Source organism: Sphingobium sp. TomTYG73 (assembly GCF_055394245.1).
This window is the reverse complement of the sequence record NZ_AP027339.1, coordinates 1174076-1231746: the sequence shown is the minus strand read 5'-3', so window position 1 is coordinate 1231746 and position 57671 is coordinate 1174076. Positions and strand designations below refer to the sequence as shown.

General features: G+C 60.8%; 52 protein-coding genes and 2 tRNA genes (2 of these 54 running past the window's edge). 33 read left to right on the top strand and 21 right to left on the bottom strand.

Annotated features, from left to right (window positions below):
- Together ACZ5TH_RS06165 and ACZ5TH_RS06160 are read right to left on the bottom strand one after the other, a co-directional pair.
- A protein-coding gene (locus tag ACZ5TH_RS06165; RefSeq protein ID WP_464794983.1) for an efflux RND transporter periplasmic adaptor subunit crosses the window boundary here: on the bottom strand, nt 1-1287 show its 5' portion. The gene continues 144 nt to the left of window position 1, outside the view; only the first 1287 of its 1431 coding nucleotides appear in the window; its start codon is at nt 1285-1287; the stop codon falls past the left edge of the window.
- Nucleotides 1280-2728, bottom strand: coding sequence for an efflux transporter outer membrane subunit (locus tag ACZ5TH_RS06160; RefSeq protein ID WP_464794982.1), 1449 nt, complete (start codon nt 2726-2728; stop codon nt 1280-1282). Before ACZ5TH_RS06160 ends, ACZ5TH_RS06165 begins: the two co-directional genes overlap by 8 nt.
- A gap of 171 nt (nt 2729-2899) precedes the next feature.
- Here ACZ5TH_RS06160 and fabD point away from each other — a divergent pair, with 171 nt between their 5' ends.
- The 5 genes from fabD to mltG all read left to right on the top strand — a co-directional run bounded on the left by fabD (nt 2900) and on the right by mltG (nt 7433).
- Nucleotides 2900-3835, top strand: a complete 936-nt coding sequence (gene fabD / locus ACZ5TH_RS06155; protein ID WP_460988085.1) for an ACP S-malonyltransferase — start codon at nt 2900-2902, stop codon at nt 3833-3835.
- A gap of 17 nt (nt 3836-3852) precedes the next feature.
- Entirely contained in the window at nt 3853-4593 is a 741-nt protein-coding gene (fabG, locus tag ACZ5TH_RS06150) for a 3-oxoacyl-[acyl-carrier-protein] reductase (RefSeq protein WP_449473148.1), read from the top strand.
- A gap of 191 nt (nt 4594-4784) precedes the next feature.
- Nucleotides 4785-5018, top strand: coding sequence for an acyl carrier protein (locus tag ACZ5TH_RS06145; RefSeq protein WP_006950224.1), 234 nt, complete (start codon nt 4785-4787; stop codon nt 5016-5018).
- 174 nt (nt 5019-5192) lie between these two features.
- Nucleotides 5193-6452 (top strand): beta-ketoacyl-ACP synthase II, encoded by a 1260-nt coding sequence (gene fabF, locus ACZ5TH_RS06140; protein WP_449473145.1) that lies wholly within the window; start codon nt 5193-5195, stop codon nt 6450-6452.
- A 9-nt stretch (nt 6453-6461) separates the two neighbouring features.
- Nucleotides 6462-7433, top strand: coding sequence for an endolytic transglycosylase MltG (gene mltG, locus ACZ5TH_RS06135; protein WP_464794981.1), 972 nt, complete (start codon nt 6462-6464; stop codon nt 7431-7433).
- 170 nt (nt 7434-7603) lie between these two features.
- On the opposite strand, the gene ACZ5TH_RS06130 is transcribed toward mltG, so the two are convergent.
- On the bottom strand, nt 7604-8023 hold the full coding sequence (locus ACZ5TH_RS06130) for a sugar transporter (protein WP_464794980.1): 420 nt from the start codon (nt 8021-8023) through the stop codon (nt 7604-7606).
- A 95-nt stretch (nt 8024-8118) separates the two neighbouring features.
- Here ACZ5TH_RS06130 and ACZ5TH_RS06125 point away from each other — a divergent pair, with 95 nt between their 5' ends.
- Genes ACZ5TH_RS06125 through ACZ5TH_RS06110 form a run of 4 tightly spaced genes read left to right on the top strand, consistent with a single transcriptional unit; the run spans nt 8119 to nt 10833 of the window.
- Entirely contained in the window at nt 8119-8658 is a 540-nt protein-coding gene (locus tag ACZ5TH_RS06125) for a redoxin family protein (protein ID WP_464794979.1), read from the top strand.
- A gap of 37 nt (nt 8659-8695) precedes the next feature.
- Nucleotides 8696-9187, top strand: a complete 492-nt coding sequence (locus ACZ5TH_RS06120) for a 2'-5' RNA ligase family protein (protein WP_464794978.1) — start codon at nt 8696-8698, stop codon at nt 9185-9187.
- A 58-nt stretch (nt 9188-9245) separates the two neighbouring features.
- Complete coding sequence (gene hemB, locus ACZ5TH_RS06115) at nt 9246-10241, top strand: porphobilinogen synthase (protein ID WP_449473137.1); 996 nt, start codon at nt 9246-9248, stop codon at nt 10239-10241.
- 4 nt (nt 10242-10245) lie between these two features.
- Nucleotides 10246-10833, top strand: a complete 588-nt coding sequence (locus ACZ5TH_RS06110; protein ID WP_449473136.1) for a gamma carbonic anhydrase family protein — start codon at nt 10246-10248, stop codon at nt 10831-10833.
- 122 nt (nt 10834-10955) lie between these two features.
- Here the strand turns inward: ACZ5TH_RS06110 and ACZ5TH_RS06105 are convergent, their stop codons facing one another.
- From ACZ5TH_RS06105 to zwf, 5 genes are all read right to left on the bottom strand, one after another.
- A complete protein-coding gene (locus ACZ5TH_RS06105; RefSeq protein WP_460986000.1) occupies nt 10956-11468 on the bottom strand; it encodes a hypothetical protein in 513 nt (170 codons plus the stop codon).
- A gap of 53 nt (nt 11469-11521) precedes the next feature.
- Nucleotides 11522-12139, bottom strand: coding sequence for a bifunctional 4-hydroxy-2-oxoglutarate aldolase/2-dehydro-3-deoxy-phosphogluconate aldolase (gene eda, locus ACZ5TH_RS06100; RefSeq protein ID WP_464794977.1), 618 nt, complete (start codon nt 12137-12139; stop codon nt 11522-11524).
- A complete protein-coding gene (gene glk / locus ACZ5TH_RS06095; RefSeq protein WP_449473133.1) occupies nt 12139-13104 on the bottom strand; it encodes a glucokinase in 966 nt (321 codons plus the stop codon). The genes eda and glk overlap by 1 nt, the downstream gene beginning before the upstream one ends.
- Before the next feature lie 110 nt (nt 13105-13214).
- Nucleotides 13215-15041 carry a phosphogluconate dehydratase gene (gene edd / locus ACZ5TH_RS06090; protein WP_464794976.1) on the bottom strand — a complete coding sequence of 609 codons (1827 nt, stop codon included), beginning with the start codon at nt 15039-15041 and terminating at the stop codon, nt 13215-13217.
- Nucleotides 15034-16509: a glucose-6-phosphate dehydrogenase gene (gene zwf, locus ACZ5TH_RS06085; RefSeq protein ID WP_464794975.1), complete on the bottom strand. Its 1476-nt coding sequence runs from the start codon at nt 16507-16509 to the stop codon at nt 15034-15036. The genes edd and zwf overlap by 8 nt, the downstream gene beginning before the upstream one ends.
- A gap of 361 nt (nt 16510-16870) precedes the next feature.
- Here zwf and ACZ5TH_RS06080 point away from each other — a divergent pair, with 361 nt between their 5' ends.
- Together ACZ5TH_RS06080 and ACZ5TH_RS06075 are read left to right on the top strand one after the other, a co-directional pair.
- Entirely contained in the window at nt 16871-18031 is a 1161-nt protein-coding gene (locus ACZ5TH_RS06080; protein ID WP_464794974.1) for a tyrosine-type recombinase/integrase, read from the top strand.
- A 94-nt stretch (nt 18032-18125) separates the two neighbouring features.
- Nucleotides 18126-18210 (top strand) — tRNA-Leu (locus tag ACZ5TH_RS06075).
- A 153-nt stretch (nt 18211-18363) separates the two neighbouring features.
- Here the strand turns inward: ACZ5TH_RS06075 and ACZ5TH_RS06070 are convergent.
- Complete coding sequence (locus ACZ5TH_RS06070; protein ID WP_464794973.1) at nt 18364-18798, bottom strand: hypothetical protein; 435 nt, start codon at nt 18796-18798, stop codon at nt 18364-18366.
- 18 nt (nt 18799-18816) lie between these two features.
- Nucleotides 18817-19026, bottom strand: coding sequence for a hypothetical protein (locus ACZ5TH_RS06065; protein ID WP_464794972.1), 210 nt, complete (start codon nt 19024-19026; stop codon nt 18817-18819).
- Nucleotides 19027-19508: 482 nt separating this feature from the next.
- On the opposite strand from ACZ5TH_RS06065, the gene ACZ5TH_RS06060 reads away from it, so the two are divergent.
- The 12 genes from ACZ5TH_RS06060 to ACZ5TH_RS06005 all read left to right on the top strand — a co-directional run bounded on the left by ACZ5TH_RS06060 (nt 19509) and on the right by ACZ5TH_RS06005 (nt 35983).
- Nucleotides 19509-21494 carry a type IV secretory system conjugative DNA transfer family protein gene (locus ACZ5TH_RS06060; RefSeq protein WP_464794971.1) on the top strand — a complete coding sequence of 662 codons (1986 nt, stop codon included), beginning with the start codon at nt 19509-19511 and terminating at the stop codon, nt 21492-21494.
- 11 nt (nt 21495-21505) lie between these two features.
- Nucleotides 21506-22033: a hypothetical protein gene (locus ACZ5TH_RS06055; protein WP_464794970.1), complete on the top strand. Its 528-nt coding sequence runs from the start codon at nt 21506-21508 to the stop codon at nt 22031-22033.
- A gap of 926 nt (nt 22034-22959) precedes the next feature.
- Nucleotides 22960-23352: a plasmid mobilization protein gene (locus tag ACZ5TH_RS06050; RefSeq protein WP_464794969.1), complete on the top strand. Its 393-nt coding sequence runs from the start codon at nt 22960-22962 to the stop codon at nt 23350-23352.
- On the top strand, nt 23318-24712 hold the full coding sequence (locus ACZ5TH_RS06045; RefSeq protein ID WP_464794968.1) for a relaxase/mobilization nuclease domain-containing protein: 1395 nt from the start codon (nt 23318-23320) through the stop codon (nt 24710-24712). Before ACZ5TH_RS06050 ends, ACZ5TH_RS06045 begins: the two co-directional genes overlap by 35 nt.
- The gene (locus ACZ5TH_RS06040; protein ID WP_464794967.1) at nt 24651-24980 is read left to right on the top strand and encodes a hypothetical protein; all 330 of its coding nucleotides are present in this window, start codon (nt 24651-24653) and stop codon (nt 24978-24980) included. The genes ACZ5TH_RS06045 and ACZ5TH_RS06040 overlap by 62 nt, the downstream gene beginning before the upstream one ends.
- Nucleotides 24981-25293: 313 nt before the next feature.
- Nucleotides 25294-28059 (top strand): class I SAM-dependent DNA methyltransferase, encoded by a 2766-nt coding sequence (locus ACZ5TH_RS06035; protein WP_464794966.1) that lies wholly within the window; start codon nt 25294-25296, stop codon nt 28057-28059.
- Nucleotides 28056-30128: a DEAD/DEAH box helicase gene (locus tag ACZ5TH_RS06030; protein WP_464794965.1), complete on the top strand. Its 2073-nt coding sequence runs from the start codon at nt 28056-28058 to the stop codon at nt 30126-30128. Before ACZ5TH_RS06035 ends, ACZ5TH_RS06030 begins: the two co-directional genes overlap by 4 nt.
- Complete coding sequence (locus tag ACZ5TH_RS06025; RefSeq protein WP_464794964.1) at nt 30118-31341, top strand: GIY-YIG nuclease family protein; 1224 nt, start codon at nt 30118-30120, stop codon at nt 31339-31341. Before ACZ5TH_RS06030 ends, ACZ5TH_RS06025 begins: the two co-directional genes overlap by 11 nt.
- Before the next feature lie 26 nt (nt 31342-31367).
- Nucleotides 31368-33620 carry an ATP-binding protein gene (locus ACZ5TH_RS06020; RefSeq protein WP_464794963.1) on the top strand — a complete coding sequence of 751 codons (2253 nt, stop codon included), beginning with the start codon at nt 31368-31370 and terminating at the stop codon, nt 33618-33620.
- Between the two features lie 250 nt (nt 33621-33870).
- On the top strand, nt 33871-34110 hold the full coding sequence (locus ACZ5TH_RS06015; RefSeq protein WP_464794962.1) for a hypothetical protein: 240 nt from the start codon (nt 33871-33873) through the stop codon (nt 34108-34110).
- A 162-nt stretch (nt 34111-34272) separates the two neighbouring features.
- Nucleotides 34273-35061, top strand: coding sequence for a type IV toxin-antitoxin system AbiEi family antitoxin domain-containing protein (locus tag ACZ5TH_RS06010; protein ID WP_464794961.1), 789 nt, complete (start codon nt 34273-34275; stop codon nt 35059-35061).
- Nucleotides 35062-35065: 4 nt separating this feature from the next.
- Nucleotides 35066-35983: a nucleotidyl transferase AbiEii/AbiGii toxin family protein gene (locus tag ACZ5TH_RS06005; protein ID WP_464794960.1), complete on the top strand. Its 918-nt coding sequence runs from the start codon at nt 35066-35068 to the stop codon at nt 35981-35983.
- A gap of 16 nt (nt 35984-35999) precedes the next feature.
- Here ACZ5TH_RS06005 and ACZ5TH_RS06000 read toward each other — a convergent pair whose 3' ends face one another.
- A complete protein-coding gene (locus ACZ5TH_RS06000) occupies nt 36000-37907 on the bottom strand; it encodes a GmrSD restriction endonuclease domain-containing protein (protein ID WP_464794959.1) in 1908 nt (635 codons plus the stop codon).
- 399 nt (nt 37908-38306) lie between these two features.
- On the opposite strand from ACZ5TH_RS06000, the gene ACZ5TH_RS05995 reads away from it, so the two are divergent.
- Nucleotides 38307-38840 (top strand): antirestriction protein ArdA, encoded by a 534-nt coding sequence (locus ACZ5TH_RS05995; RefSeq protein ID WP_464794958.1) that lies wholly within the window; start codon nt 38307-38309, stop codon nt 38838-38840.
- 2 nt (nt 38841-38842) lie between these two features.
- On the top strand, nt 38843-39139 hold the full coding sequence (locus ACZ5TH_RS05990) for a hypothetical protein (protein WP_464794957.1): 297 nt from the start codon (nt 38843-38845) through the stop codon (nt 39137-39139).
- Between the two features lie 703 nt (nt 39140-39842).
- Here the strand turns inward: ACZ5TH_RS05990 and ACZ5TH_RS05985 are convergent.
- The 5 genes from ACZ5TH_RS05985 to ACZ5TH_RS05965 form a co-directional block, all read right to left on the bottom strand.
- On the bottom strand, nt 39843-40982 hold the full coding sequence (locus ACZ5TH_RS05985) for an aminotransferase class I/II-fold pyridoxal phosphate-dependent enzyme (RefSeq protein WP_464794956.1): 1140 nt from the start codon (nt 40980-40982) through the stop codon (nt 39843-39845).
- A gap of 7 nt (nt 40983-40989) precedes the next feature.
- Nucleotides 40990-41679, bottom strand: a complete 690-nt coding sequence (gene pgl / locus ACZ5TH_RS05980; protein WP_464794955.1) for a 6-phosphogluconolactonase — start codon at nt 41677-41679, stop codon at nt 40990-40992.
- Nucleotides 41669-42685 carry a UDP-glucose 4-epimerase GalE gene (galE, locus tag ACZ5TH_RS05975; protein ID WP_464794954.1) on the bottom strand — a complete coding sequence of 339 codons (1017 nt, stop codon included), beginning with the start codon at nt 42683-42685 and terminating at the stop codon, nt 41669-41671. The genes pgl and galE overlap by 11 nt, the downstream gene beginning before the upstream one ends.
- A 238-nt stretch (nt 42686-42923) precedes the next feature.
- Entirely contained in the window at nt 42924-45098 is a 2175-nt protein-coding gene (locus ACZ5TH_RS05970) for a 3-hydroxyacyl-CoA dehydrogenase NAD-binding domain-containing protein (protein WP_464794953.1), read from the bottom strand.
- Between the two features lie 77 nt (nt 45099-45175).
- Entirely contained in the window at nt 45176-46384 is a 1209-nt protein-coding gene (locus ACZ5TH_RS05965; protein ID WP_464794952.1) for an acetyl-CoA C-acetyltransferase, read from the bottom strand.
- Between the two features lie 149 nt (nt 46385-46533).
- Between ACZ5TH_RS05965 and ACZ5TH_RS05960 the strand changes: the two genes are divergently transcribed.
- Nucleotides 46534-48195, top strand: coding sequence for an MFS transporter (locus tag ACZ5TH_RS05960; protein WP_464794951.1), 1662 nt, complete (start codon nt 46534-46536; stop codon nt 48193-48195).
- A gap of 4 nt (nt 48196-48199) precedes the next feature.
- Here ACZ5TH_RS05960 and ACZ5TH_RS05955 read toward each other — a convergent pair whose 3' ends face one another.
- Nucleotides 48200-48781, bottom strand: coding sequence for a nucleotidyltransferase family protein (locus ACZ5TH_RS05955; protein WP_464794950.1), 582 nt, complete (start codon nt 48779-48781; stop codon nt 48200-48202).
- A gap of 192 nt (nt 48782-48973) precedes the next feature.
- On the opposite strand from ACZ5TH_RS05955, the gene folE reads away from it, so the two are divergent.
- The 4 genes from folE to ACZ5TH_RS05935 all read left to right on the top strand — a co-directional run bounded on the left by folE (nt 48974) and on the right by ACZ5TH_RS05935 (nt 52107).
- Nucleotides 48974-49582 (top strand): GTP cyclohydrolase I FolE, encoded by a 609-nt coding sequence (folE, locus tag ACZ5TH_RS05950; protein ID WP_449473122.1) that lies wholly within the window; start codon nt 48974-48976, stop codon nt 49580-49582.
- Nucleotides 49579-50415, top strand: a complete 837-nt coding sequence (locus tag ACZ5TH_RS05945; RefSeq protein WP_449473120.1) for an SDR family oxidoreductase — start codon at nt 49579-49581, stop codon at nt 50413-50415. The genes folE and ACZ5TH_RS05945 overlap by 4 nt, the downstream gene beginning before the upstream one ends.
- Nucleotides 50416-50468: 53 nt before the next feature.
- Nucleotides 50469-51245 (top strand): enoyl-CoA hydratase-related protein, encoded by a 777-nt coding sequence (locus ACZ5TH_RS05940; RefSeq protein ID WP_464794949.1) that lies wholly within the window; start codon nt 50469-50471, stop codon nt 51243-51245.
- A gap of 568 nt (nt 51246-51813) precedes the next feature.
- Nucleotides 51814-52107 carry a hypothetical protein gene (locus ACZ5TH_RS05935; protein WP_464772456.1) on the top strand — a complete coding sequence of 98 codons (294 nt, stop codon included), beginning with the start codon at nt 51814-51816 and terminating at the stop codon, nt 52105-52107.
- 22 nt (nt 52108-52129) lie between these two features.
- On the opposite strand, the gene ACZ5TH_RS05930 is transcribed toward ACZ5TH_RS05935, so the two are convergent.
- The 4 genes from ACZ5TH_RS05930 to ACZ5TH_RS05915 all read right to left on the bottom strand — a co-directional run bounded on the left by ACZ5TH_RS05930 (nt 52130) and on the right by ACZ5TH_RS05915 (nt 55621).
- Nucleotides 52130-52205: transfer RNA gene (locus tag ACZ5TH_RS05930), tRNA-Thr, on the bottom strand.
- A gap of 30 nt (nt 52206-52235) precedes the next feature.
- Nucleotides 52236-53096 (bottom strand): hypothetical protein, encoded by an 861-nt coding sequence (locus ACZ5TH_RS05925; protein ID WP_464794948.1) that lies wholly within the window; start codon nt 53094-53096, stop codon nt 52236-52238.
- Entirely contained in the window at nt 53093-54415 is a 1323-nt protein-coding gene (locus ACZ5TH_RS05920; RefSeq protein WP_464794947.1) for a replication-associated recombination protein A, read from the bottom strand. Before ACZ5TH_RS05920 ends, ACZ5TH_RS05925 begins: the two co-directional genes overlap by 4 nt.
- 27 nt (nt 54416-54442) lie before the next feature.
- Nucleotides 54443-55621 carry a glycosyltransferase family 4 protein gene (locus tag ACZ5TH_RS05915; protein ID WP_464794946.1) on the bottom strand — a complete coding sequence of 393 codons (1179 nt, stop codon included), beginning with the start codon at nt 55619-55621 and terminating at the stop codon, nt 54443-54445.
- Nucleotides 55622-55741: 120 nt separating this feature from the next.
- On the opposite strand from ACZ5TH_RS05915, the gene ACZ5TH_RS05910 reads away from it, so the two are divergent.
- The 3 genes from ACZ5TH_RS05910 to rnr form a co-directional block, all read left to right on the top strand.
- Nucleotides 55742-55960 carry a hypervirulence associated TUDOR domain-containing protein gene (locus ACZ5TH_RS05910; protein WP_464794945.1) on the top strand — a complete coding sequence of 73 codons (219 nt, stop codon included), beginning with the start codon at nt 55742-55744 and terminating at the stop codon, nt 55958-55960.
- 42 nt (nt 55961-56002) lie between these two features.
- The gene (locus ACZ5TH_RS05905; RefSeq protein ID WP_464794944.1) at nt 56003-56653 is read left to right on the top strand and encodes an MOSC domain-containing protein; all 651 of its coding nucleotides are present in this window, start codon (nt 56003-56005) and stop codon (nt 56651-56653) included.
- Nucleotides 56654-56720: 67 nt separating this feature from the next.
- A protein-coding gene (gene rnr, locus ACZ5TH_RS05900; protein WP_464794943.1) for a ribonuclease R crosses the window boundary here: on the top strand, nt 56721-57671 show its beginning. Its footprint extends 1401 nt past the window's final position; the window shows 951 of its 2352 coding nt (coding positions 1-951); its start codon is at nt 56721-56723; its stop codon lies beyond the right edge, outside the window.

The window sequence follows — 57671 nt, the reverse complement described above, 5'->3', positions numbered from 1 at the left end:
TAACGCGCCGCCGCTGATCGCCGTACGCGCGCCGTCGCTGGCGCCGACGGTCACTTGCACGGCCTTGGGATTCCCGTCCTCTCCCACGACATAAACGGTCTGGCTACTGCCGATGCCGAAGCTGACCTGCCGGTTGGCGCCGCCACGGCGGAAGCGGCGAGAGCTAGGCACGATCTGGCTGGTGATGCCGCCACCCTGACCGGCACCCGTGCTCGGTTTGAACCGCAACGCCGCGTTCGGAACCAGCAGGACGTTGCTCAACTGCTGGGTTACGATGTCGGCGGTCGCCGTCATACCGGGGCGCAGCGTCTCATCCTTGTTATCGACACCTAGCACCGCCGTGTAAGCCACCACGGTTCCGCTAGTGCTGGCGGTAGTGCTGCTTCCTGTTGATGAGGAAGACGAACTGCTCGAAGCGTTGGAGCCGACATTGACCCGCGTTACCCGAGCAGGAAAGCTCCTACCGGGAAAAGCATCGACGGCAAAGGTGGCCGCCTGGCCTTCCTTCACCTGGCCGACATCGGCTTCGTCGACCGCGACTTCGACCTCCATCTTGGTCAGGTCCTCGGCGATGGTGAACAGCACAGGGGCATTGAAGGAAGCGGCCACCGTCTGACCGGGTTCAATGGCGCGGGACAGGACGACGCCGGTTACCGGCGACACGATCTGCGCAATGGAAAGATTGGTCTGCGCCGTGGCAAGCTGAGCCCGCGATACACTGACCTGCGCCTGCTGCGCGCGCAGATTGCCCAAGGCGGACTCATAATCAGCACGAGCCGCATCCAACTCCGTCTTGGCAGGCACGCGCCCGCCCGACAGGCGGAAGACGTTCAACTGCCGGTCGAGCGTCGCCTTGGCCAGCGCAACCTGCGCCTGCGCCTGACTGACACTGGCCTGCGAAGCAGCCACCTGCGCCTGGTTTTGGGTCACCGAATCCACCAGACGCCGGGTATCAAGCTCGGCTAGCCTCTGCCCTTTCGTGACGCGATCGTTCACATCGACATAGACGCGCGTGATCTTTCCCGATTGTTCAGAGCCCACATCCACCTGATTGATCGGCTTCAAATTGCCGGTGGCCGATACCGTCACCGTCAGGTCGCCGCGCCGCACCTCCCGGGTGGCGAAGTTCGGCTTGTCCTCGCCCGAAAAACAGCGGGCGAGTAGCAGGATAAGGATCAGCAGCGCCAGCGCCACCACGCCCCGAACCACCCATTTGCGCCAGGGTTTTTCGGGACGCGCGCCGAGAAATTCGTCGAGATCCTTGTCCGTGCTCACATCTTTACTCATTGGGGCGGTTGTCCATATTCTGCCAGCCGCCACCCAGCGCATTATAGAGCTGGGCGATGGCAAGGACCTCGTCGGCTTGCGCAGCCGCAAGGCTGTTGCGCGCGTTCAACAGCGTCGTTTCGGTGTTGGAAAGTGTCTGGAAATCGATCAGCCCAGACTGATACTGGCTTCGCGCCAGCAGGGCAGCGTTGTTCGATGCATCGAAGGCGGTGGCGAACTCGGCCTTGCGTTGGCAGGCGCTGTTCAGGGACGCCATGGCATTCTCGATATCCTCAAGCGCGGTCAGCACGCTCTTCTTGTAGGCCGCGAAAGCAGCGTCCGTAGCGGCCCTTTGCGATCGGACCTGGGACGCTAGCCGTCCCCCATCAAAGATGACCTGCGCGACATTGGCAAAGACGCCGCCGGTGATGATGTCGAACAGGCTTTTGATGCTGGTTGCGTTGGAGCCGATATTGCCGCTGATCCCCAAGGACGGGTAAAGCTGCGCCTGCGCCACGCCAATCCGCGCTGTCGCCGCCGCCAAATTCCTCTCAGCTGCGCGGACGTCGGGCCGCTGGCGCAGCGTATCGGCAGGAATGCCCGTCGCGATCATGGTAGAAGCAACAGGGATCGGGGCAGGGGCTTCCAGCGCGCGGGTCGCTTCGCCCGGCGCTTGCCCGGTCAGCACGGCAATGCGGTTCAGGCTGCCGCGCAGGTTGGCCTCCAGCTGCGGGATCGCCGCATTCGTCTGGGCTAGCTGAGCGCGGGCCTGCTGCTCATCGAGTGATGAAACCAGCCCAGCCTGAAGCCGCCAGTTGGCGATGTTGTAGTTATCCTGCTGAATGGCTTGGGTTTCGCGGGCGATGCGCAACTGCTCCTGCGCCTGCCGTGCCTGAATATAGTTGGTCACCAGTTCGGCTATGATGGTCATCCGCACATTGGCAAGGTCATAGCCGGACGCGGCCAGATCCGCGCGCGCAGCCTCAGCCGACCGGGCCAACTCCCCGAACAGGTCGATCTGCCAGCTCGCATTCGCACCCAGCGAATAGCTGCTGCTCCATTTATCCGATCCGGTGGATACGACATTGCCGTCGATGACGCGCGTGCTGCCGCCACGATTGGAATAATTCCGTCCGCCAGAACCCGACGCGTTGACCTGCGGCAGGAAAGCCGCCCGCGCCTGCACCAGCGACTCCCGCGCCTGCCGCAACCGCGCCTGCGCCTGCACGATGTCGAGGTTGCTGGCTACCGCCTGATTTATCAGCCCTGTCAGCACCGGATCGTTCAGCCGGGTCCACCAGCTTGCCAGATCCGCCTCGCTCAGAGCGCCGCTCACAGGATCGGTGTAATAGCTGCCCGGCACCCCCAATGCAGCCGGTTGCGGCGCCCGATAGTCAGGCCCCGCCGCGCAAGCCGAGAGCGTCAAAGCCGTCCCGCTGATCCAGCCAATGCGATATCGCACCTTTTCCTTGCACTCCGTCGTCGTTAAAGGGACGCCACCTTGGGGGTTGAGGCGGTCCAGTCAGGGAAACTGCCGAAAGGGACCTTATGTCTCAACGGCATTTGTGTCTCAAAGTGTAACGATGTTGAAAAACGGCGCTTTTCCAGGCGTCCTTGCGTCAGAAGGTGAATGATGAGGGCATTTCTGTTTCCAGGGCAGGGTAGCCAGTCGGTTGGCATGGGTAAGGCTTTGGCCGAAGCGAGCCCGGCCGCGAAGGAACTGTTTCAGGAGGTCGATGACGCCCTGTCGCAACATTTGTTCCGCATCATGGTGGAAGGCCCCGAAAGTGACCTCACCCTCACCGAAAATGCGCAGCCCGCGATCATGGCCAATGCGTTGGCGACGTTGCGGGTGATGCAGCGCGAGGGCGGCTTCTCGCTGGCGGAAAAGGGCGATTTCGTCGCCGGACACAGCCTTGGCGAATATAGCGCTCTGTGCGCCGTGGAAGCCTTCGACATCGGCACGACCTCGCGCCTTCTGAAGCTGCGCGGCCAAGCGATGCAGGCGGCCGTCCCGGTGGGGGAGGGCGCGATGGCGGCCCTGCTGGGCGCCGACATCGAAAAGGCGCAGGCACTGGCGGACGCGGCGGCGGAAGGCGAAGTCTGCACCGTCGCAAACGACAATGATCCGAGCCAGGTCGTGATTTCCGGCCATCGCGGCGCAATCGAGCGCGCCGTTGCTCTGGTGAAGGACCATGGCATCAAGCGCGGCGTGCTGCTGCCGGTTTCCGCGCCGTTCCACTGCCCGTTGATGCAGCCCGCTGCGGAAGCGATGGACGAGGCACTGGCTAAGGCCGCCATCAACACCCCGCTGCTCCCCGTCTATGCCAACGTCCTCGCCGCACCGATCGCAGACCCCGACGAGATCAAGCGCCGCCTGGTCGAACAGGTGACCGGCCGCGTCCGCTGGCGCGAATCCGTCGCCGCCATGTGGGACGCGGGCGTGACCGAGTTCGTCGAACTGGGCGGCAAGGTGCTCGGCCCCATGGTCAAGCGCATCGCCCCCGATGCCACTGTCCGCAGCGTCGTCACCATGGACGACATCGAAGCCACCCTCGCCGCTCTCTAAGATAAGGATAAAAAGCTATGTTCGATCTGACAGGCATGACCGCGCTGGTGACTGGCGCTTCGGGTGGCATCGGTTCAGCGATCGCCCGGTCGCTCGCGGCGCAGGGTGCGACGCTCGCGCTTTCGGGCAGCAATGAGGAAAAGCTCAAGGCTTTCGCTGCTGAGTTGGGCGGCGATCACAAGACGCTGGTCTGCAACCTGTCCGATCCCGCAGCAGTCGACGGCCTCGTGGCTCAGGCCGTGGAAGCGCTCGGCGGCAAGATCGACATTCTAGTCAACAATGCTGGCATCACCCGCGACAACCTCATCATGCGGATGAAGGATGAGGAATGGTCCGATGTCATCTCGGTCAATCTGGAAGCCGCCTTCCGCCTTGCCCGTGCCGCTGCCAAGCCGATGATGAAGGCGCGCTTCGGCCGCATCATCTCGATCACCTCGATCGTCGGTGTCACCGGCAATCCCGGTCAGGCCAATTATGCCGCGTCAAAGGCTGGCATTATCGGCATGTCCAAGTCGCTGGGCCAGGAACTGGCGAGCCGGGGCATCACCGTCAACTGCGTCGCGCCCGGCTTCATCCGCTCGGCAATGACCGACGCGCTCAATGATGCACAAAAGGGCGCCATCCTTCAGAAGATCCCCGCAGGCGACCTCGGCACAGGCGAGGATATCGGTGCTGCGGTTGTCTATCTCGCCAGCCGTGAGGCAGGCTACGTCACTGGCCAGACTCTGCATGTTAATGGCGGCATGGCGATGATCTGAACCTTGAAAGAGGCAGAAAGCGGCCACTCATCCATCGCAATTGGACGGCCTTGTGCCATTCAGGCGCATGGAAGGGCGGGAATCATGCGTTTCGATCTTTTCTTGCCTCTTGCCTCCGTCGGGGCTTGCCTCTAGGGCATGCCTTAACAAATATTCACAACCTCAACGATACCCAGTAAAAAGGACCACTCATGAGTGAGACCGCGGATCGCGTTAAGAAAATCGTCGTCGAACATCTGGGCGTCGAAGCCGAAAAGGTGACCGAGGATGCAAGCTTCATCGATGATCTGGGCGCAGACAGCCTCGACATCGTTGAGCTGGTGATGGCGTTCGAAGAAGAATTCGGCGTGGAAATCCCCGACGACGCAGCTGAGAAGATCGGCACCGTCAAGGATGCGATCGATTATATCGACAGCAAGCAGTAAGAATGTTGTGCGGCTGACCGGGGGTCGGCTGCCTGCGTTTTTTGAAGGAAATGGCTCCTCCTGTCCGGCGAATCCGGTCTTGGGGAGCCTTTTCGTATCTGGTGCACCGTTCACAAGCGCTCTCGAAGCAGCTAAGGAGCGGCCCAAACCTATGAAGATTTTCGGAGCAGATATATGCGTCGCGTTGTCGTAACCGGCCTCGGCATGGTGAGCCCGCTTGGCGGGAATGTCGAAACTACCTGGAAGAACATCCTTGCTTCGAAGTCCGGCGCTGCGACGATCGCGCGTTTTGACGCCAGCGAATATAAGTGCCGCATCGCCTGCGAAGTGAAGCCCGCAGACCATGAATATGGCTATGATCCGAGCCTGGATGTCGATCACAAGATCCAGCGTCAGGTCGATCCTTTCATCGTCTATGGCATTTCCGCCGCCAGCCAGGCGCTGCGCGATGCGGGCCTCGACAATATGAGCGAGGAGGAGCGCCTGCGCGCCGGTTGCTCGATCGGTTCGGGGATCGGCGGCCTGCCGGGCATCGAAAGCGAATCGCTGGTGCTGGCCAACAAAGGGCCGAGCCGCGTTAGCCCGCACTTCGTCCATGGCCGCCTCATCAACCTGATTTCCGGTCAGGTCTCGATCAAATATGGCCTCATGGGTCCCAACCATGCGGTGGTCACTGCCTGCTCGACCGGCGCGCATTCGATCGGCGACGCCGCGCGCATGATCGCGATGGATGACGCCGACGTCATGCTGGCGGGTGGTGCGGAAAGCGCGATCTGCCCGATCGGCATTGCCGGTTTCGCCCAGGCGCGTGCTCTTTCGACCGCCTTCAACGACACGCCGGAAAAGGCGAGCCGCCCTTATGACGTCAACCGCGACGGCTTCGTCATGGGCGAAGGCGCGGGTGTGGTCGTGCTCGAAGAATATGAGCATGCCAAGAAGCGCGGCGCTCACATCTATGCCGAAGTGATCGGCTATGGCCTGTCCGGCGACGCCTATCACGTTACGGCCCCGCATCCAGAGGGTAGCGGCGGCTACCGTTCGATGGAAATGGCGCTCAGGAAGTCGGGCCTCAGCCTCGCCGACATCGACTATGTGAACGCGCACGGCACTTCGACCCCGCTCGGTGACGAGCTGGAGCTGGGCGCGGTCAAGCGGCTGTTCGGCGACAATATCTCGACCATGTCTATGAGCAGCACCAAGTCGGCGATTGGCCACCTTCTGGGCGGCGCGGGCGCGGTGGAGAGCATCTTCTGCATCCTCGCCATGCGCGACCAGATCGTACCGCCCACGCTCAACCTTGATGAGCCGAGCGAAAGCTGCGCGGGCGTCGATCTTGTCCCGCACGTGGCCAAGGAGCGGAAGGTGCGCGCCGTCCTCAACAACAGCTTCGGCTTCGGCGGCACCAATGCGTCGCTCATCATGAAGGCGATCTGAGGACAAGCCATGCGGCGGTTCGGGCTGGTTATCCTTGCGATCGGCCTGGCCGTCGCCGCCTTCGTGGCGTTCCGCTTCGTCTATGGCTGGACCGAAGCGGGGCCTGCGCCGCGCGACGTCACTGTCATCGTGCCTGATGGGGCGACCGTAGCGGACGCCGCAGTTCTTCTGAAACAGGCGGGCGCGGTTCGCTCCGCCGACGCATTCCTCACCCGGACCAAGGTGTTCGGGCGTGGAAAGTCGATCAAGGCGGGCGAATTCCTGATCCCTAAGGGCGCCAGCAACGCCGACATTTTCTCGATCCTTCAGGGCGGTAAGACGCTGACCCGGCTGGTCACCATACCGGAGGGCATGCCTTCGATAATGGTCCACGAGCGATTGATGGCGAATGAGGAGCTGACCGGTGATGTCGCCGTCCCCGCTGAGGGCAGCGTGCTTCCCGACAGCTATGCGTTCGACAAGGGCGAAAGCCGCGTCGCCGTGCTCAAACGCATGCAGGACGCGATGACGCGCACTCTTGCCAAGCTATGGACCGAACGCGCGCCCAACAGCGTGGCGAAATCGCCCAAGGAGGCGCTCATCCTTGCCAGCATCGCTGAAAAGGAGACGGCTATTCCGTCGGAACGGCCTACCGTCGCGGGCGTCTATGGCAATCGCCTGAAGGCCGGGATGATGCTTCAGGCCGACCCGACCATCATCTATCCGATCACCAAGGGCAAACCGCTCGGCCGTCGCATCAAGAAGTCGGAGATCGCTGCGGTCAACGACTATAACACCTACGCGATGACAGGCCTGCCCAAGGGGCCGATCGCCAATCCCGGCAAGCTGTCGATCCTGGCCGTGCTGCATCCCGCCGAAACAAAGGCGCTCTATTTCGTCGCTGACGGAAAGGGCGGCCATATCTTTGCCGACACGCTCCAGCAGCATAATGAGAATGTCCGCAAATGGTTCGAAATCCGCCGCGCGCGCGGGGAACTTTGACGAACGCCTGTAATTGCTCTCGTCATCCCAGCGAACGCTGGGATCTCCCCGGCTAGGCCGAGAACAATCGAGAGAGATGCCAGCCTCCGCTGGCATGACGGAAGGATGAAGCGACTGAACGACCGCCGCGGAACGATGGTGGGGCCGAAATAGCGCCTACTCTGCCCAGTTCACCGCAGCACACCCCGCGCCCTCAACCGAATCGAATAAAGCCACTGCCCAACCGCAATGGCGAATATCACCGCCGGAAACACCGCCGCCGCCGCGCCCTTCACCGTCCACAAATCGGTGCCCAAAAAGCTGTAGCCAAACTGCACCACGACAGCGACCATCGACAGCGCGAACAACGCCACTGCCGCCGCCTTCCGCAGCAACAATAGCATGGCTCCAGCCGTCCCTGCGCCCACCGCAACAGCATAGGCCGCCCAAGCCCAATCCGGCATCTCTGCAAAGATGCGAGCGGTGTAGGGATCGCTTTCCGCCAGCGTCGCCAGATCAGCGCCATATTGCATGGCAAAGGCCGCCACTCCGATCAAATTCCAGATCAGCAGGCCGATTGCGATGAATTTGAAGGATCGTGACGTGCTCATATGAGTTTCCCCTCCCTGAAGCCTTTGCCCACGTAGCCGACCATCATATAGATGCGTTTCACTGCGTGAAAGCATGCTGACCGGGAGATGATGAAATGCTCGGACGTTCCATACCTGATGTAACGCTGAAGACCCGCGTGCGCGACGAAAGCGTTGGCGGCCCCAATCCTTTCCGCTGGCAGGATGACCAGACGGGCGACCTGTTCAAGGGTAAGCGGGTGGTCGTATTTTCGCTGCCGGGTGCCTTCACCCCGACCTGTTCGACCGAACAATGCCCTGCTTTTGAACGCTTCTACGACGATTTCAGGGCGCTGGGAGTGGATGACGTCTACTGCATTTCGGTCAATGACTCCTTTGTCATGTACCAGTGGGGCAAGCATCTCGGCATCAAGAATGTGAAGCTGCTGCCCGACGGATCGGGCGACTTCACGCGCCGTATGGGCATGCTGGTGAAGAAGGATCATCTGGGCTTTGGTGACCGGAGCTGGCGCTACGCCATGGTGGTCGATGACGGTCAGGTGGTCGCATGGTTCGAGGAGCCTGGCATCAACGATATCGGAGAGGATGACGATCCCTATGGCCAGACGAGCCCGGAACCGGTGCTGCAATGGCTAAAGGAACATCCGGCTGACTGAAGGCACGGGCACTGCGCCGATCCTATTGACGGCGCTTATGGGAGCGGAGGACTTCGCCTGGGCGGATGGCCTCCGCCGCGCCCATTTCCCGCCGGAACGCAACAAGGTGCCTGCGCATATTTCGCTGTTCCATCATCTGCCGCCGACGCTGCTGCCGGAATTGAGCGACCGGATGAAGGGGCTTTGCGCCGGGCCACCGCCGCTCGCGATGATAACCGGCGTCATGTTGCTCGGCCGGGGCGTCGCCTTCGACATGCGCAGTGACGGCCTGCTCGCCATCCGGGACGAACTGGCCGAAGCTTTTCGCGGCTTGCTCACCCCGCAGGATCAAGCGCGTCCCCGCCTGCACATCACCGTCCAAAATAAGGTGGAGCCATCGCTCGCTCGCGCACTTGCTGATCAGTTGAAGGCAGAGTTTCGTCCCCGCCCGCTCCGCATCGCGGGTCTAGCGGCCTGGTATTATCGCAGCGATGGATCGTGGGATCTCGCCAAGAAGGTGAGCTTTCGTTCCGCGCGCATCCTTACATAGCTCCGACATGGCACAGCGGAACCTTGATCGGGCGGTCCGGGCGGCCTAAACCCCGCCGATGACCCACGCTTCTTATCCGGCGCTCCGCCTGCGCCGCACCCGCGCCGCCGCCTGGACCCGCGCGCTGCACGCCGAAAATCGCCTGCACCCGAGCGACCTCATCTGGCCGCTCTTCGTCACGGAAGGGCAGGGGGTGGAGGAACCGATCGCGTCCCTTCCGGGCGTCTCGCGCTGGTCGGTCGATGGCATGGTGGCCCGCGCGCGGGAAGCCCGCGACGCTGGCATTCCCTGTCTCGCGCTGTTCCCCAACACGCAGGCCGATCGCCGCAGCGATGATGGGGAAGAAGCGCTTAACCCCGACAACCTGATGTGCCGCGCCATCCGCGCGATCAAGGACGCAGTGCCGGACATCGGAATCCTCACTGACGTCGCGCTCGATCCCTATACCGCCCATGGCCAGGACGGCCTGCTCGACGAGCAGGGCTATGTCATCAACGACGCCACGATCGACGTCCTGATCGGCCAGTCCCTCAACCAGGCAGCGGCGGGTGCGGACATCATCGCGCCCAGCGACATGATGGACGGCCGCGTCGGTGCGATCCGCGAGGCGCTGGAGGAAGAAGGCCACGCCAATGTCCAGATCATGGCCTATGCCGCCAAATATGCGAGCGCCTTTTACGGCCCGTTCCGCGACGCGGTCGGCTCCAGCGGCCTTCTGAAGGGCGACAAGAAGAGCTACCAGATGGACCCGGCCAACAGCGAGGAAGCGCTGCGCGAAGTGGCACTCGACCTCGCGGAGGGCGCGGACAGCGTCATGGTGAAGCCGGGCCTGCCCTATCTCGACATCATCGCCCGGGTGAAGGACCGGTTCGAGGTGCCCGTATTCGCCTATCAGGTGTCGGGCGAATATGCGATGATCGAAGCCGCCGTCGCTGCGGGAGTGGGCAATCGCGACGCGCTGGTGCTGGAAACGCTGCTCGCGTTCAAGCGCGCCGGTTGCTCGGGCGTTCTCACCTATCACGCGCTTCACGCCGCGCGGCTGCTGGGAGCCTGACGCCATGCCCGATCATCCGCACGCCGCCCATGCCGATCATCCCGGGGCGACCATCCTGACCTTTGGCGGCAAGACCCCGGTCATCCACCCCAGCGCCTTCATCGCGCCCGGCGCGCGCATCATAGGCGATGTGGAGATCGGCCCCGACAGCAGCATCTGGTATAATTGCGTCGTCCGCGGCGACGTCAACGCGATCCGCATCGGCGCGCGCACGAATATTCAGGACGGCAGCGTCATCCACTGCGACGGCCCCGATCCCGCCAGGCCGGACGGCTGGCCCACGATCATCGGCGATGATGTCCTGATCGGCCATATGGCGATGATCCACGGCTGCGAACTCAAGGACCGGGCGTTCGTCGGCCTTGGCGCGGTGGTGATGAACGGCTGCGTCATCGAAAGCGATGCAATGCTGGCCGCCGGAGCGCTGTTAGCGCCAAACCGCACGGTCCCGCACCGTCAGCTCTGGACCGGTCGCCCGGCCAAATATGTTCGTGACCTCACTGACGAAGCGCTGATCAATATGCGCGAAGGCGTTGACCGCTATGTCCACAATGCGAAAGCGCACAAGGGCGCATTGAAGGCGGACGCCTGAACCACATACTTGCATCCGTTCGCCCTGAGCCTGTCGAAGGGCTTCACTTTCTTGAACAACAGAAAAGGGTTTCGACAAGCTCAGCCCGAACGGAAATCTAACGTTCGCGTAGCCCCAAAAATTCAAGGCTGAGCCAGCCGCCCCTTAACCGCATCGATCCGGTCATTCTGCGCATCCACGATCGCCAGCGCCACCTTCCGCGCCGCATCGATCTGCTCCACCCCACCCTTGGCTTTGTCCTCCGCCAGCGCATTGCTACGCTCGACATAAAGCGTGTCGAGACTGGCGAGCGCCGAAACGCTATCATTCCGCGCCGCCTCCAGCGCGCTGATAGCAAGCTGCGCCGCGACCCAGGATTCGCTGGACACCGCCGCGCCCGCAGCAGCTCGCGTTGCCCGATCCGCGCCGGGCCATGCCTTGTCGAACGCCGCACTGCCCGCCTGCGCCTGCGCCGCAAATCGATCAACCTGCGCCCGCAAAGCCGGATCGGCCTCAACCGGCACCGGAGCAGCCGGAGCTTCTCCCACCGGCGCATTCTCCACCGCCCGCTTGGCGAGTGAAGGATAGCCCGTCAGCGTCCCGGCACAGCCAGAAAGGAAAAGGGCGATGGAAGGGAGCAGCCTACGCAGGATCATGGCGCTGATCTAGGGCGGGAAATCCCGCTGCGCAATGGCGGCAGCGCGAAACGTCAGCGCGGCAGCGCCGCTGCCTCACGCGCCAAAGCCTCGATCTTCGCGTCATCGACCGGCCCCTTGGGCACGACCCAGCTACCGCCGACGCACTTCACAAAGGGTTCGGCCAGCCATTTCGGCGCGCTTTCCGCCGTAATCCCGCCCGTCGGGCAAAAGCGCGCGACATGAAGGGGCGCGGCCAGCGCCTTCAAAGCGGGCAGCCCGCCCGAAGTCTCCGCCGGGAAAAATTTGAAATGGGTAAGGCCCAGGTCCAGCCCGCGCATGATGTCGCCCGCCGTGGCCGTTCCGGGAAGGAACGGCACCCGCGCCGCGATCGCCGCCTTGCCCAGCGGTTCAGTGAGGCCAGGGCTGACGATGAACCGCGCGCCTGCCTCCATTGCCGCGTCCAGTTGCGACGGGTTCAGCACGGTGCCAGCGCCGACCACCGCGCCCTCCACCTTCGCCATCTCGCGGATCACGTCCAGCGCAGCGGGCGTGCGCAGCGTGACTTCCAGCGCAGGCAGGCCGCCACTCACCAGAGCCTGCGCGATGGGCAGCGCGTCTTCCACCCGATCCACCACCAGCACCGGGATAACCGGCGCCAGCTCCATCACCTGTTCAACGCTGAGCGACATTATTTCTTCTCCCGAAAGGCGGCGGCCGCCCCGTAAAGTCCAATCTCTTCATGCACGGCAAGGCGGATGGGCACCGTCGCCATCAGGCTTTCAAACCGCCCCTTGGCGACGAAGCGCCGATGAAAGCCGCTCTGTGGCAGCAAGCCGCGCATCCGCTGCGTCAGTCCGCCCGCCAGCACGACCGCGTTCGGCCCCTGCGCCAGCGCCAGGTCGCCCACGACCGATCCATAGCAAAGGCACAAGCGATCGAACGCCGCCCGGGCGAACTCGTCCGTGCCGTCAATGGCTGCCTGCCACAATTCGGCATCCTCCATCAGGATGACGCGGTCATGACCGATGGTCGCCATTGCCTTGTAGATATTGTTGAGGCCCGGCCCCGACACGACCCGCTCGGTAGACACGCGCAGGAATTTGTCGCGCAGATAGGCGAGGATCTTTTCCTCCAGCGTATCAAGCGGCGCGAAGTCGATATGTCCGCCTTCGGTCGCGATCACATGCGGCTCGCCGTCGTCGAACGCGATCATCGCGACGCCAAGGCCCGTGCCTGGACCCACCACCGTAACGCCGCCGTCGCGGGGGAAAGGCCGGTCTTGCCCGAACAGCAGCGGCAGATTGTCGTCCGGCAGGCGCGCGACGGCATGCGCTACCGCTTCGAAATCATTGACCAGCCGCATCTGCTTCAGGCCCAGTTCCTCGTCCAGCGTGTCGGGCCTGATCATCCAGCTGCTGTTGGTCAGCTTGATAACATCGCGCCCGATCGCGGTGGCAAAGGCGATCGATGCCGCCTTGGGCAGATTGCCGCCTTCATCATGCGCGAAAGCGGCCCAGCAGGCTTGCAGGTTGGGAAAGTCCGCAACCTTGTATTTCCGCACCTTGCCCAATGTGGGCACGTTCCGCGCGCTCAGTTTGGCGCGAGCAAAGCGGGCATTTGTACCGCCAATGTCGGCAGCGATGATGTCGGTCATAGGACCACTCCAATCATGGCGTCATCCCAGCGCAAGCTGGGTTCTCGTAAGGCCGGGCCGTGCCCTCTCGCCTGAGATGCCAGCAATGCGCTGGCATGACGGGTGGGGGATTATAATTCAGCTTCCATCGCAGCCAGAATCGGCGACGCGCCGCTTTCCGCCAGATCACTATGATGGCGGAAAAGCGCAAATAGTTCGCGGCCCGTGTCATAGGGCGGCGGCGGCGGCACGGGCAGCTCGCGCGCGTCCCACTCCGCCGCATCGACCAGCGCCTCGATCAATCCCTTGTCAGCACAGACCCGCACCATGTCGCCATCGCGCAGCTTGGCGATCGGCCCGCCACCCAATGCTTCGGGCGACAGGTGAATGGCAGCGGGCACCTTGCCCGAAGCCCCCGACATGCGCCCGTCCGTCACCAGCGCCACGCGGAACCCGCGATCCTGCAACACGCCCAGCGCCGGGGTCAGCTTGTGCAATTCCGGCATGCCGTTCGCGCGCGGCCCCTGAAAACGGACCACGACCACGACGTCGCGTTCCAACTCACCCGCCTTAAAGGCGCGCAGGACATCGTCCTGATCTTGGAACACGGCCGCCGGAGCCTCGATGGTCCAGCGTTCCTTCTCGACCGCGCTCACCTTCATGACGCAGCGGCCCAGATTGCCCGCCAGCAGGCGCATGCCGCCATCAGGGCTGAAGGCGCTCGTCACCGGCCGCAGGATGGCGTCATCGCGCGATACCGGAACGTCGCGCCATTGCAGCGCTTCATCCTCCAGCACCGGCTCCTTGCCATAATCGGTCAGGTCGGCTCGAGCCACCGTCATGATGTCCCGGTGCAGCAGTCCGTTGTCCAGCAGCTCGCGGATGACGAAGGACATGCCGCCAGCCATGTGGAAATTATTCACATCGCCCGCGCCGTTGGGATAGACCCGCGCCAGCAGCGGCACGACATCGGAAATTTCCGCAAAGTCGGTCCAATCGACGCTGATCCCTGCCGCCCGCGCTATCGCTGGCACATGGATCGCATGGTTGGTCGATCCGCCGGTGGCCATCAGGCCGATGATGGCGTTGACGATCGCCTTCTCATCGATGCAATGGCCGAGCGGCCGGTAATCATCGCCGTCCCAACCGATGCTGGCCAGCCGATGCACCGCCGCCCGCGTTAGTTCGCTGCGCAACTTTGTACCCGGATTGACGAAGGACGCGCAGGGCATGTGCAGGCCCATCACTTCCATCATCATCTGGTTGCTGTTCGCCGTGCCGTAGAAAGTGCAGGTCCCCGCGCCATGGTAGCTGGCGCTTTCGGACTCTAGCAGCTCATCCTTGCCGACCTTCCCCTCGGCATAAAGCTGGCGGATGCGGACCTTTTCCTTGTTGGCGAGGCCCGACGGCATCGGCCCGGCGGGAATCAGGATCGTCGGAAGATGCCCGAACCGCAGCGCCCCGATCAGCAGCCCCGGCACGATCTTGTCGCATATGCCCAGCAGCGCCGCACCCTCGAACATCGCATGGCTAAGCGACACCGCCGTCGCCAGCGCGATCGTGTCGCGGGAAAAGAGCGACAGGTCCATGCCTGCCTGTCCCTGCGTCACGCCATCGCACATGGCCGGGACGCCGCCCGCCACCTGCGCGGTCGCACCGACCTCGCGCGCCGCGATCTTGATCGCTTCGGGATAGCGGCCATAGGGCTGATGCGCGGACAGCATGTCGTTATAGGCGGTGACGATGCCGATGTTCATCGCGCCGCCCGTGCGGATCACCGGCTTGTCCTCGCCGCTCGCCGCAAAGCCATGCGCCAGATTGCCGCAGGACAGCTGCGCGCGGTTGGTTCCGGCGTCGCGGCCACGCTCGATCAGGTCCAGATATTGGCGGCGGCGCGGCGCGCTCCGCTTCACGATGCGTTCGGTGACCTTGGCGATCACCGGATGAAGATCAGTCATGCCAGCTGGCTCCGTCTCGTTCAATGAGGGCAATGGCCGAAGACGGCCCCCAGTTCCCCGAAGCATAGGGCGAAGGCTTCACCCCTGCTTCCTTCCAGCCGTCGATGATGGAATCAATCCATGTCCATTGCGCTTCGACCTCGTCCCGGCGCACGAACAAAGTTTGGTCTCCCGCCAGCAGGTCCAGGATCAGGCGCTCATAGGCAATCCGCCGCCGCTGCCCGGCAAAGGCGGCGGTCAGCGACACGTCCAGCGTCACTTCCTCCAGATGAACGTCGCGCTCCAGCCCTGGCCTTTTGCTCATGATCAGCAGGCGGATATATTCGTCGGGTTGAAGCCGGATGATCAGCGTGTTGGGCTCCAGCCCCGAACCGCCGCCCGAATGCTGCCCGTCGCGGCCGAATATCGAATGGCGCACAGGCTTGAATTGAATCTGGATTTCCGACTGGCGCGTCGGCATCCGCTTGCCCGTCCGCAGATAGAAAGGCACGCCCTGCCAGCGCCAATTGTCGATATTGGCTTTCAACGCGACGAAGGTTTCAGTGTCGGAAGCCTTGCCCAGTTCGTCACTATAGCCGGTGACGATCTCACCGCCGACCGCGCCCGGCGTATATTGGCCGCGTACGCTGTTGGTCTTCACCGTCTCCGCCGTCATCGGGCGCAGTGATCGCAGCACCTTGACCTTCTCGTCACGGACGGCGGTCGGGTCCATGCGGGCAGGGGGTTCCATCGCGATGATCGACAGGATTTGCAGCACATGGTTCTGCACCATGTCGCGCAGCGCGCCGACGCCGTCATAATAGGAAACCCGGCCTTCGAGGCCGACCGTCTCGCCGACCGTGATCTGCACATGGTCGATCGCCGTGGCGTTCCACAGCGGCTCGAACATCACATTGCCAAAGCGCAAGGCGAGCAAATTCTGCACCGTCTCCTTGCCCAGATAATGGTCGACCCGGAAAATCTGGCTTTCGTCGAACAACGCGCCGATGCCGTTATTGACCTCCTTCGAAGAAGCGAGGTCCTTGCCGATCGGCTTTTCCATCGCGATCCGCGTCGTCGGTGTGATGAGGCCCGCGTCCGCCAGCCCCTGCGCCGTGGGCGCGAAGAGGGAAGGGGGCGTCGACAGATAGACCGACAGCCCGCGCTCCGCCCGTCCGTCGAGCCGCTTCGCCAGCTTCTTGAATTGCTCCGGCTTCCCCGCCTCGACCGGCTGATAGCCGATCATCGCTTTCAGCCGCGCCGCGACTTCCGCATCATAGCGATCAGCGCCGACGAACTTTTGCAGCGCTTTGTCGATGTCGGCGCCAAACGCTTCGTCGTCCATCTCCGTGCGGCCCGACGCCACGATCATGAAGTCATCGGGCAGCAGACCGTCCGCGAGTAGATTATAGAGCGACGGAAAAATCATGCGGTGCGCCAGATCGCCGGTGGCACCGAAAAGCAGGAATGTGGCAGACGGATCGGTCAAAGGATGCCCTTTTCCGTTGGGAGGAATTTTTCAGGTCTGCACGAAACGGTCCTATAGCGGTACGGTTTCGTTACGCAAGCAGGCTATCGGCGCACAGCCGCCCCTGCAACCGCCCGACAGCCTTATCATGCACGCGATCTGATTTTTGTCTGGACGCTGGCAGCTGATTTTGCCATTTGGCGCGGGCAGGCCATGCATGCGGGCGTGGTGAAACTGGTAGACGCGCCGGACTCAAAAGCTTATTCATATCAGCTACTTATCGTAAAAACGTAGCAAAAACAGTCTGTTAGTGGTAAAGTAAAAAGATGGACGCCTAGCGCACATCTAGCACAAAAAGCCACGAGGTGCCGCCATGACAGACATGAGCACAACAGCCCGCCACAAATTTCTTGATGGCAAAGTCCAACTCTACATGCGGGCGAGTAGCCCGCACTGGCAGTGTTCCTGCTCCATCGCAGGAAAGCAAATGCGAACCAGCACCAAGGAGGAGAGCCTAGCCCGTGCCAAGGATGTGGCGCGTGACTGGTATCTCGGCCTTATGGGAAAATACCGCGCTGGCGAGATCAAGGATGGAACACCCTTCAAAAAGGCAGCGCAGCACTTCCTTTCGGAATACATCGCGATCACCGAAGGGGAGCGCAATGCCAAATATGTCGAAGGCCACGGGATCCGGCTCCGTGTCCATTTGCTTCCATTCTTTGGAGAGAAGATGGTCGCCGACATCACCCCCGGCCTTGTGCAGGAATACCGCGTTCACCGCATGACCTCGCGCAAGGACAAAGAGGGGAAGCCGATGCGCCCTTCGCGCTCGACCATCCACTCGGAGATCATCACTCTTCGCCATGTCTTGAAGACAGCCCAACGTCATGGCTGGCTTGCCTATCTCCCTGACATTTCCGCACCCTATAAAACATCGGGCAAGATCGCGCATCGGGCGTGGTTTTCGCCCGAGGAGTACAAGCAGCTTTATAAAGCTACCGGAGAGCGGGCGAAGAATCCCAAGAAGGAGCGCTGGCGCAGTGCCTGCGAGGATCTCCACGACTACGTGCTGTTCATGGTGAACAGCGGCCTGCGTCCCGACGAGGCCAAGTGCATCGAGGTGCGCGACGTGGAGATCGCCGCCGAAGGGGCGAAGAATGAGAAAATCCTCCACATCGCCGTGCGTGGCAAGCGCGGCGTCGGCTACTGCAAAACCATGCCTGGAGCGGTGATGCCGTTCCAGAGGATGAAGAAGCGGCACGGCCTCGGGGCGACCGACCTCATTTTCCCGAAAATCCAGAGAGAATTATTCAACACTATTCTTGACGAACTCGGAATGAAAAAAGACCGCGAGGGGAACCCTCGCACCGCTTACAGCCTCCGCCATACTTACATCTCATTCAGGCTGATGGAGGGCGCAGACATCTATCAAGTCGCTAAGAACTGTCGTACCAGCGTCGAAATGATCGAGAAATTCTATGCTTCCCATATTAAGGATATGATTGACGCTTCGGCCATCAATACCAAAAAGCCGAAACGCTGATCCTACCTGTTGACGGGATATGTCTGTTTGTAGTCAAATGCGGCTTCACTGGGTTGACGCGACGGCTTCATCGCCGCATATGCGCAGCCGCCGCGCCGGTGTGGTGAAATTGGTAGACGCGCTGGATTCAAAATCCTGTTCCGTAAGGAGTGTCGGTTCGAGTCCGACCACCGGCACCATTGTTTTCGTGAGAGGGAGCGCCACACGGCGCGCCCCGGCATCGGGAGCCGGAACCGGCTCCCTGCCTTCGCGAAGGCTCAGCCTGAACAGGCTGGGCCGCTGGCCTCTTGGCTCCCGAACGGGAGCCGGCCATCGCCCTTCCTCTCATGACCTTAGTCGGAATGGTTAGCGCTGGCGACGACAGCCGCACGTGCTGTTTCGTCGCTCCACAGCAAGCGCTCGGGATTTCCTCGCAGAACCGTTTTGAGGTTGCGGCGAATGATGGTTTCAGGGTGCAGCGGCGGAATAGAGCCACCAGCGAACTCGTCCTTGGTAATCGTGCATCGGCGCACAAGAAACCGTATCCAACCATCCTCGCCACGGGTTTGCACCTCGGCGATCACTTCACGCTCGCCAATCTTTCGCGCCTTGCCCTTGCGGCGACGCGAGTCGAAAACAGCTTCCGTCCAACGAAGCACATCGCTTTCGATGAAATCTCTGGCCGATACCCACTTCACTGATTCCATACCCGAACGTGCCGCCCACCAGCGGCATCCCCCTTTCTCAATTTCATCACGAATTGCGGGTAATTTGCTTGCGTTCTTCACAGGGTCGGGAAGCGAGGCTTACAGCCCCGGCCCCTTGGGAGCCTTGGGGTGCCGCGCTTTCAGGCGCGCAATTGCTGCCTCGATGTTGCAGAGCGAGGCGTAGATTAGCGGATTTAGGAAGGCCGATTGGCCGCGACGTTGCAGATCGGCGATGATCTTGCCGTAGAGGGCGCGCAGTTCCTGTTCGTTCATTCCTTCCAGATCGGTTTGGGTGATGAGCAGCGACATATGATTTCTCCCTGATTTCATTTGGCCGCGTCCATCGCGTGCCTTCATGTGCAGACAGGGAGCAGGGCGTTCGCTTGAGCCGCACCGGCCACAGGAACGAGGACGGGCGAAACACAGTGGAGCGGTCGCCGACAGGCGCACTTGCGGCGATGCCAAGCGAATCCCCTGCGAGGATGCTCATGAGAAGGCACGCAGGACGCGAGACCGAGGGCAGGGAGAAAATGCTGAAGCTGAGAACAGAAAATCCGAAATTGGCTGGAACGACACGCGGGCACTCTCGCGCTATCGGCCAAGATAAGGAGCTATTGCATTCAAATGTGAAGGTTTTTGGATCGGCACTTCAACCTTGGCAGGCTTTGCATCGCATGGCCGCGTCATCTCGATGCCGCGTGCGCCGCGCTTGAGCCATTTATGCAGCATATTCCTGTTGCCGACGCGCTATGCTATTTACGTCCTTGTGACTTCTTGGCGGCGCGGGGCATATGGACAAGGAAGCGCTGAGGAGATTGAAATTCTGGCTTCCTGCGGGGGCAGTGCTTTTCTTCATCTTCGTTGCCAAGGGTAATATCAATTTATTCATCTGGAATCTCCAGCGCCTAATCTTCTACCTTATTGTCATTGCAGGCGCGGTTTGGCTTTATACCCGAATGCGGGGCGGCAAGCGTGCCGATGCGGAGAAAGATTCCCTCGAAAAGCTGTTGTCTCCTTTCGGAAGCGATGGTGAAGCGCGGATCGCCGGGATTAACAAGGCGTTCGATCAGCGCACGCAGACTCTCAATTTTCCGCTGAATTTCCATGGTGCCCGCTGGCGACAGATCATTCGCTGCGACATCGGACGAACGCTTTCCGGTATGCCCGCAAAGGAAAGGGAGGCATTACGCAGCGTGCTCCTGCTCTATGTCGCGGGGCTGAATGTGAATACGCACAACACATGGATTCAGGCGCTTGGCCTAATCTATGGCGACGGCAAAGGCACCATATACGCCGGTTGGAAATACACCTGGCCGGGATATGAGGCCAACGACATCAACGAAGGCGTCAAGTGGTTGATTGGCCGCGATGGTGTGGAGCCTTCGGTGAACATGGCGCTGAGCGAACTCGCTAGCGCGGTCGAGAAGAACCCTGCTCATCCCGTTATCAAGCCCCTTAAAGCAAGTTTGCTTGGGACAGGCAGTATGGCCGAGGAATCAGGCCACTTGCTTGCGGCTGATATCCTCACCTTTCCGGGAGACGCGCTGATAGTCGGAAAGCAGGCATCGTCCGATGCAATGCTGCTCGGCTATCGGGGAGAAGGGTCTCTCATCACCGTTGCTCCGCCACGATCAGGAAAGACGCAATGCCATGTCATCCCCAATCTCCTGAATTGGCGGGGTCCGGCGGTCGTGCTCGATATCAAGGGCGAAATTCACGACAAAACAAGTTCCTGGCGGCGGCAGCATGTCGGGCCAGTTTATCGGTTCAGCCCGCTCGATCCCGATAACAGTCAGTTTTACAATCCATTGACGGCGGTTTCCCCCTTGCCGGATGACATCTGGGAGGACTCCCGCTTTCTTTCGGACATGCTCATCACGCCGGGCAGTAGCGTCAAAGACCCGTTCTGGGAGAATAGCGCCCGCGACGCACTCACCGCTGCCATCGCCTATGTGACCCATAGTCGACCGAGGCAGGATCGAACGATGTCTGCGGTACTCGACATCTTGCACGGCCTGGATTGGGATAAATTCATCATCAGCCTGCGCGAGGCGCGCGACGTCCCCGCGATGGTGAGGGTGGGGCGCTCACTTGGGGACATGGAGAGCAAAACCCGCGACGGCGTGCTCAAAACCGCCCTCTCATGGCTCGGCGCTTGGGAGGGCGCGCGAATAACGCGATCAACCGCCCGATCCGACTGGACGCCGCTCGACCTGCGCAAGCCAGAGTGCCCGACCCTTTATATTTGCATCAATCCCAACGAGATCGAAAGCTATGCGTCGCTTCTGCGTGTCGTCATCGCGCAGCACATTCGGACCCTGACGGCAAAGCTGCCAGAAGAGGGTTCCAAACCAATCCTCTTCGTGCTTGATGAGCTTCCCCGCCTTCGCCATATGCCGCCGGTTGAGGAGGCTTTGGAGATCGGCGCACAATACGGACTCAGGCTCTGGATGTTCACCCAGAATATCGGGCAGCTCGAAAACGCTTACGATAACGCGCAGGGCATGATCGGCAGTTGCGCGCTGCGCATGTTCATGAATCCGAGCCTTCAGGACGGGACAGCGCAAAAGCTTTCCGACGATCTTGGTTTTCGGGAAAGCATCATCGACGGCCAACGTGTGAAGCGCGTCGAGGCCGACGTTCTCGCGGGACCGGAATACAAGGATTCCATCGTTATCATGGCGGCGGGCGCGGCTCCCGTTCGTGCCGCCAAGCACTATGCCCATTCCGATTCCGAATTGAGCACCCGCATGGCGGTGAAGGCGGGACAAGGCTAGGAGACTGAGCCGTGGCCGATTGGAGCGACATATCGAACAATTTTGATGCAGACGCCGAGAGACGTTGGAAGGAAATGTGCGACCGCCATTTCAAGGAGCGCGTGGACCTGCACCAGGCTTTCAAGGGGGGCAGCCTCTCGAATGAAGCTTTTGAAAATAAGCTCGACGACTTCCAGAAGCGAGAACAGCAAAACCTAGAAACCTTCATGAAAAATGAAGGGGTCAGGCAAGCGGAAGTCAGAGGCGAGATCAATGAGCCGCCCTCGAAAGAACAGGTAATCGAAGCTGAGCACAAGCGGGTTCAATCGGATCGAGGTCACTTAGGAAAGGAATTACAGGAAAAGCTGGACGCAGTTCAAAAGGAAGCTGAAAGGACCATCGGGAATGCGCCGGATAATGCTGTAGAACGCGAAGCCTTCATTGCGGCGAAGCGAGAAGCCTTGGAAAAGCGCCATGAGGAAGCTTTACGCCGCTTGGAAGCAGAGGCCCAGCAACGGCTCGACCGGATGATCGAGCCCTATGGACGGGATGGTCCCTAGCGTCGCGGTAGGCAGAACTTCGAGTTGAAGTTGGCCGCTGATAGTTTTCGCGCCTCTGGCAGCTCGTGAATGAAGGACACGATTTGCGGCCATCCATCTTTCAAGGGGAGTGCGCCTATGGCGAACATTTTCCGGGGCGAATGCCACGCAACCGGCCAACAAATGCCCGCGTGCTGTGATTGCATCCGAATCGTCTCTTTCAGAAGCTTCAACGAGGCGCTTTCCTGCTCACATTGATGTGCTCTGGGATCGCGGCGTATCCTGTCACGCAGGATATCGTCAGCGAATGCCTCCTCCCTCAGTCCACGCTCACGCCAAAAATCGGCGCATTCGCCGTTGGGAGAGCCAGAGCTAGTTTCTTCATTTTCGGCCATGTGATAATTTTACCATGAGCGAGGACGGGCGGGGAAAGTTTCTTCAGAACCAAAGATATCGCAAAGGGTTAACCGCCTAGGGTTGGGTCATGCTGGAAGCTGAAGATTCTTAGATCGACGGGTCAGCCATTCTAAGGCGTGCCGAAGTGGCCGCAAATCCATTTCCATGTTAAGCTAGAAAGATGATAGCAGCGGATGCAAGCCATGCGCGGTATTACCGCGCGCTTGGCAAGGGGCGCTTCGCCCCCGTTGCATCCCCAGACCAAGGAGAGCCTTCGCGCCCTCCTGTGGAACCTCCAGAGCAGGGGATTTCCCTCCCCATGCACCCTGGACCGGGCGGTGCCAATTCCGCGAAAGGCGGAATGGCACCAGCCCTTCAAGGGAGATTTCATTCTCCCTTGGAACCCATGACCGCTGTTTCGGCGGCGGCACCGACCAAGGGCTTTCATGCCCTTTGGAAACCAGATCAGGGTTAGCGACCCTGAACCCCGGCAGGCATTTCGGCCTGCATCGACCAAGGCGATCCTTGGAACCCTTCATTTCGGAGGGCGGGTGGCGAGAGGAAGTGACAAGCGGCAACGGACGCGCATTATCACGTTCCGGGTGTCCGACGAAGAACACGCACGTTATCAGGAACGGGCTTCACGCGCAGGCCTTGCCGTGGGCGCATTTGCCCGCGCCGCCGGACTGGAAGATGCCGGACCCCGCGCTCGCCGCCGCCGTCCCGTCGAGCATCAATCACTCGCCCAGCTCATGGCCGCCATGAACCGCGTCGGCAACAACCTCAACCAGATCGCCCGTAATACAAATCTCGGCATCGACATCGATGTGCCGGACTTGCGCGATGCGTTGCACCAATACCACGCGGTGATAGCCGCCATTTACGACGCCTTGGGCATGGAGCCGTCCGGTGATTATCAAGGGAAAAAGCCGCGCAGGCCCTAGCCAGCTTGCCCACCACCTTGGCCGCGCCGACACCAACGAGCGCGTCGAAATCCTGCAACTGGATTCCGCAGGTACGCCCGCCGAAGCGTTCCGCGACTGGCAAACCTACACCCTCGCCACCAAGGGCAGGCTTGGTCTCTACCATGCCAACATCGACCCTGACGCCAAATACCAGATGACCCCAGAGCAATGGACGCGGGCGGTGGACATCCTGGAGGAGGAACTTGGCCTCCAAGGCCAGCCCCGTGCCGTCGTCATGCACGAAAAGTATGGCCGCCAGCATATCCATATCGTCTGGTGCCGCGCCGACATGGACACCATGACCCTGCGCAGCGACAGCAAGAATTTCCTCGCCCACGAAAGGGCTAGCCTGCGCATGGAGCAGGAATTCGGGCACGAGCATGTGCCCGGCAAGCACGCCAAGCGCGACCGTGAAAACCAGCCGGAGTTCCCGCGCGCGGAGACCAGTCATGACGAATGGCAGCAGGCCGAACGCGGCGGGATCGGTCATCGCGAACGCAAGGCGCAAGTGACGGCACTGTTCAAAGCCAGCGATTCCGGCACGGCTTTCAAGGCGGCGCTCGAAGATGCGGGCTATGTGCTGGCGCGCGGCGACCGGCGCGATTTCGTGCTGCTGGATGCCGATGCCAAGGTGCATAGCCTTGGCCGCCAGCTTCTCGGCGTAAAGGCGAATGAGCTTCGCGCCTTCATGGCCGATATCAGCCCCGATGCTTTGCCCTCCGTCAAGGAGGCGAGGGAGGATATCAGGGCGCAATCACGCGCCGAGCCTGCGAAGGAGGCTGCTGCACCGCAGCCCGAGGAGGATACCACCCGCGCCGATGAACTGCGCCGTGCGTTTGCCGAGCGCTACGCACAGGAGCTGCAAGAGCAGCTGCAACGCCACAATGCCGAAGTGAGCGCGTTGCAAGAGGCCAGTCACGCCGCGACAGTCAAAGCCATTGAAGATTTCACCCGCGCACGGGCGACGCAGGGCAACGACTTGTCCGAGAATGCAGGAGCGTTCGGGCGCGCCTGGCGCTCGATCAAGGAAGCGGTCAACAGTGATGCCCGTCGCGAACGTCTGGCCGAGGAGGCGAAACGCAGGGAGGAAGCTGACAACGAGCGGGAAGCAAAAGCCCGCCTTCTGGTGGCAGGGCTGGAGGCACAGCACCGGCATGAAATGGACATGTTGATCCAGCGGCAAGCGCGGGAACGTGTCAACATGCAGGCCGATCACGCCCGAGACATGGCGCGGCGATTTCACGAGCTGGAACAGGCGAAAAAGAATGAGCAGGAGTATGAGCGCCGCCGTCAGGAAGCGCTCGACCGGCAGCGCGATGGGCCAGACCGCGCACGATGAGCGGCTCGCGTTTCGTGCAATCAAAACCGAGCCGCTTTATCCGACAGATTGCCAGCACCATCGGAACTGCGACACGGGAGATCGCGCCGCGCGCCGGACGGTGCGTATCGCGATTCATGCGTCAGGCTGCATCGCGGATACCCACCCTTATCTCGCGGTTCATGTCCGTGGCGCGACCGAAAAAGAAGTCGAAAGGCGGGAAGGGCAGCGGCAGCTTGCTTGGCTCGCTGTTCGTATCGCAAATGATCCCCCGAGCGGCCAGCACTGATGATGCCGAGGGCGGGACATCGCCATTTTTTATCCCAGAGAGAAACCGGCCAGCCAAGCCGCAGCGTGGCCGGTTGCGTCCACGGTTCCGCGCTCGGGATTTCCGCAAGCCTCCTAAGCCAAAATAGGTCGCCGATACCCCAGCGCCCGCCTTTGAAAGAAAATTACCGTGACCATGTGGCATGATAGCCGCCCGGGCTTGATTCACCTATGGTCGCGGCGTTCCGGTTGACGGGGAGATTCGATCGCCGGATTTTACAAATGAGGGGGGTGATTCTCGCCCTGTGAGAGCTTAGGAATGAGAGTGCGGGCGAATGAATGCCGTTGAAATCGAAGAAGCCGTTTCTGCGTTGGCCCAGCGCCCTTTCGACAGAATTGAGTTCCCCTTTCAATTCCTCGAAGCTTTCGGAAACAAGGCCGCGACCCTTAAGCGCTTGCGGGATGGCCATACTAACAGTTCCGATGTCGGCGGGGTGCTGCAACGCAATAACATTCACATTGCGGTCGCAGATCTGGGCAATGTCTCCCATACGCTTGCCGCGCTGAAAGAAAGCCCCGCCACAGGCAGGGCAAAGGCGCAATTTGTGTTCGCAACCGATGGTCAGGTTATCGAGGCCGAGGACATCGAGTCGGGCGAAACAGTCGCTTGCAGCTTTGCAGACTTCCCCGAGCACTTCGGGTTTTTCCTGTCGCTTGCCGGGATCAGCACCGTCAAGCAGGTGCGCGACAGCTCATTCGACATTCGCGCTACCAGCCGTCTCAACAAGCTTTATGTCGAGTTGCTGCGGGAAAACCGCGATTGGAGCACCGCCGAGCGCCGCCCCGATATGAACCACTTCATGGCTCGTCTAATCTTCTGCTTCTTCGCGGAAGACACCGACATCTTTAATGGTACCGGCCTGTTCACGTCGACGGTCGACCAGATGAGCGAGAAGGATGGGTCGAACACCCACGAGGTGATCGCTGAAATTTTCCGCGCCATGAATACCGCGATCAAGGATCGACAGGCATCCGGCATCCGCCCTTACGCCAATGTATTCCCCTATGTGAACGGTGGCCTGTTTTCAGGCAGCCTAGAGGTACCACGCTTCACCCGCATTGCCCGATCCTTCCTGTTTCAGATCGGCTCCCTAAAATGGACGCAGATCAACCCCGACATTTTCGGCTCGATGATTCAAGCCGTTGCCGACGACGAGGAGCGCGGCGCGCTCGGGATGCACTACACCAGTCGCCCGAATATCCTCAAAGTCCTTGATCCGCTGTTCCTAGATAGTCTGCGGCAGCAGCTGGAGGAAGCGGGCGACAATAGCCGCAAGCTGCTCAATCTGCGCAACCGGATGGCACGCATCCGCGTCTTTGACCCGGCCTGCGGCAGCGGCAATTTCCTTGTCATCGCTTACAAGGAAATGCGTGCAATCGAGGCTGAGATCAACAAAAGGCGCGGTGAGCAAGGGCGTGCGTCGGATATCCCGCTCACGAATTTTCGCGGGATCGAGTTGCGAGATTTCCCCGCCGAGGTGGCGCGCCTCGCGCTCATTATCGCCGAATTCCAGTGCGACACGCTCTATCGTGGGCAGAAGCTCGCCCTTGCGGAATTCTTACCGTTAAATGCAGAAAATTGGATCACCTGCGGCAATGCGCTGCGTCTAGATTGGTTGAGCATTTGCGAACCGACTGGCAAAAGCAAAAGCAAAATTTTTGGCGATGACCTATTTGGCGCGCCGCTGGATCAAGCGAAAGTCGATTTCGCCAATGAAGGAGGGGAAACTTACATCTGCGGAAACCCGCCGTTCTCGGGACGGCAAAAAAGAACTGCTGAGCAACGTGACGATCTTGCAGCTGTTTATGATGGTATTCTAAGTAAATATAAAAAGCTAGACTATGTAACTGGGTGGTATGTAAAAGCTGCTTTATATTGCGAATTAACAGGCAGCCGCTTTGTTTTCGTTTCGACTAACTCTGTTTGTCAGGGTGAGCACGTAAATATCTTCTGGCCAATAGTGATGAGCCGTGGCTTGGAGATATTTTTTGCCCATCAGCCGTTCAAGTGGAACAATCTGGCGAAGCATAATGCCGGTGTCACATGCGTGATCGTGGGCGTGCGTCAGGCGTCCAGCGAGGAAAAGCACATATTCAGTAATGATCAAAAAAGATTGGCAAAAAATATAAGCCCGTATCTGATAGATATGGATAACACGATAGTGGGCGCAGCACGAACTGCGATTAATGGTCTTTCAGAAATGAAGTTCGGCAATATGCCCTACGACAACGGATCGCTAATTCTATCAGCCCATGAAAAAGACGCACTGATTAAGGCGGATAGCCGTGTAGAAAAGCTAATTTACCCGCTGTATGGTGCTGAGGAGGTTATCAACGGAAAGCACAGATGGTGCCTTTGGATCGATGACGATGATCTCGAATTGGCGTTAGGTATTGACCAAATTAGAGGTCGAATTGAAGCCGTCAAGGCATCTAGATTACAAAGCACTGACAAAGCGGGCCGCGCTCTGGCCGAGCGACCGCACCAATTTCGAGAGCGTCATAGGGCCAGTCGCTGCGCCATCGTAGTCCCGGCTGTTTCATCGGAGGGGCGAAATATTCTCCCATGCGAACTGGTCAGTGAAAGAGCAATTATCACCAATCGATGCTTTCAGATTCTAGACTCAGATTTGCTGCCTCTTTCGATTATTACTTCTCGTCTCCACTATGTTTGGACGGACACAATTGGAGGTAAATTGGAGTCTCGATTTAATTACTCTAGCACGTTAGTCTATAACACATTTCCGTTGCCCATCCTAACTGACAAGAACAAGGATGATCTGACACGTTGCGCCGAGGACATTCTGTTGGCACGGGAGGCGCATTTCCCAGCCACCATCGCCGACCTCTACGATCCTGAGAACATGCCCGACGACTTGCGTGAAGCACATGAGCGCAACGATGAGGTGTTGGAACGTATCTATATCGGGCGACGGTTCAAAAACGATACCGAACGGCTTGAAAAGCTGTTCGGGCTTTACACCAAAATGACCGCAGGAGCGGGTGCAGCCAAAATACGGAAGGTAGGGACAAACGCGTGACCATCGACAGAAAGAACGTCCCATCCGTTTCGGTAACTTATGCCCGCAATGGCGCCTCCACCAAGTCTAACACCCTTGGTATGCGCGCGATGCAGGAGCGCGCCTATGAAAAGCGCGGCGAGCAATACCTGCTTATCAAATCGCCGCCAGCGTCGGGCAAGAGCCGCGCGCTCATGTTCATCGCGCTCGACAAGCTGACCAATCAAGGTCTGAAACAGGCCATCGTCGTCGTTCCCGAGAAATCCATCGGTTCCAGCTTTGCGGACGAGCCGCTGAGCAAATATGGGTTTTGGGCGGACTGGACAGTCGCACCGAAGTGGAATCTGTGCAACGCCCCCGGCGAGGACGGCGGCAAGGTCAACAGCGTCGGCAGTTTCCTCGCCAGTGACGACAAGGCGTTGGTTTGCACCCACGCCACATTCCGCTTCGCCGTTGAGCGTTTTGGGATCGAGGCCTTCGACGGTCGCCTGATCGCCGTTGACGAGTTCCACCACGTTTCGGCCAACCCCGACAACGTGCTTGGCAAGTACCTCGGCGACTTTATCGCCCGCGACAAGGTGCATATCGTGGCCATGACGGGCAGCTATTTCCGCGGCGATGCGGAGGCCGTGCTATCTCCGCACGACGAGTCCAAATTCGATACCGTCACCTACACCTATTACGAGCAGCTCAACGGCTACGAGTATCTGAAATCGCTAGACATCGGCTATTTCTTCTATTCGGGTACCTATACCGACGATATTCTCGCGGTGCTCGATCCTTCGCAGAAGACCATCATCCATATTCCCAACGTGAATGCGCGCGAGAGCACGAAGGACAAAATCAAAGAGGTGGAGCACATCATCGGCGAGCTAGGCGAGTGGGATGGCATCGATGCCGCCACTGGCTTTCAATTGGTGAAGACACCCCAAGGCCAAATGCTTCGCATAGCCGATCTTGTGGACGATGACCCGTCCAAACGTGACCGCGTGTCCGCTGCGCTCAAAGACCCCGCACAGAAAAACAACCGCGATCATGTCGACATCATCATCGCACTGGGCATGGCCAAGGAAGGCTTTGACTGGATTTGGTGCGAACACGCGCTGACCATCGGCTATCGCGCCAGCCTGACCGAGATCGTTCAAATCATTGGCCGCGCTACTCGTGACGCACCGGGCAAGACACGCGCACGATTCACCAACCTGATTGCCGAACCTGACGCCTCCGAGGCCGCCGTGACCGAGGCGGTTAACGACACCTTGAAGGCGATCGCTGCCAGTTTGCTCATGGAACAGGTGCTGGCACCGCGTTTCAACTTTACGCCGAAGAATCCGCAGAGCGGCCCGCAGCCTGGCTTCAACTATGGTGAAGAAGGCTACCAGCCGGACAAGTGCAATGTCGGTTTTAACGAACAGACTGGCCAGTTTGAGATCGAAATCAAAGGCCTTGCCGAACCCAAAAGCAAAGAGGCGGCGCGTATCTGCAAAGAGGATTTGAACGAGGTAATCGCGAGCTTCGTTCAGGACAAACCTTCTATTGAGCGCGGCCTGTTTGACGAGGAACTTGTGCCGGAAGAACTGACCCAGCTTCGCCTCGGCAAGATTATCAAGGACAAATATCCCGAACTGGATGAAGAGGATCAGGAGGCTGTGCGCCAGCATGCCATTGCCGCCCTCAACCTCACACAGCAGGCCGCGCGAATCGCCCTTGGCGATGACAAGCGCAATGGCGACAATGACGAGCCGAGCGCTAATACCGCCCTAATCGACGGTGTGCGCAAATTTGCGATGGACGTGCGCGAACTCGACATCGACCTGATTGACCGGATCAATCCATTCCAAGAGGCCTACGCCATCTTGGCCAAGACCATGAGTGAGGAGCGGCTGAAAGACGTGCAAGCAGCCATTTCGTCACGACGCACGAGCATGACGCCTGACGAAGCGAAGGAATACGCCGTGCGCGCGGCGCGTTTCATTAAGGAGCGCCAACGTCCCCCGTCCATCACAGCATCTGATGCCTTCGAGCGAAAACTGGCCGAAGGCGCTGCTGCCTTCATGCGTTTCAAGAAGGAGGGTCGCTATGACGGATGACCTCGATCTCGACGCGCTTGCCGATCAGCTTGCTGACTTTGCACCCACCGAGAAGAAGACAGGACGCGGCCCCCGCGAAGAACGGATTATCGCTGGGTTTGAGGAGATCCAGCGATTTGTCGATGTAAATGGTCATGCGCCCCAACATGGCGAGAGCCGTGACATTTTCGAGCGCATCTACGCCACTCGCCTGGATCGCTTGCGCGCCCAAGCGGATTGTCGCGCCCTCTTAGAGCCTATGGACAGGCAACGACTTCTTGTCGGCGGAGAACCTTCGCCCACCGTCACCGACAATGAAACCGATACCGATGCACTGTTGGCTGAGCTGGAAAACGCGATGGGTAGCCCGGACATTGCCGAGCTTCGTCACGTTCGCACGAATGCTGAGAAACGCGCCGCCGAGGAAATCGCTAGCCGTGAGAAATGCGAGGACTTTGACCAGTTCAAGCCTCTGATTGAGGAAGCAAAGCGCGAGCTGAAAGACGGTGTTCGCGCTACCCGTGTCATCGATAACAGCGAAAACAGTCTGAATGAAATCAAGCCTGGCGCATTCTTCGTCGTCGGAGGTCAATTCGCCTATGTAGCTGGCGAGAGCGAGGCCTTCACAACTGAGTATCAGCGCACGGATCGCCGCGTTCGTGTCATCTATGATAACGCGACGGAGGCCACTGTTCTGTCCCGATCATTCCAAAAATCGCTCTATCGCGATACGTCGGCGCGGCGGGTTTCCGATCCCGAGGCAGGACCATTGTTCGAGCACGCGGAGCAGCCGCCATTCGCAGGGGAGCGTGAGGACGAGGATTTGGCTAGCGGGACGATTTATGTCCTGCGTAGCAAGTCAGACCATCCTGTGGTCGCAGCAAACCGTGAGGTTCTTCACAAGATCGGGGTTACGGGCGGGGATGTTGCCCGCCGTATCGCCAATGCCAAGCTCGACGCGACATTTCTTTTGGCTGACGTGGAAGTCGTGGCCACATACACGCTCTACAACATCAATCGCACTAAACTGGAAAACCTGATCCACCGTATATTTGAGTCAGCACGGCTCGACATCGAAATCAAAGATCGCTTCGGCAATCCCGTTATCCCGCGAGAATGGTTCCTCGTTCCGCGCTTCGTCGTCGACGACGCTGTGGAACGTATCAAGGACGGGACGATCACCGATTACGTCTATGATCCGCAAACCGCCAACTTGGCTCTTCGTGAGCCTTGATGTGACTTGGAGGGGGCGGAGACATAATGACATCAGACGCTAGAATTCGCGCGGTTCTTTTAATCGTCTATCTGGCGATTCTTGTATTTGTACAAGCGCAATTTATCATCACCGGCCTTACTCTCGACAATAAGGCCATGTGGCTGGTCAGCGGCGTCGTTAGCCTTCTCTTTGGGAGCAGGCTCATCAATCCGCATTTTACGCCGCCCGCCGATTCACTGACCAACGCGGTTGCCGCATCGCTGGCGATCTTACCCGCCGTTCCAGTCATTACGAGCTGGACGCCCGATGCCTGGGTGCTTGGCTGTGCGGTCAGCCTGTTTGCGCTTGTGGCGGCAGTGTCGCTGCTTGTTTTGATTTTCCGCCCTTCGCCGGGTATAGAGCCGGGGCTGTTTTGGCGCTTTTGCGAGCGGGCAGTGAAGGGGCTTGGCAGTCCCAACATCATCTTCACCGCCCTTATAATCGTCGCGGTTTGGCTGTTTCACCGGGACCAGCCTATCGAGGTGTTCGCGATCCTGACTACGCTCGCGGTGATCGTCATCATCCGACCGCTGGAATCGATTGTCGATTACATTGCCGCACTTTGGAGCCAGCGACCGCCTCTGCGCCGCGAGGACGTCGTGGGAACAGTTGCCGCTCACCAGTCTCCAGGAATCGTGCTCGTCCGACAGGTCGAACCCAAGACCATTTCTCGTGGCACCCCAATGGTCGTCGCCGACCAGCATGGTCCAGAACAGCTTGGCGTTGCGTTAAACTATGTCGGACGCGACGAGGGCAATTTATTGCGCGTCCTAACGGCACCATTGCCGCAATCGCTCGCTTCCTACGCCAGCCAGCTTCCTGCCAAGTCGCAGGGCGCGTTGGCCGTGTCCATTGCTGTGCCACCTGAGGAGGCAGAGCAGATTCAGGCCCTGCAATGGATAGGTCGACTTTGCGGCATCGTGGATAGCGATACCAGCACAGAATACCTCCAGTTCGAGGTTATCAATGACACCGGCCTTGCAGAAGGGAGCTTGATTGAGGCCCGCATCGGCGATGAGCGCCGCGTGATCTATCAAGTTGTTGACGGGATCACCCGTGAGGAAGTGGTTCAGCAGAAAAATAAGTACGGCTACGCTCGCGCCAAAGCTCGCAAAATTGGCACATGGGATTCCAATGAGCAGAAGTTCTGTCCCGTTCCATGGCTGCCGCGCATCAACGCTCCCGTATTCATGCTTGAAAACGAGGACGTCGCGCCGGAAGGCGATTGCATCGGCTACTTCCCGTCAACACCCTACGGAATCCGCCTAAACCCGTCCGAATGCGTCACGCACAACACCGCTATACTTGGCATCCTTGGCGTCGGCAAAAGCTATTTGTCTATTGAACTTGTCGAGCGCATGATCGCGCAAGGCATCAAAGTTCTCTGCCTCGATTTGACAAACCAATACCAGCAGCTTTTGACCGATTTTATCGACGTGGCGCACGAGCAGATCAAACGCGACGAGCTTGTTGCCGCAGGACAAGGTGGTGTTGCCCATCAGAACCGAGAGCTTGGCGGCTCCCGCCGCGCGTTTAAATTGGCCGTGGTGCAGCAAATGCGCGAATTTTTGGCTGACGGCGATGACCACTATTTGCGTGTTTACAACCCGGCTCAATTCCGTGTGACCAAGCAGGTGTCCGGGATGTTTCAGGGCAACGCCGAGCTTGCGCACCTGACAGCCTCCGAGATCACCGCGATCTTCTCCGACGCCGCACTATTCGTTTGCCAGGAGAAAGGCATGACCGACACCGCTCGCCTTTGCCTTGTCTATGAAGAGGCCCACTCGCTCGTTCCCGAATGGAACTCCGTTGCTGCGGATGGCGACAAGCAGGCGACCGCGACGAGCGCCCGAGCCATCCTGCAAGGCCGTAAATATGGACTTGGCTGCCTTCTTATCACGCAGCGCACCGCTAACGTCACTAAGACGATCCTAAACCAATGTAACACGATCTTCGCCATGCGGACCTTCGACGACACTGGCAAGGATTTCCTCGGCAACTACATCGGCTCCGATTACGCCAACGTCCTACCATCACTCCAACCGCGACATGCCGTGGTGTACGGCAAGGCTTCATCCTGCGAAAACCCCGTCCTAATCCGCCTAAACGATCAAGACGCTTTCCGGCAGCGGTTTAGGCCAGCAAACCCGCCGCGCCAGCCGCAGCCTATTCCAGGTGAAGACGTGGCGGCTCCTGAAGGCGACGACATAGCAGTAATTGAAGATGGAGCCGCGCCCGAAGCCCAAGTTCACGAATAGAAGAGGGGGGCTTTGTCGCCATGGCTGCATTGTTCTCCGGGTCGGCGTCCGCTTGAACCATAACGGCCTCATGTGTGGATTCACTGGCTTGGCCAGGTCGGGCGTCAATCGCGGGCGCTTCCGCGACTGGCGTCTTGTGCAGCTTCCCCTGTCGGGTTCCCATCCGGTCAGCATGACCCCGCGACCTCTGGGCCGCGCCTTGTTCTCCACATCGGCCGCAACGGTTGCGGCTCATACAAGGAGAACAGACATGACAACGCAAACCATCAACAGCCCCGCCTTCATTCTTTATCGCGTCGATGGCGAAGGGCAGGCCGCAAACTGGACAAAAATCGGTGCAGCTTGGCCGAACCGCGACGGAAAAGGCTTCAACATCCGCTGCGAAGCCGTTCCCTTGCAGGGCAGGATCGTCATGCGCGCTTATGTCCCCAAGCCGGACGCCGCAGCGCCAAAGGCTCGGGCTTCCGCCAAGAAGGCCGGTGGGCGCTAAGCGCCCCCGGCTATCCGGCTGTCACGGTAAATTTGGCTTTCGTCTGCCAAAGCAGCTGATGCTATGCCGGTTTATGGATATGTATATATACTAAGTATGACTTAGTGTATGAGGTGAATTATAAACTGGACGATGGTTTAAGAATGTGCCACAATACTAAGTATGGCTAAGCGTTCTGACAGTAAGTTAAACCGGCTCCAGCAAGAACTCCCCGAGGGACTCTTGGCCGATGCGGCTTGGATGGAAGCGCACGGCTATTCGTCGGCGCTGCGCAGCCAGTATGTCAGCGCAGGCTGGCTCGACAGTCCGGCGCGGCGCGTCTATCGCCGCGCGCGCGCGCCGCTCACATGGCAGCAGGTCGTCATCTCGCTTCAAACCGTGCTGGATTTGCCGCTCACCGTCGGCGGACGCACGGCGCTCGAACAGCTGGGCTATGCCCATTATCTTTCAGCATCGGTGCGGGAGGTTCATCTCTATGGCGCGAAACGCCCGCCCACCTGGCTTGACAGCTTGCCGCTGGAGGTGGCCTTTTGCTGGCATAACAGCCTGCGGCTGTTCCCCGGCGATGCCGGTGTACAAGTCCAGCCAGCCCCTGTCATGGTCAGTGCCGCTGGCATGACCCTGCCCATACAGTATTCGAGCAAGGAACGCGCTGTTCTCGAATTGCTTGACGAACTGCCCGAGCATGAGAGTTTCCATCAGGCCGATGCGCTGATGGAGGGCATGAGTGACCTCAGCCCCAAGCGCCTGCAAACCCTTTTGGAAGCCTGCGCCAGCGTCAAGGTGAAGCGGCTGTTCTTGTTCTTCGCCGACCGCCACGCCCATGCGTGGCGCGCGCGGTTGGATGTCTCGCGGGTCGATCTCGGGGCAGGGAAGCGCGTCCTTGCGAAAGGCGGCAAGCTCGACACGCGCTACAATATCACCGTCCCCCCTGAATTTGCGGGGCATTGAAGTCATGGCGTTTTTGGACAGCTACCGGCAGCAGGTCGCCCTACTTATCCGCGTGATTCCTTTCGTCGCCGCAGAGAAGGTCTTTGCCCTCAAGGGCGGTACGGCGATCAACCTGTTCGTGCGCGACATGCCGCGCCTTTCGGTCGATATCGACCTTACCTATTTGCCGGTCGAGGACCGCACCGCGTCGCTGGCCGCCATCGACGCGGCCATGATGCGGATCAAGGAGCGGATCGAGAAGGGGATGCCCGACTCCCGGGTCAATGCTTCGCGCTCGGCGGATGAGAAAATCGTCACCAAGCTGATCGTGCGTGCAGGCGAGGTGCAGATCAAGATCGAGGTGACGCCGGTGTTACGCGGCACGGTGTACGAGCCGGTCGTTACCGGTGTCGTTGATGCCGTTGAAGACGCCTTTGGTTTTGCCGAAATGCAGGTGGTGTCATTCGCCGATCTTTATGCAGGGAAAATAGTGGCGGCGCTCGACCGCCAGCACCCCCGCGACCTGTTTGATGTGCGCGACCTGCTCGCCAATGAAGGCGTCACGGATGAGCTGCGCCGAGCTTTCCTGATCTATCTCGCCAGCCACAACCGCCCGATGGCAGAGGTGTTGGCACCGACCCGAAAGCCCCTGGCCGAGGAGTTTGAGCGCGGATTTGTCGGCATGACGCAAGAGCCGGTCACCATGGCCGAACTTGAAGCTGCGCGGGAGGCGATCATCGCCGCGATGGTCGCAGACATGCCGGAATCCCACCGCCAATTCCTGCTTGGCTTCAAGCGCGGGGAACCGGACTGGACGTTGCTAGGCGTGGAGGGCGCGCAGAACCTGCCCGCCGTCCTTTGGAAGCAGCGGAATCTCGACAAGCTGCCCGCCGACAGGCGGCGGGAACTGGCAGAGGCACTTGAAAAGGTGCTGTTCCCCTAGGAACAGCGACCCCGTTTTAAGCAACTGCATCAACCAACATGGCCGCGTCGGAATCGTCGCTGTCCTCCACATCCTCGCCTTCCTCTGGGACATTGCCGCTATAAGCGGCTTTGCCCATTGCCTGTTCGATCAGGCCGAGCAGCCGTTTTTGGCGATCCTCCATGAATGCCTCGAACTTGTCGGCGCGCAGCAGTGCGGGATCGATCAGGTGTGAGCGGAGATAGCTATCCAGCTTATCGGGCGCGATTGGTGGTGTGGAACTGTTGCCGTTTTCCAGCTTCGCCAGATATTCGCTGGGCGCGACCCCGCCGATGATCCTGTTCGTGCGATAGGACAGGGGCGTCTTGTTGATGATGGAATCGAATATGGCGGGCTTGATGCCTTGTGTCTTGCACCAGTCTTGCGGGAAGATGTGGTGGATATCGACGTTCTCACCGAAAAACACGGTGTGGTCGAATTTCTGACCCGACCGGAAATCCTGGGCACCCTCCTTCATAAGGAGGGCGTTCATGCCCTTATAGGCAGCAGACAAACGCATCCGCATGGTTTTCAGGCGGTCGAAGCGAAATATGGTCTCGCTGACGGTCGAAGGCTCCAGCCCGCCGCTGATCCAGCGCGGGACTTCAAGGAAATCTTTGGCGATACGGGTTTCGACCGTCGATCCATACAGCTCACCGAAAACCCCATTCCAATACCACTGCACCAGCTTGGCGCGGTTGGCTTCGTGCTCCCACGCGTCGCCGATGTCTGCGAGGATCGCCGCCAGCGGCACGATTTGGGACTGATACGGCAGGTCGAAAATGCGGTAGATGTGAAGCGTATGCAGGAATTTAGCCGCCTGCACGAAACCGCGCTCCACCTGTTTCTCATATTTTTTGTAGGCATCCAGCGGCAGATCGAGCAGCGCTTGCCTGTTCCCCGAGACTGCGGGCAGTTCCTTGCCGATCTTGCCAGCCTGTTCGGCGGCGCGTCGCCGGTCGCGCGTGTAAAACAGGGAAATCGCTTGCAAGAAATCCGTGTTGCCGACCCCGGCGAGGATACCGGCATTGGAATCCGCAGGACGCAAGGTATCCGCCAAGCGCTGATGGCGGCCTTTGACCCCCTCATCGCCATACCAGTCCTTGCGCAATTCGTGCCCATCGGCTGCATACATCGCCGTGACCAGCTCGAAGGCATCGAGGGCTTTGCCGCCCGTGTTGACCTTCTCGAAAACCACGCAGACGGCGGCTTTGGAGGTTGCGCGGTCGAGCGCGATCACAGGCACGCGGAACATCTTGAAGTTTTCCAGGACGTCTTTTTTGAAGGTGCGGAACTGTTCGCGGACGGCCTTGTGCTCTTCCCCTGACCAGTGATCGTTGAAGCCATCCTGCCACGTGTCCCAGTCGAAGACCTGATTGACCGGGAACATGAGCGCGCCATATTCCTTTTCTGGCGTTGAGAGATCGAGAGTGACTTCGCGACCGAAAGCCGTCCGTTCCTTGCGATCTTCCGGAACGCCAATTACCGCTTCCTCACGATCCGCCGTCTCGTCAATCGCCTTGGCGATATCGATGTAGAACCAGCGTTTTACCCGCTTGTTTTTGGGGGTGACGGTTTCGACGACCTTGCCGCGCAATGTCACTTGATAGAGCGAGGTCATGCGCTGCTGGCCGTCGAGCAGCAGCGACTGCGGCTCAGTCTGACGGGCTTCTGGCGGTGCGCCCTCGACAGGGCGCGGCTTGAAATTGACTGCGCCGCCTGTGTCCAGAGACATGAGCGCTCCAACAGGGAAAGCGCGCGAAATCGAGGCGATCAGGCTCTTGATACGGTCTTCGTCCCAGACCCAGCTGCGCTGGAAGTCCGGCAATTGGATGATGCCCCGGTGGCACTCATCGAGCAGCCGGTGAAGGTCGATCGGATTGGTCTGGAAGGTTGATCCCGCCATTTGCTTTTGCCCCCATATTATTTGCCCTGCCGCCGCCTTGATAGAGGCAGAATCGGAACCGTCATGTAACAGTATACTATGGTGCTGAAAGGCAATTTAAGTGCCAATTCCCGTTTGGCGTCCCCTGATGGTCGGGCTCTATCGCTGGCGCGACGGAACCCGTTTGGCGGTTTCCGCCCATGGGGGTAACGATCCCTGACGCGGGCGGGGCGTCCCGCCCCTTCAAGGCTGGGGCGCTGCCCCTTGCGCGCTGCGAAGCGCCTTCCGCCCAGCTTCCTCCGCTAAAGCTCCGTGCAGCCGGTTCCCCGCGAAGGCGCTTGCTCCGCTTGCCCCCCGCTGTTCGCCACGAGGCAGGGTTTCAGAACGCGACCTGAACCCCGAACCAAATGGAGAATAGAAATGGCAACAACCATCACCGCTACCGAACAACCCCGCATCTATGTGGCCTGCCTTGCCGCCTATAATAGTGGCCATCTGCATGGCGCTTGGATCAATGCCGCGCAGGAGCCTTGGGCGATTTATGACGCCGTGAGGATCATGCTGGCCGCTTCACCCGTCGAGGACGCGGAAGAGTGGGCGATCCATGATTATGAAGGCTTTGGCGGCATTCGTATCGAGGAATATGCCAGCTTTGACCGCGTCAGCGAATTGGCCGCTTTCATCGTGGAGCATGGCGAGATCGGCGCGGCTTTGCTCGATCATTACAGCTGCGATCTGGACGAGGCGCGGGAGGCGCTGACCGACCGCTATCTTGGCGCACATGCCAGCCTTGCCGACTATGTTCAGGAGTTGACCGAGGAAACCACGGCTATTCCGCATGCGCTCCGTTACTACGTCGATTATCAGGCCATGGCGCGTGATGCCGAAATGAATGGCGACCTGTTCACCGTCTCGACCGCTTGGGACGTTGTGCATGTCTTTGCGGGGTACTGACCATGGAGCAGCATCCCCAAACCCACCGATTTACATGGCGCGGTATCGAAATTGAGGCGCGCTATAGCCCCTCCAAATGGGGTGTGATCGCACACCTTGAAATCGAGAGCATCCAGCCGCCGCGCGCACCGCTGCCCGTTACGGAAACCGGATATAGATCGCACTTTCACCCGTGCGGCACGGTCGAAGCCAATGGTGGCGATGTCGTGGCGCAGGTGATTGCCTGGCTGGACGAGGCCGCCGCCACGCCGCCATGGCAGCGGTATGCCGAAAGCAGCCGACAGGGCGAATTGTTTTGAAGGAAAGGAAAAGGCCGCGCGCGTCATGCGCGGACTTTTTCCGCCCACGCCCCGGAACCCGCCCAGCAGCGGCTACGCCGTATCATCCAGCCGCGCCAACAATAGCCACAGCCAGACCTAACCTACTGAAAGCGAATGTGGCGGAGCCTTCCGTTTAGCACAGGGATTAGCACACAAGCGCAAAATCTCTTGAAAAACGCTGAAAATTCAGTATATTGATTTATCCACTGCCGGACTCAAAATCCGGTTCCGAAAGGAGTGTCGGTTCGATTCCGACCGCCCGCACCATCTTTGTTTGCGCGATGCCGCCCACCAACCCATCGCGCGGGTTCGACTTCGCTCCGCTCAGCCGTACCATCCCCAAGAAAGACCCGGCAGCACGAAGCCGCCGGGCCAAGGGGGACTTTTATCAGGTAAAAGCCTGGGGTCGCCGGGCTTCCCTAGCGCGAAAAGATGACAATTCCAGTTAATCGGCAGCGGTCCATCCATAATGGATCAAACAGCGGGCCAACATTCACCCAGCCGTATTTGTGAGCAGAGGCCCCCACAGCTTCACGTCATGAACAACTTTACGTCATGCCAGCGCAAGCTGGCATCTCGGCCGATAGGGGACGGCTTAGCCTCACGAGAACCCAGCCTTCGTTGGGATGACATAGACCTTTCCGAACTTCCTCCGCGTCTCCGCGCCTCCGAGTGGAAAAAACTAAACCCGCTGCCGCTGCGCCCCAAACCATGGCACCAGCCGCCTGATCGCTTCCTCCACCCTGTCCGTCGACACGGCAAAGCTGATGCGGATATGCCGGTGTCCATCCACCGGATCGAAATCGATCCCCGGCGCCGTCGCCACCCCGGTTTCCTCCAGCAACCGCTGGCAAAAGCCGAGGCTGTCATCCGTCAAATGCCCCACATCGGCATAGATGTAGAAGGCCCCATCCGGCGGTGCGATCTCCTTCAACCCCAGCGAAGGCAGCGCCGCCAGCAGCAACTCCCGGTTCCGCCGATAATTCGCGACATGCCCCTCAAGCTCGTCGAGGCAATCGAACGCCTTCAACCCCGCATGCTGGGCGAGGGAAGGGGGCGTCAGGAACAAATTCCCCATCCGCGCCCGCGCCGCCTCGACCAGCGCCTGCGGAAACACCACCCAACCAAGCCGCCACCCGGCCATGGAAAAATATTTCGAAAAGCTGTTCACGACCACCGTGTCGGGCGCGAACTCCAGCATCGAATGCGCCGCCTCGCCATAGGAGAGGCCGTGATAAATTTCGTCCGACACGATCCTGATTCCGCGCCGCACACAGACCTCCGCGATTCGCGCCATTTCGTCAGCAGGAATGATCGTACCGGTCGGATTGGCCGGACTCGCGATGATCACGCCATCGGGCGCAGGCTCCATTGCCTCCAGCGCAGCCGCGCTGATCTGGTATCGCTCGGCAGGCCCGCAATCCACCTCGACCGGCTCCAGATACATTGCCCGCATTGTATTGCGATACGCGACATAGCCCGGCCGCGCCGTCGCCACCCGTGCGCCCGGCGCGAACAGGCAACTGAGCGCCAGCACCAGCCCCGGCGAAGCGCCGCAAGTCAGCAATATCTGCTCTGCCTTCACCGCCACGTCATAGCGTTCGCGATACAGCAGCGCGATCCGCTCCTTCAGCGCCGGGCTTTCCCAATAGCCCATCGGATCACTGTCCAGCACCCGATGCGCCTCGGCAATCGCAGCGGTAGGCGCGCCGGTCGAAGGCTGGCCGAACTCCATATGCAGGATCGACCGCCCCTCGGCCTCCAGCCGATGCGCCTCCACCCCAATGGCGATGGCATGAAAAGGATCAATCTGCGCAATCATGCGCGCCTTACTCCGAAATCCAGACCTCGACCGACACGCCATGCTGGCACAGCGCCACCCGGATCGGCAGCTCCTCAACTGGCCCGCCAGCCAGCGCGCGGTCATAAACCGCCTTCTTCGCCGCGCCACCGATTTGCAGGAAGATATGCCGACTCTTCAGGATGGCCTTGGCGCTAAGCGACATGCGCTGATGCGGCGCGGCAGGCGGCGTCACGGCCAGCGTCAGCGCGCTCGTAGCCAGCCCCTCGGCCAGCTCCTTCGCCTCCGGGAACAGCGAAGCCGTATGCCCATCCTCGCCCATGCCGAGCAGCACGATGTCGAGCGGCCAAGGCAGCTCCGCCAGTGCCGCTTCACACGCAGCCTGCCCCGCATAGGCATCCGCAGCGTCATTCTTCATGCCCACAAACCGCGCCTTCGCCGCTGCGCCTTGCAACAGCGTCTCGCGAACCAGCCGCTCGTTGCTGTCCGCATGATCGGGTGCGACCCATCGCTCATCGACCAGCGTCACGACGACCTTGTCCCAATCCAATCCCGCCGCCGAAAGCGCCTCCAGCACCGGCCGAGGCGATCGTCCGCCTGACAGTGCGATCGTCGCCACCCCCCGCGCTGCGATCGCATCGCCCAGTACGAACTCGATCCGCCGCGCCATGTCGGCAGCCGCCAGACCGCCATCAACAAAAAGATGTTCAGTGGGCATCGCGATCGCCCCTTATGTCAGTCAGCTTGCGCTCCCACGCTAGCGCATGGGTGACGATCTGGTCCAGATCGGCATAGCGCGGCTGCCACGGAAATTCCGCCATGATCGCCCGATTGTCGGAGATCAGCGAGTCCGGATCGCCCGCGCGCCGCCCCTCCATCCGCCGTTCGATCTTGATGTTTGTCACCCGATCGACCGCATCCAGCACTTCCAGCACGGAAAAACCGCGCCCATAACCGCAATTCAGCAGATAATTCTGTTCGGGCCTGGCCATCAGGGCATCCAGCGCCAGCACATGCGCCGCCGCCAGATCGGTGACATGGATATAGTCGCGCACGCCCGTCCCGTCGGGCGTATCGAAATCGGTGCCGAACACCGACACAAATTCCCGCTTGCCCAGCGCCGCCTCGACCGCCACCTTGATCAAGTGCGTCGCGCCAGCCGTCGACTGACCCGTCCGCCCCTGCGGATCGGCACCCGCGACGTTGAAATATCGCAGCGCGCAGAAGTTCATCGGATGCGCCGCGCTGACGTCGCGCAGCATATATTCGGTCATCAGCTTGGACATGCCATAGGGATTGATCGGCCGCTGCGGCGTCGTCTCCTTGACGGGGCTTTCCTCCGGAATGCCATAGGTCGCGGCGGTGGAGGAAAAGATGAAATGCGGCACGCCCACTGTCACCGCACTCTCGATCAGATCGCGGGTCTTGGCGCTGTTGTTGTGATAATATTTGAGCGGGTTCTCGACCGATTCCGGCACCACGACGGACCCGGCGAAATGCATGATCGCCTTGACGTCATGATCGCGCAGAGCCTGCTGCACCAGTGGCTGGTCGGAGATATCGCCTTCGACAAAGGCCATATCGTCCGGCACCGCCCAACGAAAACCCGTCACCAGATTGTCGATCACGACGACGCCATAACCGGCATCGCGCAGCGCCAGCACCGCATGGCTTCCAATATAACCGGCACCACCCGTGACCAGAACCGTGGGCTTTTCGCTCATAAAAAGGACGTCTCCCGAAAATGTCGGGCGAGACCTAACGCACTGTCCGAACGATTGACAGTCTTCCGTGTTGCGCTGCGAGATCATCTGGACGAACGCCGCGACCGGGGGCACGGCTTACCCCCACCCAACCCCCGTTCGTCCTGAGCTTGTCGAAGGACTTTTCTTCTTAGAAAGAGAAGGCTTCGACAGGCTCAGCCCGAACGGGGGTGAGGACCTAAATCGCGAGCTTCAGCCTTCAAGCCGCAGCCTTCACCCCATCGTCATAAAAAGCCACCCCGCTCGCCGCCATATCCTGCAGCTGCACGGTCGGCGCAAAGCGATCCCCATGCCGCGCCGCCAACCGCTCCAGAACGGCCACCACATGGCCGATGCCGACCGTATCCATGTGGGAAAACGGCCCACCCGTCCAAGGCGCAAAGCCCCAGCCGAAAATCGCGCCCAAGTCGCCATCCTCCACCGTCTCCAGCACACCTTCCTCATAGCAGCGGGCGCATTCGATCAACTGCCGATAAAGCAGCCGTTCCTTCACCTCTTCCACATCAGGCTGCACCGCCGCGCGCGGAAACATGTCTTCCAGTCCTGGCCATAGATGCTTCTTGTCGCCCTCGGGATAATCATACCATCCCTTCGCGCTCTTGCGCCCAAGCCGCCCCAGCTCGACCATGCGCGCCATCACCGCGTCGGATGGCTGCGCTACATAGGCATCACCCAATTCCTTCTGCGCGGCGACCACGATCTTGTGGCCCAGCTCGATGGACACTTCGTCACCAACAGCCAAAGGCCCGACCGGCATGCCCAACTGCCGCCCGGCATTTTCGATGAGAGCCGGGTTGATCCCCTCGGCAACCATCTCCACGCCTTCCTGCACATAGGTGCCGAAACAGCGCGAGGTGTAGAAGCCGCGCGAGTCATTGACGACGATCGGCGTCTTCTTGATCTGGCTGACGAAATCCAGGGCCTTGGCGATCGCGGCGGGGCCGGTTTCCTTGCCAAGGATGATCTCGACCAGCGGCATCTTCTCGACGGGCGAAAAGAAGTGGATGCCGATGAAATTGGCGGGCTTGCTCCATGCCTTGGCCAGCTTGGTGATCGGCAGGGTCGATGTGTTGGACCCGAAGATCACATCGGCGCCGAGCACCTCCTCGACCTTCTTCGTCACCTCGGCCTTGATCGCCACATCCTCGAACACGGCTTCGATCACAAAGTCCGCTCCGGCGAGCGCCGCATAGTCGGTCGTCGGTGTGACGCGCGCCAACGTCTCCGCCATCTTCTCGGGCGTCATGCCCCGGCCCAGCCGCTTCTTCAGCACATCCTCGACATGCGCCTTGCCCTTTTCGGCATAGGCCAAGTCACGGTCGAACAGCATGACCTCAATGCCTGCCTGCGCAGCGACCGTGGCGATCCCCGCACCCATCATGCCCGCGCCCAGCATGGCGAGCTTCTTGGTCGCCGCCTTGGGCTGATCCTTCGGCCGTCGCGCGCCGCGTTCGGCGGCATTCTTGTTGACGAACAGGCTGCGGATCATGTTCGCCGCCTGCGGTTCCGCAGCGACCTTGGCGAAATATTTGCTCTCCACCCGTATCGCCCGATCAAACGGCAGCAGAGCGCCTTCATAGACCGCCGACAGCAGAGCCACCGGCGCATTCATGTTCCGCTGCGTCTGCTTCAAAGTCATCGGCACCGCGCCGACCATCGTCTGCACGAAGGCAGGGTTGAACGCGCCCGCACCGCCCGGAAACTTGAAGCCCTTTACATCCCACGGCTGCGCGCTGGCGGACGGATTGGCCTTCACCCACTCCTTGGCCTTCTCGACCGCCGTGCCCTGCGGCACGACTTCATCGACGGCTTTCAGCATCGCCGCTTCGGCTGGGCGGAACAGCTTGCCCTGCAACATATACATCAGCGCCGCCTGCACCCCGATGAGGCGCGGCAAGCGCTGTGACCCGCCGCCACCAGGGAAAAGGCCGATCAGGATTTCGGGCAGGCCAAGCTGCGTCTTGGGACTGTCGCCCACGACGCGCCGATGGCATGCCAGCGCCAGCTCGAACCCGCCGCCAACGCAAGTCCCCTCAATCGCGCACGCCACCGGCTTGCCGCATGTCTCCAGTCGCCGAAAGAGCTGATTGAGCACGAAAACCTGGTCGAAAATCTCGGCCGGGGCAGGGCGCTTCCCCGCGCCGCTCGCCAGCATCGACCCGAAATATTTAAGGTCCATGCCCGCCATGAATCCGCTGTCCTTGCCCGAAGCAATCACCGCGCCCTTGATCGCTTCTTCCGAACCGATGCGGACGATTGCCTCGTCCAGATCGGCCAGAAAGTCGGGACCGATGACATTCATCGACTGGCCCGGCACATCGATGGTCAGAGTAGCGATGCCGTCCGCATCGATGTCAAAATTGATGGTTTGCATAAAGCTACTGCCTCTCAACTCCGTTCGCCCTGAGCTTGTCGAAGGGCTTCACTTTTCTTCTCAAGGGGGAGGGGGGATCAAACCCGCTCGATAATAATCCCTGTCCCCATCCCCGCACCAACGCAAAGGTTCACCAGCGCCGTACCCTTGCCCGACCGCTCCAGCTCATCCAGCGCCGTGCCCAGCACCATCGCACCAGTCGCGCCCAGCGGATGGCCCATGGCAATCGCGCCGCCATTCACATTGATCCGGTCATGGTCGAGGTCCATCGCCTGCATGTAGCGCAGCACCACGCTCGCAAAGGCCTCGTTCAGCTCCCAAAGATCGATGTCATGGCTGCTCATCCCCGCCCGGTTAAGCAGCTTGCCCGCGACGAACTCCGGCCCCGTCAGCATGATCAGCGGCTCGGACCCGATCGATGCCATTGCCCTGATCCGGGCGCGGGGCTTCAAGCCATATTTATCGCCCATGTCCTTGTTGCCCACCAGTACAGCCGCCGCGCCATCGACGATGCCCGAACTGTTGCCCGCATGATGGACATGGTTCACCCGCTCCAGTTCAGGATATTTGAGCAGCGCGATCGCGTCGAAGCCCGGCATTTCCTCACCCAGCGCGGTAAAGCTCGGTTTCAGCGCAGCGAGCGACTGCATCGTCGCGTCGGGCCGCATATGCTCGTCATGGTCCAGCACCACGGAACCGATCACATCACGCACAGGAATGATCGATTTGGCAAAGCGTCCTTCGTCCCACGCTGCCTTCGCCCGCCGCTGGCTCTCCACCGCATAGGCGTCCGCATCGTCGCGGCTGATCCCGAACTTGGTCGCGATCACATCGGCGCCGATGCCCTGCGGCGCGAAATAGGTCTTGTAGGCGACCGCCGGGTCCATCGCGATCGCGCCGCCGTCAGATGACATCGGCACCCGGCTCATCGATTCGACGCCGCCGCCGATCGCTAGGCCCGCTTCGCCCGAATAGACCTTCGCCGCCGCCATGTTCACCGCTTCCAGTCCCGACGCGCAGAAACGGTTGATCTGCACCCCCGGCACCGTCTGCTCATAATCGGCGTTCAGCACGGCGGCGCGGGCGATGTCACCGCCCTGTTCGCCTATCGGTGTGACGCAACCAAGTATCACATCGTCCACGTCAGCCGTGTCGATGGCGTTGCGGTCCCGTACTGCCTGCAACACCTGTGTCGCCAGCTGGATAGGGGTGATTTCATGCAACGACCCGTCCGGCTTCCCTCGACCTCGGGGCGTCCTCACGGCATCGTAGATAAAGGCTTCCATCGCTCGGTCATTCCTCTCCGCTTGGCGTCCAGCGTGCCGCAAATGTATTTACGTTTACGTAAAGTGCAAGTCTATTCGCTTTAACATTGAACTGCTTTCCTTCCTTCCGCGTTTGACGCTCCAATCGTTTTCGGGTTCATGCATTTTCAGTGTCAGAGGCAGATTCTCCTCCAGCGCCATCGCCCTTCGCCATCCCCATCTTCCGCGCGGTATGGTTCGCCAGCCTCGCGTCCAATTTCGGCGGCCTCATCCAGTCGGTCGGCGCGGCATGGATGATGACCTCGCTATCGGGCTCCCCCATGCTCGTCGCGCTCGTGCCTGCGTCGACAACCCTGCCGATCATGCTGCTCTCGCTATGGGCGGGCGCGGTCGCGGACAATCTTGACCGTCGCCTCGTCATGCTCGCCTGCCAGCTGTCGATGCTCCTGGTATCGGCGTCGCTCGCGCTATTCGCTTGGGCAGGGCTGCTTACGCCCTGGTCGCTCCTTGCCTTCACCTTCCTCGTCGGCTGCGCCACCGCTATCAACGGCCCCGCCTGGCAAGCATCGGTCGGTGACATGGTCCCGCGTTCCCAACTGCCCAGCGCCGTCGCGCTCAACAGCATGGGCTTCAACCTCGCGCGCAGCGTCGGTCCCGCACTCGGCGGCATCATCGTCGCAGCGGCAGGCGCAGCCGCCGCCTTCCTCACCAATGCGCTGAGCTACATCGCCCTGACCATTGTGCTCCTCCGCTGGCAGCCGGAACGCGGGCCGAAGCTCCTGCCGCGCGAGCGCCTCGGCCTCGCGATGAGGGCAGGTGCGCGCTATGTCGCCATGTCGCCCAAGATTCAGCTTGTCCTGATGCGCGCAGGAGCTTTCGGCATCGGCGCGAGCGCGGTGTCCGCCCTCATGCCTCTAGTGGCGCGCGACCTGTTGAAGGGCGACGCCCTTACCTTCGGCATCCTGAGCGGCGCGTTCGGGATAGGCGCAGTCCTCGGCGCTCTGTCATCAGGCAGGCTCCGCCGCCGCTTTGCTATCGAAACCATCGTGCGCTCGGCCGCCCTTGCGCTGGCAATAGGCACCGCTATCACGGCTTCCACCGGCTGGCTGCTTGTGACCATAGCAGGGCTCCTGCTCTGCGGCGCAGGCTGGGTCATCGCGCTGTCGACCTTCAACGTCTCGGTCCAGATGTCCGCTCCCCGATGGGTGCTGGCGCGGGCTGTCGCCCTTTACCAGATGACGGCGTTTGGCGGCATGGCACTGGGCGCCTGGCTGTTCGGCTGGCTGGCGGAACATATGGGCGTGGTGACGTCGCTCCAGGTCGCCGCCGGGGTGCAGTTCGTGGCGGCGATGGTCGGCCTTTTCCTGCCGCTATCCCAGACCGGCGACGAAAATCTCGACCTCCTGAACCGCTGGCAGGAACCGCAGACCTCGGTGCCCATAGAACCACGTAGCGGACCAGTGGTCATCACCATCGAATATCGCATTCCGGCGGGTTCCGTCGTGCCGTTCCTCACCGCGATGAGCGAGCGCCGCCGCATCCGCCGCCGCGACGGCGCGCATGGCTGGTCGCTGCTCAGGGACTTGGCCGATCCCGAATTATGGGTCGAGCGTTATCACGTCTCCACGTGGCTGGACTATGTCCGCCACAACAGCCGCCGGACCATGGCGGATACCGCAAATTCCGACGCCCTTGCAGCGTTACACAGCGGATCTCATCCACCAGTCGTGCACCGCATGCTGGAAAGGCAGACCGGTTCGCTACCGATCGGCCGGATGCCCGATGTGCGGGAGATGGACGACCCGATGACCGACCCGACCCGGTCGAGCTGATCGGCTATCCCTGCGGCAGGTCGTCCGGCGTGTCGATATCGACCAACGAACTGCTCATCGCTTCGATCTGAAGCCCTCGGCTTAACAATGCCCTCGCGCCCTGATCACCGCGCAGGGTCAGCAACTCGGGAAAATGCTTTCGTCCGATGAAGGCGGGCGGCGAGGAGGAAAAGCCGTCCGTACTCGCCACCACCGACCGCACATCCTCCGCTGCCAGACATATCCGGTTATAATGCGACTGCTGCACATAGGGCATGTCGGCAAGGCAGATGAGAATGCCCCGACAGCGCCTGATCGGCATGACATGGTTCACGGCCAGCACGATACTGCTCGCCAGCCCCTCTTCAGGCTTGTCATTGACCAATATACTATAGCCACGCCTCTCCAGTTTCCGGTGGATGTCGGGAGCATCGGCGATGGGACGCGTCACCGCCACCAGTTCGGCGAAGGCGAGGGAGGCGACAGCTTCCAGTGTATGGGCAACGACCGGCTTGCCATTGAGGTCGGCCATCAGCTTATCGTCCTCGCCAAAGCGCGACGACGTCCCGGCGGCCAGCAGCACGGCGGCGATACGTTCAGTCCGCACGCCTCAGCCTTGATGCCATGGGTGGGGGAAGGGCGACAGGACGGCCATGCTTATCGGATCGGCTTCTTGTGATGCGCGTTGATGTGCCACCCGGCATGACCCCTGTCCATAGCATAGGAAAGGGGGCTGGCGTTCCGCAAACATAGCCGCCATATGCGCCCTGAACAAAGATAATGAGGAGTAGTGTCGGCCATGGACTATGATCCCGATGCCGAGGCTGTAGGCGAAGCGACAAAGGAAGCGGTGCCCGTCGATGTGGCAGATGCTATCCGTACGTTGATCCGCTGGTCGGGCGACAATCCGACGCGAGAAGGCCTGCTCGAAACGCCAGAACGCGTCGCGCGGGCGTGGCGCGAATATTGCCGTGGCTATGGCGACGATCCGGCCTATCATCTGTCGCGCATCTTCCACGAAGTGGGCGGCTATGACGATATCGTGCTGCTGAAGGACATACCGTTCCAGTCGCATTGCGAACATCATATGGCGCCGATCATCGGCCGCGCGCACATCGCCTATCTGCCCGGCAAATATGTGGTCGGCATTTCAAAGCTGGCGCGCGTTCTGCACGCCTTCGCCAACCGCCTTCAGGTTCAGGAGCGCCTGACCGCCGAAGTCGCCAACTGCATCTGGGAACATCTGAAGCCTCAGGGCGTGGCCGTCGTGATCGAAGCGACGCATGGTTGCATGACCGGGCGGGGCGTTCGCACACCCAATGTGCTCATGAAAACCAGTCGCATGCTCGGCGTATTCCGCGAGGACGAAAAAAGTCGCGAGGAAGTGCTGAAGCTCATCGAATCGTGAGCGGCGAGGAAACACCCGCTTACCGGCCCCTTGGCGGCGCGCGCGGGCAGGCCGAAGGACCGCTGCCGCTGGCGAACAAGCGTCTGGCGCTGATCACCGGCGGCCACAGGCGGCTGGGCGGCGTCATTGCCGCCGGGTTCGCGCGTGTCGGCTATTCGCTCGCCATTCACGGCAGCCATGATACCCGGCTGGACTCGGCGCTTGCCCTGACCCTCGATGAAAATGGCACGGAATGGGACGGCTTCACCGCCGACTTCTCTGATCCTGAAAGCGCCGAGGAACTGGTCGCCAAGGTCGCCGAACGCTTCGGTCGTCCGCCCGACATATTGGTGAACAGCGCCGCGATTTTCGGTCAGGACCGGCTGGACAATGTCTCCGCCGACGATCTTATGCGGCATTATGCCGTCAACTGCGCCGCGCCCGCGTTACTCACAAAATCGTTCGCAACCATACCGGCTGGGGTGGCGGATCGGTGCATCATCAATATCCTTGATCAGCGGATCGATCATCCGCACGCCGATCAGCTGGCCTATACCTTGTCGAAGTCGGCGCTGGCGGGCCTGACCCGCCTTTCCGCCGCCAGCCTCGCTCCACATATCCGGGTGAACGCAGTCGCGCCCGGTCTCACCATTGCCACGCCCGATTATGATGAGGCGCAGATGGAAAGGCTGCAATCGGCCATGCCGCTCGGCCGCTTGCCGCTGGCGGAGCAGATTGCGGAGGCGGTCCTCTATCTGGCGCAGGCGAGCGCCGTCACCGGGCAGACGCTTTATGTCGACGGTGGCGCACATATGCGCAGCTACGACCGCGACTTCATGCATATGGGAAGGTGATCGGCGGCGGTTGTTGCTGCCCCGCTGCACCACAGATTTGAAGGAAAATGACGATGAGCTTCGAAACGATTTTGGTCGAACAGCGCGAAGCGGTGACGCTGGTCACGCTGAACCGTCCGCAGGCGCTGAACGCACTCAACACGCAAGTTCTGGCGGACCTCAGCGCCGCTTTCGCGGCCTATGACGCTGATCCCTCGCAACTGTGTCTCGTGCTGACGGGTAGCGAAAAAGCCTTCGCCGCAGGCGCGGACATCAAGGAGATGGTCAGCAAGGAAGCCGCCGACTTCTTCCTGGAGGACTTCTTCTCCGGCTGGCAAAAACATGTGGTAGCGACGCGCAAGCCGTGGATCGCCGCTGTCGCGGGCTTCGCGCTGGGCGGCGGTTGCGAACTGGCCATGATGGCCGACTTCATCATCGCGGCGGACACGGCCAAATTCGGTCAGCCGGAAATCAAGCTAGGCGTCGCGCCAGGCATGGGCGGGTCGCAGCGCCTGACCAAGGCGGTCGGCAAGGCGAAGGCGATGGAAATGTGCCTCACCGGCCGCATGATGGGCGCGGAGGAAGCCGAGCGTTCGGGCCTCGTGTCGCGCATCGTACCGGCGGCGGAGCTGCTGGATGACGCGCTCAAGACCGCTGCGGCGATCGCTGCCATGCCGCCCATGGCGACCATGGTGAACAAGGAAATGGTGAACCTCGCCTTCGAAACCATGCTGGAGCAGGGGCTGATTACCGAAAGGCGTCTGTTCCAGCTGCTCACCGCCACGGAAGATCGGGTAGAGGGCATGACCGCCTTCGTTGAGAAGCGCCCGGGCGTGTGGAAGGGCCGCTAACCGGCGCGAAAAAATATCCACACTTATCCACAGCTTTAGACAGGGGCTGTCGCTGAACCGTCAGATTCCGCTTTGAACGACTCACATTTGGTGAGACCTTCGGCTTATCGAAACGAAAGAAGAAACGGAGAAATCCGGATCATCAAATCGGCGATCATATCAAAGATTTGACTGACGTTTCGGTCATCGGGCTGAAATTGGAACTGCAAGGTTCGAATGGAAACTGATGGTCTTCTAAAGACCCTGTCATGCACGCGCGAAAGCGAACGTCGGACGTGGAATTTTGAAGACAGCTGCGGAATATGGCGAATAGCCGGACAGCCGGAGCAGACACGATGCCAAACCTTCTCGGTAGAAGCATCGCGCGCCGAGTCCGATGATCGCATCTTGAAAGGGAAGCGGATCCGGGACACGACGGAAGTGGGGACCGACAGCGATGTCGGCCCCCATTTTGCTTTTGGGCCGCCCTGCGCCGGTCCATATTATCCTAAAGTCTATGTCTCTTTATTGCCAATCCATCGGCGCGGCTCTTCTGTACTCTATGAGAAGGATAGAGAAGGATCGCATCATGGATGACCAGCTGAATTCGTCGGTAACGGAGGACAGACGCAATTTTCTGAAGACCTGCGGCAGGTTTGCGGCAACGGTCCCGCCCGCCATGACCATCCTTTTATCCACTTCACTAAGCTCCGAAGCCATCGCCGCATCCAGCGGCGGTGGGGGCGGAGGCGACCGAGGCCCCAGGGACAGCGGCCCCAAGCCCGGCCCCGATTCCACGCCCAAATATGGCTCACTCGACACTGGGATAAAGACAGTGGAAGTGCGGCGGGATAAACCGGAAAATAAAAAGGGCGGTTTCTAAAACCGCTGCCTCGCAAGAGCGATGGTGCCGGCTAGAGGGTTCGAACCCCTGACCCCCTGATTACAAATCAGGTGCTCTACCAACTGAGCTAAGCCGGCACGTCGTTTGGACGGAAAAGCGCCTTACTATCAGATGACACCGAACGTCCAGCCCTCCGTTGCGGCAATATGCGGATTGAGCGCGGGTGGGGTCCAGAGGCTCGGCCTTGGCGCGACGTTGCGCATCCACGCGGCGGTGACGATCGCGTCCGCGCCATGATCATCCGGCGGCAATCCCTCATAGGGCTGGGAGCCGAGCGCGGATAGCGCATCGTCCAAAGCGCCCAGGTTCCGCATCTTTGTCCGCCCCTTGGGTCGGCCCGCCGCCCTCGCCGCGATGCTGGTATAAATCTCCACCACCAGTGACCCGCCGCGTGGAGCGGGGTCGAATGGCCAGACGGGAACATGATCCCGCACATGATGGAGCAGGCGCATCCCCGCAAAGCTCGCCTTCGCCACCTGAGCCGCGCCGATCGCGTCATAGACGGTGGACGGCTTACCTCCACCGCCCGCATTATAATGCGCTTCGCACACCCGGTTGTGCATGAAGTCGGCTTTCACTCCGTCCGCCTTGCCGAAGTAGAAATGGCGGCGGTGCGTGATATGCAGCAGACTGCCCGCACCCAGATCGGGATCATCGCACACGCTATCGACATAAGCCCAGAAGTCAGGCCCCGTCACCGGCACCTCATCACCCGGCAGATACGCCCGTCGCGTCACGAAGGGCGGCGCAAAGCTGAAATCGAACCCAAACAGTGTCGGCGCCTCCGCAGCCGCGGCGACCAACCACTCCGCCACCGCCGAACGCGACCAGACACTGCCGTCTTTCGGATGGATAAGCCGGGGAACTGCATCACCACGCTCGCACAGCGCGACTGCTATCCCCTTATGCCGCACACCCTTCGCGCCCGACCAGTCGATCGCGGCATAGCGGGTAAAGCGAGGCGTCATTCGCCTCCGCCGCGCTCGGCCCGCAGCTTGTCCCAATAAGCCATGCGCTCGGCTATGCGCGCCTCGAACCCGCGATCGGTCGGGGCAAAGAAAGTCTGAGCCTCCATCTCTTCGGGCCAATAATTGTCGCCCGAAAAGCCCTCAGCGCTGTTATGATCATATTGATAGCCCTTGCCATAGCCGATGGTCTTCATCAGCCGGGTAGGGGCGTTCAGGATATTCTTCGGCGGCATCAGCGATCCGGTATCCCGCGCCGATTTCCACGCCGCCTTCATCGCCGCATAGGCCGCGTTCGATTTGGGCGCCGTCGCGCAATAAAGGCAAGCCTGCACTATCGCCAGCTCCCCCTCGGGGCTTCCGAGAAAGTCATAGCTGTCCTTGGCCGCAAGGCACTGCACCAACGCCTGCGGGTCGGCGAGCCCAATATCCTCACTCGCAAAGCGCACCAGCCGACGTAGTACGTAAAGCGGCTGCTCCCCCGCCGTCAGCATCCGCGCCAGATAATAGAGCGCCGCCTGTGGGTCCGATCCGCGCAACGCCTTATGCAGCGCCGAGATCAGATTGTAATGCCCCTCCCGGTCCTTGTCATAGACCGCCACGCGCCGGTGCAGCAGCGCCGACAGCCCAGCCGGGTCAAGCGGCTCACCAATATCGATCGAATACAGCGTCTCGACCTGATTGAGCAGGAACCGCCCATCACCATCCGCACTCGCCAGCAAGGCGTCTCGCGCCGCCGCCGTCAGCGGCAAAGGCCGCTGCGTGATCGCCTCCGCCCGGTCCAGCAACAGCTCGAGCGCGGCGGCATCCAGCCGATGCAGGATCAACACCTGCGCCCGTGACATCAACGCCGCATTCAATTCGAAACTGGGATTCTCCGTGGTCGCCCCCACCAGAGTCACGGTCCCATCCTCGACAAAGGGCAGGAAACTGTCCTGCTGCGCCCGGTTGAACCGATGAATCTCATCCACGAACAGCAGCGTCTTGTCCCCACGCCGGGCATGCTCCTTGGCCGCCGCAAAGACCTTCTTGAGGTCGGCGACGCCCGAAAACACCGCAGAGATCGGCTCGAACCGCATATCCACCGCGTCGGCCAGCAGCCGCGCGATCGTCGTCTTGCCCGTACCCGGAGGCCCCCACAGGATGATGGACGAAAGCCGCCCAGCCGCCACCATCCGCCCGATCGCGCCTTCCGGCCCGGTCAGATGCTCCTGCCCCACGACATCGGCCAAAGTACGCGGCCGCAGGCGGTCGGCCAGCGGCGCATTTTCCCCGGCCTCACCGGACTCGTTCACGGCATCGGAAGCAAAAAGATCGACCATCGCTCCGATATAGGCAAAGTGTGCAGTTTAAGGAACCGGGCTGGAGCGCAGCCGCGCGCCCTGTGCCCGCTGGCGGATCACCCGGATATAGGTATCGACCAGCGCCTGGTTCACCTGATCCCATCCATATCGCTCCGCCTCCGCCATGGCGGCAGCCCCGGCATCGGCCCGCGCATGAGGATCGGTGCAATAGCTCGCCAACGCATCGGCAAAGGCCCCGATCGCCCCCGGACGGATCAGGCGGCCCGTCACGCCCTCGGTGACAAGGCTCTCACTACCCGTCGCCCGCGCCGCCACCGTGGGAAGCGCACAAGCCATCGCCTCCAGCGTCACATTGCCGAACGTCTCGGTGATCGAGGGATTGAACAGCATATCCATGCTGGCGACCGCGCGGCCCAACTCATCACCCTTCTGGAACCCGGTGAAAACAGCGTCCGGCAGCCGGTTCTGAAACCACTCCCGCGCGGGGCCTTCGCCGATGATCAGCACCTTGTGCCGCACATCGCGCATCTTCAACTGGTCGATCGCATCGGAAAAGACGTCCAGCCCCTTTTCCATCACCAGACGGCCGATGAAGCCGATCACCGGCTCATCATTCTCTATTCCCAGCGACTGCCGCCACGCCATGTCGCGACGTCCCGGATTGAAGATGTCCCGGTCGATTCCCCGCGTCCAAATGCCGACATCATAGCTCATCCGCTGTTCGCGCAGCAGCTGCGCCATGGACTCCGAAGGCGCGACTATAGCATCGCAGCGCCGGTAAAATCGCCGCAGCATTGATTCGATGACAGGCTCCAGAAAGGCCAGCCCATAATAGCGCGGATAGGTTTCAAACCGCGTATGGACCGAAGCCACCGCCGGAAGCCCGCTGTTCCTCGCCCATGTCACCGCCCGGTGCCCCAATGGATCAGGACTCGACACATGGACCAGATTAGGCCGAAACCGCTTCAGGTCGCGCCGAACATGCCCCGACATGCGATAGGGCACGCGATATTCCTTCCGCCCCGGTATTGCCAAGGATGGCGCGCTCACCAGATCGCCGGTCGGCTCGAACGCGGGCGTCGCGACCGTCGGCGAATAGACGCGCACAGCCGCGCCCTGACGCAGCAAATAGCCCACAAAGCGGTTGAGCGCCTGGTTCGCGCCATCGCGCACATAATTGTAATTGCCGCTGAAGAGCGCGACGCGAAGGCCAGTAACGTCCATCTGCCGCCCCTTAACCCAGCCAAATGAAAAACCCAAGGGAACCGCATCCGCAACCGGGATTTTTGTGGCCATGACCATATCGAAACGCCGCCATGATGTTGCGGCAGGAGAAGGATGAAGATGTCCGAAGCTTTCCGCAGGGGGATGCGCGTTAAGTGGAACTGGGGGCAGGGCGTAGGCCGTGGGCGCGTGGCCGAACGGTTCGACAGCCATGTGGAAAAGACGATCGAGGGCGCACTGATCCGCCGCAATGGAACGGCAAAGAACCCCGCCTATCTCGTCCAAACCGACAGCGGCAGCGAAGTATTGAAACTGGCGTCGGAACTAAGCCGCGCCTGACCCCCTCTCGCCAATTTTCCGCGCCGCTGCCATAGGGGCGGAATGGCTGAGCATCTTACCATCGAGGCGTTGCTGACCGGCACGCCCATGCCCTTTCGCGACGGTGACTATAGCGCCATCGCGAAACGGCCAATGGATGGCGTCGTCCGGATCGGATGGCAGGGGTTTGAAGGGGACGCCGTTGCCGACCCTATCCATCATGGCGGGTGGGACAAGGCGATCCACCTCTACCCCCAGGACCATTATAATTGGTGGCGCGAACGCAAGCCCGACCATCCGCTACTTCAGTCCCCCGGCGCTTTCGGTGAAAACATTGCCTCGCTGGGCATGACGGAGGAGGAAATCTGCCTCGGCGACCGCTTCTCGCTCGGCAGCGCGCTGGTAGAGGTCAGCCATGGACGCCAACCCTGCTGGAAGCTCGACCACCGCTTCGGCTCACGCGACATACTGGCCACCATCGTGAAGACCGGCCGCGCAGGTCTCTATTTCCGCGTGCTGCGCGAAGGGGAGGCGGAAGCGAAAGGGCGCATGGAACTGCTCGACCGTCCGTTGCCTGAATGGCCCATCGCACGGGTCTTTCGCCTGCTGATCGGCGGGCGGCACAAGGTTGAACCCGACGCTGTCCGGGCGCTGGCGGGCATGCCCGTCCTGGCGGAGGTTTGGCGCGACCGCGCGCGTAAGTTGGTGGAATAGCGGGCAGCGCCGCAAATCTCGGCCAAGCCATCTGGTATGCCGCTTGGGCCTTCCCTATAGCTGACCCATGGCATCGACCCAAAAGCAGAAGAAACCCGAAAAAGTCCGGCCCGCCGGCTTCCCCACTCGCGATCAGGTGATGGAATTCGTCACCTCCTCCGATCAGCCCGCAGGCAAGCGGGAAATCGCAAAAGCCTTCGGCCTCAAGGGGCAGGAAAAGATCGCGCTGAAAGCGTTGCTGAAGGACATGGCCGACGAAGGGCTGCTGGACATCGGCCCCGCGCGCGCCTTCCACAAAATGGGCGGCGTGCCAAAGGTCACCGTCCTGCGCATCGTCGATGTCGACGGCACCACCCTCATCGCCACGCCCGAGCGCTGGGAAGCCGAAGGCCAGCCCGCGCCGCGCCTCCGTGTAATGGAACGCGGCAAAAGGGGCGCGCTGACCATCGGCGACCGCATCCTCGCCCGCACGGAAGAGGCCGGGCGCGGCTGGGTTGCCCACCCGATGAAGAAGCTCGCCAAGGCGACCGAGGAACTGCTTGGCGTGGTGGAAGCGGGGGAGGGCGGCAAGCTGTGGCTGCGCCCCGTCGACAAGCGCATCCGCAAGGACACGCCGATCAGCGACGCAGGCAACGCCAGTCCCGGCGATCTCGTTCTGGCCGAACCCGTAGGCCGCCCGCCGCGCATCAGCGCGCGCGTAACCGACATATTGGGCGATCCCTTCGCGCCCCGCAGCTTCAGCCTCATCGCGATCCACAAATATGGCATTCCGCACGTCTTCCCTGAAAAGGTAGAGGATGAGGCTGTCGCCGCTTCGAACATCGCCCTGAATGAGGACAAGCGCGAGGATTTGCGCCACCTGCCCATCGTCGCGATAGACCCCGTCGATGCACGCGACCATGACGACGCCGTCTGGGCCGCACCGGACGAAGACCCCGCCAACCCCGGCGGCTATCGCGTCATCGTCGCCATCGCCGACGTCAGCTACTATGTCCGCCCCGGTAGCGCGCTCGACAAG

Coding starts and splice junctions, on each gene's coding strand:
- fabD (WP_460988085.1), top strand. CDS start 2,900: ATGAGGGCATTTCTGTTTCCAGGGCAGGGTAGCCAGTCGGTTGGCATG.
- fabG (WP_449473148.1), top strand. CDS start 3,853: ATGTTCGATCTGACAGGCATGACCGCGCTGGTGACTGGCGCTTCGGGT.
- ACZ5TH_RS06145 (WP_006950224.1), top strand. CDS start 4,785: ATGAGTGAGACCGCGGATCGCGTTAAGAAAATCGTCGTCGAACATCTG.
- fabF (WP_449473145.1), top strand. CDS start 5,193: ATGCGTCGCGTTGTCGTAACCGGCCTCGGCATGGTGAGCCCGCTTGGC.
- mltG (WP_464794981.1), top strand. CDS start 6,462: ATGCGGCGGTTCGGGCTGGTTATCCTTGCGATCGGCCTGGCCGTCGCC.
- ACZ5TH_RS06130 (WP_464794980.1), bottom strand. CDS start 8,023: ATGAGCACGTCACGATCCTTCAAATTCATCGCAATCGGCCTGCTGATC.
- ACZ5TH_RS06125 (WP_464794979.1), top strand. CDS start 8,119: ATGCTCGGACGTTCCATACCTGATGTAACGCTGAAGACCCGCGTGCGC.
- ACZ5TH_RS06120 (WP_464794978.1), top strand. CDS start 8,696: ATGGGAGCGGAGGACTTCGCCTGGGCGGATGGCCTCCGCCGCGCCCAT.
- hemB (WP_449473137.1), top strand. CDS start 9,246: ATGACCCACGCTTCTTATCCGGCGCTCCGCCTGCGCCGCACCCGCGCC.
- ACZ5TH_RS06110 (WP_449473136.1), top strand. CDS start 10,246: ATGCCCGATCATCCGCACGCCGCCCATGCCGATCATCCCGGGGCGACC.
- ACZ5TH_RS06105 (WP_460986000.1), bottom strand. CDS start 11,468: ATGATCCTGCGTAGGCTGCTCCCTTCCATCGCCCTTTTCCTTTCTGGC.
- eda (WP_464794977.1), bottom strand. CDS start 12,139: ATGTCGCTCAGCGTTGAACAGGTGATGGAGCTGGCGCCGGTTATCCCG.
- glk (WP_449473133.1), bottom strand. CDS start 13,104: ATGACCGACATCATCGCTGCCGACATTGGCGGTACAAATGCCCGCTTT.
- edd (WP_464794976.1), bottom strand. CDS start 15,041: ATGACTGATCTTCATCCGGTGATCGCCAAGGTCACCGAACGCATCGTG.
- ACZ5TH_RS06080 (WP_464794974.1), top strand. CDS start 16,871: ATGAGCACAACAGCCCGCCACAAATTTCTTGATGGCAAAGTCCAACTC.
- ACZ5TH_RS06065 (WP_464794972.1), bottom strand. CDS start 19,026: ATGTCGCTGCTCATCACCCAAACCGATCTGGAAGGAATGAACGAACAG.
- ACZ5TH_RS06060 (WP_464794971.1), top strand. CDS start 19,509: ATGGACAAGGAAGCGCTGAGGAGATTGAAATTCTGGCTTCCTGCGGGG.
- ACZ5TH_RS06040 (WP_464794967.1), top strand. CDS start 24,651: ATGAGCGCCGCCGTCAGGAAGCGCTCGACCGGCAGCGCGATGGGCCAG.
- ACZ5TH_RS06035 (WP_464794966.1), top strand. CDS start 25,294: ATGAATGCCGTTGAAATCGAAGAAGCCGTTTCTGCGTTGGCCCAGCGC.
- ACZ5TH_RS06025 (WP_464794964.1), top strand. CDS start 30,118: ATGACGGATGACCTCGATCTCGACGCGCTTGCCGATCAGCTTGCTGAC.
- ACZ5TH_RS06020 (WP_464794963.1), top strand. CDS start 31,368: ATGACATCAGACGCTAGAATTCGCGCGGTTCTTTTAATCGTCTATCTG.
- ACZ5TH_RS06015 (WP_464794962.1), top strand. CDS start 33,871: ATGACAACGCAAACCATCAACAGCCCCGCCTTCATTCTTTATCGCGTC.
- ACZ5TH_RS06010 (WP_464794961.1), top strand. CDS start 34,273: ATGGCTAAGCGTTCTGACAGTAAGTTAAACCGGCTCCAGCAAGAACTC.
- ACZ5TH_RS06005 (WP_464794960.1), top strand. CDS start 35,066: ATGGCGTTTTTGGACAGCTACCGGCAGCAGGTCGCCCTACTTATCCGC.
- ACZ5TH_RS06000 (WP_464794959.1), bottom strand. CDS start 37,907: ATGGCGGGATCAACCTTCCAGACCAATCCGATCGACCTTCACCGGCTG.
- ACZ5TH_RS05995 (WP_464794958.1), top strand. CDS start 38,307: ATGGCAACAACCATCACCGCTACCGAACAACCCCGCATCTATGTGGCC.
- ACZ5TH_RS05990 (WP_464794957.1), top strand. CDS start 38,843: ATGGAGCAGCATCCCCAAACCCACCGATTTACATGGCGCGGTATCGAA.
- ACZ5TH_RS05985 (WP_464794956.1), bottom strand. CDS start 40,982: ATGATTGCGCAGATTGATCCTTTTCATGCCATCGCCATTGGGGTGGAG.
- pgl (WP_464794955.1), bottom strand. CDS start 41,679: ATGCCCACTGAACATCTTTTTGTTGATGGCGGTCTGGCGGCTGCCGAC.
- galE (WP_464794954.1), bottom strand. CDS start 42,685: ATGAGCGAAAAGCCCACGGTTCTGGTCACGGGTGGTGCCGGTTATATT.
- ACZ5TH_RS05970 (WP_464794953.1), bottom strand. CDS start 45,098: ATGCAAACCATCAATTTTGACATCGATGCGGACGGCATCGCTACTCTG.
- ACZ5TH_RS05965 (WP_464794952.1), bottom strand. CDS start 46,384: ATGGAAGCCTTTATCTACGATGCCGTGAGGACGCCCCGAGGTCGAGGG.
- folE (WP_449473122.1), top strand. CDS start 48,974: ATGGACTATGATCCCGATGCCGAGGCTGTAGGCGAAGCGACAAAGGAA.
- ACZ5TH_RS05940 (WP_464794949.1), top strand. CDS start 50,469: ATGAGCTTCGAAACGATTTTGGTCGAACAGCGCGAAGCGGTGACGCTG.
- ACZ5TH_RS05935 (WP_464772456.1), top strand. CDS start 51,814: ATGGATGACCAGCTGAATTCGTCGGTAACGGAGGACAGACGCAATTTT.
- ACZ5TH_RS05925 (WP_464794948.1), bottom strand. CDS start 53,096: ATGACGCCTCGCTTTACCCGCTATGCCGCGATCGACTGGTCGGGCGCG.
- ACZ5TH_RS05920 (WP_464794947.1), bottom strand. CDS start 54,415: ATGGTCGATCTTTTTGCTTCCGATGCCGTGAACGAGTCCGGTGAGGCC.
- ACZ5TH_RS05915 (WP_464794946.1), bottom strand. CDS start 55,621: ATGGACGTTACTGGCCTTCGCGTCGCGCTCTTCAGCGGCAATTACAAT.
- ACZ5TH_RS05910 (WP_464794945.1), top strand. CDS start 55,742: ATGTCCGAAGCTTTCCGCAGGGGGATGCGCGTTAAGTGGAACTGGGGG.
- ACZ5TH_RS05905 (WP_464794944.1), top strand. CDS start 56,003: ATGGCTGAGCATCTTACCATCGAGGCGTTGCTGACCGGCACGCCCATG.